Raw genomic sequence first — 57,671 nt, 5'->3', positions numbered from 1 at the left:
TGGCTTTAGAAGATGTTCATAGTTACTCATATTGCCGTCCTTGTCGCTCTATTGGCCGAGAAGAAAGTCTAGGCACATCTTGTTGAACAAATCGGTATGCTCAACCTGAACCCAGTGTCCGCATTGATTTAGTAACAGAAACTTAGCCTCAGGCACATTATCGAGGAACTTAAAAACGCCTGATGGAGGATTAAAGCGATCATTGCTGCCCCAAAAACCGAGGACCGGGCAGGCCAGTTGATTCAGCTCTTGTGTCATGTTTGGCACCATCATTGTTGAGAACAACTCTTTTGGCTGCGTAACCGCTACTGCCACTCTTTCACGCAAAATATCATCAGAGAGCTGCGATGAATCATGCAGTTGTAGGCTCATGACCTCGCGCATTTCGTGGATTCCCATTGGACCTTGATTGTACGTAGCTACCATCTTTTGAATGCCTTCCATTTCAAAGTAGGTTTCACGTTCTTCAACGCCTCCTGGAGCCATGAGTATCAGCTTATTGACCGATAATGGGTATTTCAGAGCTTGTCCTAACGCAATTGCTCCGCCTAAGGAATTTCCTAGCAAGGTGCAGGGGCTAAGATGCAATGTTTCGATGATTTCGTTTAGGACACTCACAAAGAAGTCCAAGTTGTAATGCACATCATTTGGTTTGTCTGAACGACCAAACCCAGGGAGATCAAGAACGATATTACGAAAGCCTTGGCTGGCAAATTTTGGGTAATTGTTTTTGAAATTGCTGTAACCCGATGCGCCAGGGCCACTGCCATGCAGCCAAATCACGATGTCTCCTTCACCCTCATCGAGGTAATGTACCGTCAGTCCATTTTGCAATGTTAGGTAATACTGTTCAGGCAGATTTAGCGCCAAATTAGACATTGCTTTCTCCTTGCTGTTGTTATGCGTTCCAGTCGCAATGATAGTCATGATGCCATCGTCCACTTTTGCGGTGATTTTCGCATCGTCCATTCAGACCAGAGAGTGATTAAGGCTTTGATAGAGCGATTAGTCCCGTTGGACGATGTTGGCCGGAGTGATTTTGAAGACCATAAGTGTGGGAAAGAGGTGGGTTGCTAGTGTGGCAAACAAATAAGACAACGTCAGTGGCGCTAGGTTTGATAGATAAGAAGCTTACACAGCCCAATCTCTATAAATGAATGATTTATTTACAACAGGAAGTAATATGACAGACACAATGAGTCCGAAGGCATGTGACGCTTCTGGCCAAGTCGCAGACGTCATTTTACCTGTTCCTCGCAGTGAGACACAGGCAAAAATGGATCGTCGTGCGAAAGCGGCGATGTTGATAAAACCGTCTGATCAATACACGCTTGCTGATCGCTTTGAGCAGCAAGTACAGACATTCGCCGATCGTCCATTTTTGATCTATGGTGAGCATTCTTGGAGTTATCATGAGGTTGACCTACAGGCAAACAAAATAGCTCACGCCGTGTATGAAAAAGGCCTTCGACCTGGAGATGTGTGTGCTATCGCTTTGGAAAATCGCCCAGAATTCTTTTTTGTTTGGCTCGGCTTAGCTAAGGCTGGTATTACCGCTGCATTCATTAATACACAAATTCATGGTACACCACTCGTACATGCGCTTAGTTCGTGCAAACCAAAAATGGTGATCGTCGGTGAAGAGTGCGCGTCGTTATTTACACGAACAATGGATGAGTTCGAAGAATTTGCTCAATTGCCTTTCTATCTATTGCCAGACCCGGAAAATCCAGCCCATGAGCATACCAATGCGCGTTTTGATTTTGGGTTAGTGCAAGCACTTCAAACCGCAAGTACTAATTCATTTGATAAGTCCATCCGCTCTGAGTTGACGGCGGAGACACCATCGTTGTTGATTTTTACCTCAGGGACGACGGGTTTGCCTAAGGCGGCTATATACAGCCATATGCGTTGGCTCACTTCTGGTGACGTGATGAAAGTTACGCTCGATGCTGTGCCTGATGATAGCTTCTATTGTTTCTTACCTCTTTATCACGGCGCAGCCGCAACGTCGGTGACTTCTACTGCATTGGCCGCGGGCTCCGCGATAGTGGTACGTCGTAAATTTAGTGCTAGTGCATTTTGGCGAGATATTAAGCAGCACAAAGTGACGGTTGTTCAATATATCGGAGAGATTTGCCGGTATTTATTGAATCATGATGACAGCAAAAACGCAGGAAAAGGTAATCACAAACATCAGGTCAGAGCGATGCTTGGTGCTGGGCTTTCTGCGGAATCTTGGCGTCGTTGGCTTGATAAATTTGGTGCAATGGACATCTATGAGGGATGGGGCTCGACAGAAGCAAATACCAATTTGATCAATTTGGATAACTACATTGGTTCTTGTGGTCGTGTACCTGATAAAACAAAAACCAATTTTCTTTTGGTTAAGTACGATGTAGAGGCCGACCAGCACGTTAAAGACAGCAAGGGTTATTGTGTTCCTTGTGGGCCGTATGAAGTTGGTGAGGCTTTAGGCTTGATCATCAATCGACCAGACATGGGGGCAGGGCGCTTTGAGGGGTATGTATCAGCAGAGGCGACGGAACAAAAAATTATCCATAATGTGTTAATGGATAACGATGCCTATTGGCGTTCAGGTGATTTACTTCGCTATGACGATGACGGCTACTACTACTTTGTTGACCGAATTGGCGATACGTTCCGTTGGAAGAGTGAGAACGTGTCAACCCAAGAGGTAGCAACGGAGCTCGCTGACTTTCAGGGGGCTGAAACCATTAATGTGTATGGTGTGCAAGTTCCTAATCATGAGGGACGAGCAGGAATGGCGGCCATTGTAATGCAAAGAGGCGAGGCCTTCGATCCTAAAGCATTTTTTCAACTCACCGAAGCACGCTTGCCTCGTTATGCTGCACCACAATTTGTGCGAGTCTGTGAAGCCGCCGACATCACAACGACCTTTAAATTGCGTAAAGTGGATCTTCAACGTCAAGGTTACTGCCCTGAAATGTGCCAAGATCCGCTATATATTCGAAATGAAGCAAACGCCACTTATGAGCCTTATTCAATCGAAGTGCTAGCTGCAGTGGGATACCCACCATTTCAACCAACGAAACAGGGATAGGATAAGGAAGTCAATCATGGGATTAAAAGGAACCGCTGCCATTGTAGGTGCAGCGCAATACAAACCTGAAAAATATCAAACCGCGCCGCAAATGTTCCACTTAGAGCAAGTCGCTGATCTTGGTCGTCAAGCCGTGTTAGACGCAGGATTGAGCATGAAAGACATTGATGGCTTGGTATTACACGGCCCCCAGTTTCATGAAGCGTCTATTTTTGTTCCTGCTATGGCGGCAGAATATCTCGGCGTCGAGGTAAACTTTGCCGAGGTGGTTGATTTGGGTGGCTGTTCATCGGTTGGTATGGTGTGGCGCGCGGCGGCGGCGATCGAGATGGGGTTATGTCAGGCAGTATTATGCGTTATCCCAGCAAGAATGGCACCATTCGCTCCTGGTGAGGATTTAAGTTGGATGGCAGAAGCGATGCGTTATGGTGGTCATTCGACAGCATTCGGTGCTCCGGAGGCTGAGTTCGATTTGCCTTATGGGCATGTAGGACAAAATACAGGTTACGCCATGATTGCTCAGCGTTACGCTGCCCAATACGGTTATGACAAACAAGCAATGGCGAAAATTGCGGTTGATCAGAGATTTAATGCACAATATCACCCTGATGCGATTTTTAATGGGCAAACCATAACGGCTCAAGACGTTTTAGAGAGCAAAGTGGTGGCCGATCCTCTCCATGTACTGGAAATTGTGATGCCAGTGGCTGGCGGTGCTGCCGTCTTAGTGACGTCGAAAGAGCTTGCTAGCCGTGCACGTCATCGTCCGGCATTTGTAAAAGGCTTCGGTGAACGTTTGTCCTATAAGTCACCATCTTACAGTGATGAAATGACCGTGACACCATTGGAACGAGCAGCAAAACAAGCCTTTTCTATGGCAGGTTTAAAGCCATCCGATATGGATGCCGCACAGATTTATGATTGTTACACCATCACGACTTTGCTTTCTATTGAAGATGCCGGTTTCTGTGCCAAAGGCGAGGGGATGCATTTTGTAAATAGCCATAATCTTACCTTTAAAGGTGACTTTCCACTAAACACCCACGGTGGTCAATTAAGTTTTGGTCAAGCGGGATCAGCAGGTGGCATGTCTCAAGTTATCGAAGCATTCCATCAAATTTCTGGCCGTGCAGAACAAAGACAATTGCCGTCGTGCCATCAAGTGTTTGTGAGTGGTACGGGTGGCGTCATGAGTGAACAAGGTGCACTGATCTTGCAAGGAGCATAATCTATGAATCAATCAAAACTGATGCCGCTACCAACGGCAATTTCTGCGCCTTTTTGGCAATCACTTAAAGATGGCGTGATCCGCATTCAGCAATGCGGTGAATGTGATGGTTGGGTATTTTACCCACGTAATCACTGCTCACACTGTTTGAGTGATCAACTGACATGGCAAGAAGTATCGGGAGAAGCCACGCTGTACAGCTTTACCATTGCCCGAGTACCAACTATGGCTGAGTTTGCGAGCAAAAAGCCGCAAATTCTCGCGGTTGTACGCTTAAAAGAAGGCGTGCATATCAACACAACGATCGTTGGGGTTGAAGAGCAGGATCTCACGGTTGGAATGCCTTTAAAACCAGTGTTTGATGAAGTGGATAGTGATGGCACCACATTGCTTCAGTTTACGGCAGTAACAAACCGTACCGATAAGCTATCGTATGAAAACCCGCTTGATGGTTTGGGCAAAAACGAGCGTGGGCAGCTGCAAGTTTCTGTCGACAATCAGGCCGCGATTAACGCGTTACCATCATTAGGTTTTACGTCTTGGAGCAATGAGATAACCGTTGATCAGGCGCTTATCGACGATTTCGCAAAACTTTCTGGTGATGATTATTGGCTGCATACCGATCCTGAGCGAGCGAAAGAGAGAGTCCATTTGGAACTACCATCGCTCATGGCGCGTTGGTACAAGTGCTGCAATCTCGCTTTGATTTATCATTGCCCTATGAGATAACGGGGTTCGAAACGATGATGAACTATGGCTCGGATCGTTTACGTTTTCCTGCGCCCGTCCCTGTAGACTCTACACTGCATGCTCGTGCTCGAGTGAAGTCCGTCAATCAAACGGCAAAAGGGACACAGCTTACTTTAGAGGTGATGATACACGTGGTTGGTAATGAACGCCCTTCAGTAATTAACGAATTGGTGATTATTTACCGATAGTGCATATATTGTTGAAAAGAAAGAACGGTAGTAAGTGGCAGAGCTTTATTGCTAAATAAAATCGACATAAGCTACCGCTTTTATGTTGAATCATCCCTCACGACTTATGCGCACGTAGAGTTCAAGCCGCACCCAAGTATCCATCGTTTAATGTAAAAGATCCAAATTACTAGAATGAGCTATTTGTTCAAACTTGATGTATTCAGAAAGCACTAATGGCAATGAACCTCTGTTCTAATCATCAAAGGTTAACAACGAGGGAGAATTTGAGATCGTAAATAGTTTGTGGACGATACAGACTCTCCTATACCAATGAACTCATAATGTTTATGACGAACAGTTGTCTTGCCTCGACAACACTTCTTGAATTTGAATCCAGAGCCACAAAAACACTTCTGATTAGGCTTCAACTCAACATAGTCATCATTTGCCTTATCCAATTCAACTTTTAGTACATCTTTGAACCCAAGCGGTTTTAGCTTACCTTGAAGAACGTACTGTCCAAGGTCTCTCAATACGAGCATATTTGGATGGTTGTCGTCAGCGCCAATAACACATCTTTTGTCTTCTGGATGTTCAACAAGTGCAAGATGGTCGAATTTCTTGATGTTCTGTACGATACCAATTGCAATTTCACCATCGTATAATTCACCCTGTATGTGACAGCATTCAAATGAGTCAATGTCTTCACCACAGATGCTGCAATTACAACCCTCGAAGATGATTCCAGTACTGGAAAACAATTGATACGGATAAACGGACTCAATCGCTTTTAATTGCACTTCCAAGAAGTCCAGCAACGCAGAATCATGGTCACTGAACCTCTTCATATTACGAAGGTTGTCCAACGCATCTTGCAGTGAACACCACGACTTGTAGTACTGTCCATGGAGTATAAATTCCCAAAATCTCGATAGATGATTCAAGACGTGAAATTTACAGGTTTCGATAAAGATGCTGTTTCTTTCATGACGTCGGGCGTCAGCTTTGACTTTATCCAGTTGTGAGATAACAGTGCTAGACATTTCAACGGCTTTACTAAATTCAGCCTGATTGATTGTATCCAGTATCACACGTTGATGATGTTCACTGTACTCGTGGTAATTCTCACAATCATATCCTTTCATGCTGCTAAAAACTAAGTTCAATCTAGTTACCATTGAAGAATGTATTAGGGTCGAATTTCTTTACTGTCTTCGAGTAGTCATCAGCTGTACCTTTGAAGTGGAATCGCTTGGACTCACCATTTGGCCCATTAGTAACCTCAGCACATACTTCGATAGTGTTCATATCTGACTTCATCGAACCACGGAATTTAAAGCTCATGTATTCATGGACAAGGTTTAGATAGTTAACAAGGTCAGGTGACGTAAAGAGTTGAACGAACGGTAACAGCAAAGAGTGATCATTGAGTTGGTATCTTGCTTTGTTTTCGGGAGTTGAAATTGTTACATCAGGATATGATTGTCGAATCCATTTGCAAAACGTGGAAGCCTCTGATGCCAACGAGTCATTTTCTTCCATGATTTTAATGTGCATAAGTCGCCTTTAATCAACGTGTTAATTTTGTTTTTAATATAGTCAACGACCTTACATCCAGTAAGCCTACTTGGTCAAATGGCTACTTGATGAACTATGACTTTGAAACAACCAACGCTTAGTATTTTTGGTTTAAAGTGCAATGAATTTGGCTTGATGGCAGAGTTTCTCATCTCATTATACGATCACGATACTTCCACTAATCAGTCTTCACGCAAATAGGATTGAAGTACAACTCAGAAATGTAGGATTGTTACTCCTAACATTTTTGAGCGTTCCATTTGAACAAATATTGTTTATCCCAGTTTAGTGTAACTAGCCTTAACTTTTAGGAATAATCGTTATTACTCGAAAGGGCATCGGGCTATAGATAGTATTGGATTCAGTTGTTAAGAATAATCCTGAAATCTTTAATTCTGGGGGAAAGTAAATGAAGAAAGCTCTAATTTGCGTAGCGCTCACTTTACCTGCATTTCACGTGCTCTCTGCGCCAACAGACATCAATTCGCTTGAACGTATCAACTACGGAAACTATCAGTTTTACCAGCCATACATTGAAACGGTACACACAATAGATTTGATTGCACCGCCACCAGAAGAAGGAAGCAAACAAGATATCGAAGACAAGCGTGTTGGGGCTATCGACTTTTCCGTTGATGATCCAGCGAGAATGGCTCAAGCGACACAAGATGCACGTATCACTCCGGAATACTTTGCCAAGATATATGGTGATGTCTTAGGCGTGAAGATTACTGCAGAATACGCACCTGCGATGTATACCGTTTTGGGACGTAGCATTGCTTCTTTTGGTCTTGCGACATCAGACTCTAAAAAGCACTACGACAAAGCTCGCCCATTTGCAGTAAACGGCTTACCATCTTGTACGCCCTATGCCGAAGACTACCTATCTAAAGATGGGTCGTACCCATCTGGTCATACTGCATCAGGCTATGGGGTTTCACTCGTTGCGGCAGCAATTGCACCAAACGATGCAAAAGCACTGACAGAGCGAGGTGCGGATTATGGTTACAGTCGAGTTGTTTGCAACGCACACTGGATGAGCGATGTGGAAGCAGGGAAGAAAGTGGCGCACATAGTGTTTGATAAGTTAAAGGCAGATAAACAATTTGCAGAGGACTTACAGGCTGCGCAACAAGAGTACATCGCGCTAACCCAACAGAGATAAATCTAAATAGCGACAGGCGGCAGCGTTGCCGCCATGTAGTGCACCTCCTGTATATGACGGAAAGTAACCAAATATGCCTTTAGGGCAGAGATAAGTTCGACTGCGTATTACGTTTGATTGTTCAGATAGCGTTGCTGTTCTTATAGCTGGTTGACTGATGTTCGCGATTTCGTATTTTTGATCTGGCTCACTCTTGTAGTTTCGAATTTTCTAGGTCACTGATTTTACGTGTGTAAAATCGACATGAAGATGTACGAGCGAGGTGAATAGCCATATTCCGTCGTTGTTCTCGGCATCATTTTCCCCAGGAGATTCGCCAACACCAGCCCACACCACTTTGGCGGTAACAATGAGCTTTCGGAAGCCCATTTTGTGCTTTTCTCTAGGCTGGTTTTCTTGTGGCTTTCTCCGAAAAGTCGTAATAGGAAAAATAATGAAACAAAGAATTGGAATTATTGGTGGCTTAGGTAATGAAGCGATGGTCGATCTCGTTAATAAAATCGCTCACGATCCAAAACACACAGAACACGAGTACGTGGTGTTTGGTAATTCTCGCCTTGCCTATAAGCCAGAAGAGGTGGCGCTAAAATGGTTGCCAACCGATCCGCCAGAGCAACGAAAATACGATACCGCACTTTATACATTGCGTTTGATGCAGCACTTGGGGTCTACAGTAATGGGCTTGGCATGCAATAGCGCGCATGAATTATTCCGTGAGATCATCGCCGATATTCCGGTTCCTTTTGTCGATATGTTGAAAGAAACGGCTGCGACACAGGTGGGGCAAACGGAAGACATTTTGGTGATGGGCGTGACGAGCTTGATGGAATCGGGTTTGTACCAACAGGCATTAGCGGAATGCGGTGTGTCGTCTTTCTCGCCATGTGACGAAAATCAGCTAAAAGTGATGGAAGCCATCTACAATACTGAGTTCGGCATCAAAACATCACAAATCACTCCCCAAGCGGAACAACTACTGTGCGACGTGATCTGTGATGAAGCGTCGCGTTCGTCGTTTAAGAAAGTAGTTTTAGGATGTACCGAGCTGCCATTGGTTCTGACACCTGAAAATGTCGCACGTTTTAAAGCAAATGACATGCTCCCTGATTATGTTGAAGTGATCGATGCCTCGATGGTTTTGGCAGCGAAGTTGGTGAACTCGAAAGGCCACACGCATGAGTTGGAAGCTCCCATGACATCATACCGTCGCGATAATTTGGACTGGTTTTTGCCGTTTGCCATTGAAGTCACGTCACTGGCATCCCTTGCCGACGTTCAAAACCGTATTTTCGCGCTGACAGCGCAGTATGCGAAGTCCGAAAATAAGGCCATAACGGGTAGTTACGCGCATTTGCCTACGCTATTTTTCTCCAGAGAAGCCAAAGAGGTGAAAAAGAAGCTTATCCAGTTAGATATTGAACCCATAGCAGAAGATGAACTGACCGACCAGCGTGTGTTGGCCGCATTAAAGCTGCACTTTTCGTAAACGTCGAAAACTTCGACAATGATTATGGCGCTTCCAGATGGAACAGAGTTTGTCTCTATGAGGACACCTCTGTTGAGATACTGCATCAATGGAGTGCTGCTTTAGACGTTTAAAAATAGAATAGATATGTTTTCTGGTTGATGGGGAGATATTAATATCGTTACGTTCGGCACTTCCATGTTAGAAAGTGCCGCTGATATTCTTCATTCTCCAAGCAAGTTTTAAGTGTATGAAGCTTGAAATTACTCTTATGGATGCTCTCCAGCCATTAGGCGACGTTCAATATCCGCAACCACTTCTGGGAAGTCGGCAATAGTATCGATTAGGTAGTGTGGCGAGCTCTTGAGTAATTTTGCACGTGCTTTTTCACGAGCGGCATTAAGCGTTTCTTCATCTGCTGCTTGGTATTCTTCAAAAGTCAGACCCGCTTCGTTACCAGAAAGCAGCAGACCAACAGTCCACATCCCAGCGTTATGACCCTCCTCGATGCCCGGTGCAGCGTCATCCACTTTGATACACGCATTAACGTCGGTAACATTCAGCTCAATTACGTTCTTTAGTGCCATAAATGGTGCAGGGCGACCACCTTGAGGCAGGTCATCCGTTGCTACTACGTAATCTGGTTTGTAGCCGTAATCCGCTGCAACTGCAATCAATACGTCCATTACTTCGCGAGGGTAACCAGAACAAGAGCCGATCTTGATGCCTTTGTCTTTCAGGCCATTCACAACCTCAATCGCATTGAGAATTGGCTCTGCGTGGTCAGCCACTTTTGCTTTTTGCAGAGGCATAAATGCTGCGTAGATAGCGTCGATGTCTTCGCTGGTCATTGAGCGACCAAACTTCTCATTCCAACGCTTATCAACCGTAGGGAGTCGACCCACCGCTTGGATGTGATCCCACTTACCAAGGCCCATTGGCTCGCGCGCTTCTTCAAGATCGATATCAAAATCAAATCCTTGCTTGAACGCTTCCACAAAGATGCTAGTTGGCGCGAAAGAGCCGAAATCGACGATAGTGCCAGCCCAGTCAAAGATCACTGCTTGAATTGGTGAGTTGCTCATGTTCAATCCTTTTTCTTGCTTGCCAGAGTGCTTGGCCAAATGTTGGAACAGCGCTCTGAATAAATGGGTTTTTCGTTGAGGTCTATCGACCCTAAAAGTAGTCAAAGTCTTTACACACTTTGGCGATCGCTTCTTCAACGATCGCCAATGCTTCTGTCAGTTGTTCGCGAGTGATGATCAGCGGTGGGCTGAGTTGAATCACATTGCCTTGCGATACCTTAAAGCTCATGCCATTGTTGAGGCATTGATACAGCACAGCTTCCGCTTCGTCATACGCGCGAGCTTTGCTTTCGTGGTCAGTAACCAGTTCAATGCCCCACAACATGCCGATGCCGCGTACATCACCAATCACAGGGTACTTGGCTTTCATTTCTAGCAGCTTTTCACGCATGAACCGGCTGTTGGCTTTGGCTTTATCTAACAAGCCGTCTTGTTCAATGGCTTCCATGGTTGCTAGTGCCGCAGCACAACCGATAGGGCTTTTCTCATGAGTGTAGTGACCCATGGATATTTTCTCGGCGGTGTTGTATTTGTTCTTGGTTATCATGGCTGCGATAGGCACTAAGCCACCGCCCAAGCCTTTACCGATACAGAGCATATCTGGCTCGATGTCGTAGGCTTGGTAGGTAAACCATTCGCCGCTACGACCCATGCCATTAGGTATGTCGTCGATGATCAGCATGACATTGTGTTTGTCACAGATTTCACGGATGCGTTTCCAGTAGGCTTTACTTGGCACTTGAACATCCGTGTTGCGAACCGCTTCCGCGATAAACGCGCCCACGCCACCTTCTTTCTCAATTACGTATTCAAGGTAATCGGCGTAATGCACATCGCTACCGTCAGCGACTGGGAAAGCGCCACGATAAGACACCGCAGGTGGAATGCGCTCAACACCCGCCATCAATGGTCCCATGCCTTGACGGAAACACGCTTCGCCACCGACTGAAATGGCATCTAGCGATGCGCCGTGGAAGGAGTCCCATAACGACACCACCTTGTAGTTGCCCGTGATGTGGCGTGCCAATTTAAGTGCCATGCCCACGGCAGATGTGCCACCCGGAGCAAACAACACGCGGTTCAATTCGCCGCCACAGATTTGGGTGAGTTTTTCGGCGCATTCAATCGCGGTCTCGTTGGTAAAACGACGTGGTGAAAACGGCAGTTTAGCAATTTGCTCTTGCACACGTTTAATTACATGCGGGTGACCGTAGCCCAATTGGTGAATATTATTGCCATGAAAATCCATGTACTTTTTGCCCGTGGCATCTTGGATGTAGATACCCTCTGCTGCTTCTAATGTATCTAAGCAAGGCGTCGACATGGCTTGATGAAGAAAGACCTCTGAATCACGCTTCAATAATGCTTGCGTGCGTTCGTCGTCCATCGATGCATTCCAAGCTTGGCGCGCCAGTGTCGTGTTGACATCGCCTTCGCTGTGGAAATGGGTCGGTTTGATATTCTGAGTCATAACGCTCTCTCAATCAGCAAACTGCTTTACGCAACTTTCCAGTACATTGCTTTTTCAATTGCACCGATTAAGCGCTCGATATCTGCTGGGTAAACTTCGCCAATGTTGCCGATACGGAAGCAATCTGCGTTCGATACCTTACCCGGATAAATCACAAAACCTTGCTCTTTCAAACGCGTGTAGAACGCTTTGAATTGGTAATCGCTGTGCGTCGGAGAGTAGAAAGAAGTGATGATTGGCGAGTGAAGGTCATCATTCAGTAGAGGTTCGAAACCCAAAGATCGCATACCTGCAACCAGGGTTTTCTGGTTAGTTTGGTAACGGTTGTGACGAGCTTCAATGCCGCCTTCTTGTTCTAGCTCTAACAATGCTTGATAGAAAGCACGAACCGTGTGCGTTGGAGACGTGAAACGCCATTTGCCGTGGTTCACTTCCATGCAGTGCCACTGTTCGTAAAGATCAAGGCTCAAAGAACGTGCCTGACCTTCGCACTTTTCTAGCTCAGTTTGTTTCGCAATCACAAAGCCAAAGCCCGGCACGCCTTGAATACATTTATTGGCAGAGCTGATCATAAAATCGATGCCTAGTTCTGCGATATCAATAGGAATACCACCAAAGCTCGACATGGCATCGAGAATCACTACTTTACCGTGTGCTTTTGCAGTAGAAGCAAATGCCTCAATTGGGTTCAGCATGCCAGTCGTTGTCTCGCAGTGAACAATCGCCACGTGTGTGATAGCAGGATCCGATGCCAATGCAGTTTCCACCTCATTCAAGTGTGGCTGTGATGTTTCGCCTGGGGAAACGACATGGCATGGAATATTTAGGTAATCAGCGATCTGAGCGATACGTGCACCGTAAGCACCGTTGTCGACAACCAACAACTTTCCATTTTTGCCAATGGCGCTGCCGATTGTCGCTTCTACTGATGCGGTGCCGCTACCTTGCATTAGTACGCTGGTGTAGCCGTCTTGTTGAGTCGCCAGTTTTACAAGCTTAGTGCGGATCACTTCTACAATGTCTTTGTTGTATTCATCATCCCAAGTACACCAGTCTTTTAGCATGGCCTCACGTACCGTTTCAGAAGTAGATAGAGGACCTGGAGTCAGTAGTAGGTATTCATTTTTCATCTCGATTTCCATTAGAATAAGTCAATTGGTCTACACCAAAATTCAAGTTCACTCTAACGAGGAAGAAAAGGGCAGTAAATAGGCGAATCTCCAAATTCATAAAACTTTAATATCCAGAAAATGGCGGATCAATTTAACGATTATTCATCGTTAATTTTCGTAAAACTGCCATTTAATGGTCATGATTTCGTCACAAAAGCTCAGTAGGGTGGCTATTGTCAGCTGGTACAGACCAAATAAGAACTTAGCCAAATTAACTGGAGAAAATGATGAAAAACCGTTTGATGAAAGGATCGCTGGCTGCACTTGTCTCTCTGCTAGCTACGAATGCCATGGCAGCACAGGAAGTCACGGTTTACACCGCTTTCGAAACTGACATTCTTGCGAAATACAAGTCTGCGTTTGAGAAAGATAACCCAGATATCAAGATTAAGTGGGTTCGCGATTCAACCGGTATCATGACGGCGAAATTGCTGGCAGAAAAGAACAACCCTCTAGCGGAAGTGGTTTGGGGTCTTGCTGGCTCGTCAATGGCACTGCTTAAAGACGAAGGTCTTCTTAAGCATTACACACCAAAAGGTTTGGAAGAGCTGCACACGAACCTAAACGACCCTCAGTCAAACCAAGCTTGGTTCGGTAACGATGCGTCCTTTAACGCAGTCTGTTTCAACGAAGCGGTAGCGAAGCAACTTAACTTGCCTAAACCAACGTCTTGGGACGACCTAACGAAGCCGGTTTACAAAGGCCACATTGCAATGCCGAACCCTGCTTCTTCCGGCACTGGCTACATGCAGGTTTCTGCTTGGCTACAAAACATGGGTGAAGATCAGGCATGGAACTACATGCGTGACTTAGACAAGAACATTGCACACTACACGCACTCGGGTTCTAAGCCATGTGTTCAAGCGGGTATGGGTGAAGTAGCTATCGGTATTTCGATGGCAAGTCGCGGCGCCAAGCTGAAAACACAAGGCGCACCACTAGCGGTTATCACACCAAAAGGCATCGGCTGGGAATCAGAAGCGGTTGGTCTAGTAAAAGAGTCAGATAAAGCGAAGCGTGTTGTCGACTGGTCAATCTCTAAAGCGGCAAACGAGCTTTACGTAGAAATGTACCCAGTGGTGGCACATAAAGAAGTGAAAGCGACCGTATCTAACTTCCCAAACGTTCAAGAGAACATGGCGAAGATGGACTTTGCGCAAATGGGCAGAAAGCGTGCAGAAATTCTAGCGGCATGGTCTGAGAAGTTTGATGCGAAATCTGAGCCAAAGTCTTAATTGAATTTGCTTTGAGTTGAATGTTGAAATCCACCTCGGTTGAGGTGGATTTTTTGTTTTCTCTGTTATTTCAGAGTTTGTTGAAAGTAGATTCCTAGTCTCACCTAGGTTTGCTGGAATGACGGACTTAAGAAAGTTGGGAGCTTCTATCCACACTCACAACGTCATTCTTGAGAGCGACGGAGGAGCGAGTCGGGGATCTCTAATTACCACTTGACCAAACCTTATCTTTCTTCATCTATTTGTCATCTTCTGGCTATCAATTTGTCATTGGAACGTAACACTTCAAAATTAAATTTGGTATATACCATTTGGAGCGTGTGTTATGTCAACTAACCAACATTACCTATATATTGAAAATGTAGTGAAGCAATTCGGACAGTTCACTGCATTAAAGAAAATCTCGCTAGCGATTGAAAAAGGCGAGTTTGTTTGTTTCCTTGGACCTTCTGGCTGCGGTAAAACCACTCTGCTACGTGCCATTGCAGGTTTAGACCTACCAACATCTGGTGCAATCTTTCAAAACGGTCAAGAGACCACATTCCTACCCCCAGAGAAGCGCGATTTCGGCATCGTGTTCCAATCTTACGCGCTGTTTCCGAACCTAACTGTACAAGAGAACATTGCGGTGGGTTTGAAGAACCAAGGTATGTCGACCAAAGAAGCGTTAGAGAAGGTGGACTACTGGCTAGAAACCATTGGTCTTCCAACCTCTGGCGAGAAATTTCCTAACCAACTTTCTGGTGGTCAGCAGCAGCGTGTTGCTTTGGCTCGTGCATTAGCGTTGTCACCGGGTCTACTGTTACTTGATGAGCCGCTGTCAGCGCTAGATGCAAAAGTACGTGTTCACTTACGTGACGAGATTTGTAAGCTGCAACGTAAGCTTGGCATCACCACCATCATGGTCACTCACGATCAGGACGAAGCGCTGTCGATGGCAGACCGTATTGTCGTGATGAATCATGGTGTGATTGAGCAAGTCGGTACGCCACAAGAGATCTACCAACAACCAGCCACGCGCTTTGTCGCTGAGTTTGTCGGCAGCATGAACTTTATTGAAACCTCAGTCGCAACGGACTCCCAAGTGCGCATTGCAGAAACCTTGATGCCAGCGCCAAGTTTGACCAATCGTAAGATTCAACGTGGTGACCGCTTTGATCTTGCTGTGCGTCCTGAAAGCATCAAGTTCGTTGAAAATTACTCAAACTCTTTACCCGTGCGTGTTACGGGAACGGAGTTTCTTGGTGCGTTTTTCCGTATTGACTGTGTATTGCAAAACGACCTGTCAGCAAAAACGATTGTGATTGATGTCTCTGTTGAAACAGTACAGAAACTCAATATTCAAGCTGGTGATGTACGTTACATCCAGTTTGCGGAAAGAGGGTTATATGGTTACGCCATCCCCTCTGTTGATAAAGCACTAGTGGTATAGGTGTAAACATGGATGCGAAGACAATGACGATGAATAGCCTCACCACTCAAGATAAAGCAAAATCCTTACTCGGACGTGTCAGCCGCGACAACCTTGTGTTGTTTGGTTTGCTTGCTGGCTTGTCGAGCATGATGGTGCTGTTCATCTTAATGCCGCTTTGGGCAATGTTGACTAAGAGTGTGCAAAATGCCAATGGTGAATTTGTCGGTTTGGCTAACTTTGCGACTTACTTTTCCTCTTCAAGTTTGTGGGTGTCGTTGGGCAACACCTTTACTTTGGGCGTAATAGTGACCTCGGTAGTGGGTGTGCTTGCTTTTGGTTATGCCTACGCGCTGACTCGTTCCTGTATGCCGTTTAAAGGCTTGTTTCAAATTCTAGGTACCGCGCCGATCCTTGCGCCTTCTCTACTGCCGGCGATCAGCCTTATCTTTTTATTTGGTAATCAAGGTATTGCCAAAGAGATGCTACTTGGTAACTCGATTTATGGTGTTATTGGTATTTCGATGGGATTGATCTTCTGGACATTTCCACATGCACTGATGATTTTGACCACTTCGCTGCGCACTTCAGATGCTCGTTTGTATGAGGCCGCCCGAGCACTTAAAACCTCACCAATGAAAACCTTTTTTATGGTGACGTTACCTGCGGCAAAATACGGTTTGATCAGTACGCTTATCGTGGTCTTTACGCTAGTTATCACGGATTTTGGTGTGCCTAAAGTAATTGGTGGCAGTTATAACGTTCTGGCGACTGACATCTTCAAGCAAGTGGTAGGGCAACAAAACTTTGCTATGGGGGCGGTGACTAGCATTATGTTGTTATTCCCTGCGGTAATGGCGTTCGGCGCAGACCGTTGGGTACAGAAAAAACAAAAGAGCTTATTCGACATACGCTCGGTGCCTTATCAGCCAGATCCTAACAAAGCGCGCGACAGCATTTGTTTGGTTTACTGCAGCATCATTTCTATCGCAGTGCTGGCAGTGCTTGGCATGGCAGTGTATGGCTCGCTAGTTACGTTCTGGCCTTGGAACAAAGCGCTGACGCTAAACAACTACAACTTTGCCGAAATGAGCACTTACGGTTGGAGTCCATTCTTCAACTCACTAACGCTGGCAGGTTGGACGGCGGTTATTGGTACAGCTATCATCTTTGTCGGTGCTTACTGCATTGAGAAAGGGCGTGCGTTTGGTCCAATTCGCCACGTGATGCAAATGCTTAGCGTGGTTCCAATGGCAGTTCCGGGTATGGTGCTTGGCTTGGGTTACATCTTTTACTTTAATGACGCGAACAATCCTCTGAATGTGCTTTATGGCACCATGGCATTCTTGGTGATTAACACGGTAGTGCATTACTACACCGTGGGTCATATGACAGCACTGACAGCGCTAAAGCAGTTGCCATCGGAGATTGAAGCCACAGCAGCATCGGTGAAGCTTCCTCAATACAAGTTGTTCTTTAAAGTGACATTACCTGTGTGTTTTCCTGCAATTTTGGACATTGCGACTTACTTGTTTGTTAATGCATTGACCACCACTTCTGCGGTAGTATTCCTTTACTCAACCGATACGATTCCGGCTTCGGTCTCGATTCTGAATATGGACGATGCAGGTCAAACTGGCGCTGCTGCGGCAATGGCGGTGATGATCATGATTGCTGCCGCAATTGCGAAGATTGTTCAGATGACTTTGGGTAAATTGTTAGAGAATCGCACACAAGCTTGGCGAAAAAGATAAGGACACTTCGTGCAATACGTAAAAATTAAAGATTCGATTGTTGAACAGATTGAAGCGGGCATGCTATCGCCGCGTCAAAAACTGCCAGCAGAGCGCAAACTGGCGGAGTCGTTCGATACCACGCGTGTTACTTTGCGCGAAGCGCTGTCGCTCCTGGAAGCCGAAGGTCGAATCTATCGCGAAGATCGCCGAGGTTGGTTTATCTCTCCGGAGCCATTACGTTACGACCCAACACAAACGCTAAACTTCCCTAATATGGCAAAAGCGCAAAACCGTGTGCCAAAAACGGAGTTGGTGGCAGCGAAAGGAACGTTAGCAAACAAACTGGCAGCCCGCTTGCTGAACTTACAGCCTTTCTCTGATGTGTATCGCGTCGACCGTGTTCGTTACCTTGAAGATCGACCTGTGGTGTACGTAACAAATTATATTCGCCCAGAGTTGTTTCCAAATCTGTTAGCCCACGATTTGTCGAACTCACTGACGGATATCTATCGCGATCACTATGGTGTGACCTATCAAAAGATTCGCTATCGCATTTCAACCAGTACCTTGTTGGGTGAAATGGCTCAGGCACTGCGCGCGACATCGGGTACGCCAGCAATGGTGGTAGAGCGTATCAACTACAACCAATATGGGGAGCTGATTGACTGCGATATTGAGTACTGGCGGCATGATGCTATCAGCATTGAATCCCTTGCTGAACTCAATCGCTAATTGGATTTTCGCATCATCTAAGGCTCCATCTTGGAGCCTTTATTTTATTCAGACAGGAATATTGAAATGGATTTGTTGGCGATTGGTCTCGTCGTATTTTCTGCTGTTCTGCCTGTGCCATTCTTACCCCTTATTTGATTTGGTATTTGGCGACGATCGGTTGGGCATCATTATCGAATGAGTTTTGGGGATTGCTATTCATTAGCGGTATTTCACAAATGGTTTATCTGGTTTAATTCATGCCTTGATATGATTAGCTACTCAGCCAGCATTTACCACCGATCATATTAGGTCATGGACTTCTTCCTTTGTTTTTAATTTATCGAGTGACTTTTTCGTTAAGTGTGGAATGAGTAAACGCAGTGGCATTCTTTTTAAGTGGCCTCTTAAATACAGCACGGTTTCACAAAACCAGTGACGCTTATTCCTTAAAGGGGGGTACATGGAAGTGAAGATACTTAAAAAACAGAAATCTAATAGTCGAAGATAAGCTGCATTAGGTTTGAATTCATTGAAATAATGTTGAACATGTCTTGGTATCTCTGTGTTGAAGATTTGATGGCAGTATCGAAGCGCTAGGTAAACAGACTGCTCATTCCCGATCTCATGATGGAGCTTGATAATATCATCCCAAAACGAGGGGCTTTTTGAATAATGTTTCACGAGAATATTGATGTCGTAGAGATCTCTTAGGCCCTTGTGATATTCACTTTCATAAAACAAGTGAATGGCACTATGAATCAACATCGCATGAGGTTTAAGAACTTTTTGGTATTGATGCTGTTCAAGCGGGGTGGATTGCTTGAACAAGAATCGCCCATCTACAGGATCTTTTAGTGTTTTGGGTAAAATATTAAAATGAACATCGAGTTCAACTTGGCGATAAATATGGTGCAAAGGTGGTATTTCTTGTGATAAATGACGGTAGAACTTTTCATCGTAGCTGTTGATGTCCGATGAAATCCAGCCGTTAGCATGCAGCGCCGCTTCGACGCTTGGTAAAGCATCTTCCTCAACCAAAATGTCTAGGTCATTCATCATTCTGCCAGCAAAATGGTTCATCTTATTGAGGTGGTAGGCACCTCCTTTTAGGTAGATCCACGTTACTTTTAGTGGGGAGAGCACGCGTGAAATTTCTTCAACTTCCTCTTTTAATTTTTTTTGTTGGTTTAGATAAAACAAGCTTGCAGACTCGAGATGCTGCTGACATTTTTTCGGTAATGATTCCCAAATTCCGTGTCGTTGGCATTCTTGTTGAAGCTGCGCAAGCATGTTGAAATACCGAGCCTCTGCAATCACAATAGAGAGCTCCCTTTGCGAAAGGCTTATCAGTAGTTCTGGGTTATTGAGTACATCAACTAGCTTGTTCACAGTGATTGTTTTCTTCCATATATTCAGTTAATGCGAGTTCACATGCTTCAAAATCGCTGTATTCAATATAAACAGCGTCACATGTCTTTACGAGCTTCTTTGCACACTGGAATCCTATTGTGTTTAACATCCCAAAATTAAAACTGTTTTGTATTACCTCTGTTAATGCGGTGGGTTTATCTATTGGCTCAATAAACATCTTTTCTTTGGGGGTATAGTTTACGAAAACCAATAGACGAGGGAAGGCGGTTTGCTGGGCGTTTTTAGTGCTCTCAAAAGGTGGCCTTAATAGACACACGGTACCTTTGTGAGTATCGACCGCAACTTTGCTGAAACTGGTTTGATCATAATATGGCCGCATGACTTCAATGGATTGATTTTTTAAATTCATCGGCCTTGCCATACCGTGCATTTCTAGTGTCTGAATGTCGATTAATGCCAGCTCATCAGATAGTAATCGCCAGCCTTGCGACGCTAAGTAAGCACATAGCGTGCTTTTCCCTGAGCCTGATGGGGCCGAAATGATGATTCCTTTGCCGTTTTTTTCTAATGAGGCGGCATGAATAATGAGATATTGATGGGCTTGGGTGGATATGACCCAATTCATACCCCATTCCAATAGTGCATGAGCCTGATCCAAAGGTAGGGGCTTAAATGGTTTGAGGTGGTTAAAGAAAAACTCAACCTGTGGTTTTAGGAATCGACGTAACCAAGTCCCGTGTTTTATCGAAATAGAAAAATCGATAAACGGGTCGTCGTGGTGGCATAAGTTGTGTTGATAGTGTTTAAATAGGTAATCGTGTATTGAGGAAACATTTGATTCAATTTCAAATGTAAAATCACCCACTTTCAGTAGGTGTTTTTCTGTTTTAAGGAACATTAACCACTCACTCCTTGAGTAAAATTATCCTCATTGAAACCAATTTTTCTGTTATTTCATTTAGGCTTTCGTGCCTCTTGTCCATAAGATCATTAAGGGTCGTGCGTTGTCCTTTTGCGTTAATGAGTGATGATAAAAAATCGAGTACGATACGATCACAAAGTAGAGTTTCAGATGTAAACGGGCTGAAAATGACGGCTTTTTTATCGTCTGCAAACACGCAATCATCAATACAAAACGCTTTATTAACCTGTACTTTCATGTTCTTGATAAGGAAACCGCCTCGCTAATAATTCCAATAGTCATCCCATGTATTGAGATCTTTACCTAATTTAGACATGTGCTGAGCATATTTTTTCGTGTCACTACTTCTAAACCATCCTCTATCTAAATCTCTAAGGATATGATCAATCGACGAATTTAGGGCAAGGATGAACGCATTTCTAACCGTGTTCGAATCGCAAATATAGTTCACAGGAGTGGGGTGGAATACGCCATTGAAGTAACCACATAAGAGGTTCTTATGAAAACCGGGTGCGTTATGGCCAAGCAGGTTCACGGTAATTTTACTTTTCTTACGATCGACGTGCTTAAATTGAACATACAAATTACAAGTATCTCCTCCTATTGCTTGAAGAAGTGATGGGTCATCCGACATCCGCACATTCACTTTAAATTTCCAATCTTTGCAGATTTGCTGGTTACGCTGCCATCTGTCCATATTGTGAGAGAAGATTGAATGGAAAGCGGTAGAGTGATAACACCCATGCTTGTTCAGTTCATTTCTTACCGATTCATACTCTTTTTTTCCGCGTAAACATTTCTCCCAATAATCGGGTTTTTTGGGAGGGGCCTGACAACCTTGAGGATGTGATGCGTTACCTGACATGCAACTCGTAATGCTGCATGAGCTGTTGTAACCGCCAGCCCAAGCTGATGGGCTTTTTATCGAGAGTAGTATTGGCGAACTTATGGCTGCGGATCGTATAAAGCGTCTTCTTGAGAAGCGCGAGCTGGGTTCTGCGCTTTCATCGGTTTCACTGATTACCGTCACAATATCTTTATTTTTCGCGGGCTCTTGAATTTCTTTGTTATCCATAACTTTCACCAAGAGGTTTTTAATGGTTGTTTTTTGGTCACATTACACCAGTGTAGCTCAATGATGACGGTTATTCATAAAAAACGGTTTGATAGTCGATTTTCTTCGGTTGTTCGGGCAAGGCGTGGGAATCGAGATGCTGAGTCGGTTTCGTTGTGTTTTGTTGTTCTAACTCTATAAATCATATGGTTATCTAAATTTTGTCATAAAAATTGAGTGCATGACTGAGAAAGATACACGAATAAGAAGAACTTTAGTCTTAATGGACGATGAGTGATTTCCCTAATCTTTTGATAATTGCCAAGGTGTAATAATCAGAGGACGAGAAAATGGATATCAAGGCGCTTGGGTATTTTGTTGCCCAAACTGATGACTTGAATAAGTGGCAGCACTATGCAGAGCAAGTGCTAGGTATGTCCACTCACCCGGCCCCTTGTGGTGGATTGTATATCAAAATGGATGAACGCCCATTTCGCATGCTGATCATTGACGGCAGTGAAAATCGTTATATCGCCTCCGGTTGGGAGCTCGCATCGAAAGATGCCTTTGATGCTGCGATTGAAAGGCTAACTGAGCATCAGGTCGCATGGGAGGTCGCTAATGATGAGCAATGCACTCAGCGTGGTGTCCAAGAGCTTGTTACGTTTCAAGACCCAGCAGGCAACACCCATGAAGTCTATTGGGGATTTTTATCTGGCTGCGAACCGTTTATTTCCCCGCAAGGTGTTCCTCGATTTCTCACCGATGAAATGGGCCTAGGGCACACGGTTTTACCTGCGCCAAACTTTGACGAAACCTATCAGTTTTTAACTGAAGTGATGGGCTTTCAGCTTTCCGATATTTTCAATTTCCGCCCAGCAGAAGACGCGCCAAACTCTCGCATCTATTTTATGCATTGTGATAATCCTCGTCACCATAGCTTAGCGATCTGCGAGTTCCCTGTTCCTAGTGGCTGCGTCCATACCATGGTTGAAGTGGACGCAATGTCTGAAGTTGGACGTGCCAATGATCGTCGAATTGCACATGATGTGCCGCTGTCTGCCACGCTAGGCCAGCACCTTAATGACAAGATGACCTCTTTTTATATGAAAACACCATCAGGCTTTGATATGGAGTTTGGCCATGGAGGGCTCCAAGTTGATTGGGACCACCACCGCGCCTTTGAATTTACCCGCGTGAGCTTGTGGGGACACGATTTTTCGGTCGGACAGGAGCAGTAACATGAATAAAGAAATGACAATTCAACAGATGGTCGATGCTCTTGAAGATGGGATGACAATCGGAATTGGTGGTTGGGGACCTCGTCGCAAACCGATGGCACTGATCCGTGCAATCCTCAACTCCGATGTGAAGGATTTAACTGTCGTGGCATACGGTGGAGCGGATGTCGGGATGTTGTGTGCGGCTGGTAAAGTAAAAAAACTCATTTTTGCCTTTGTATCGCTCGATTTTATCCCCCTTGAGCCTTATTTCCGTCAAGCACGTCAATCGGGCGAGTTGGAAGTGATGGAAATTGACGAGGGCATGATGCTTCTAGGCTTACGAGCAGCCGCATGGGGGTGCCCTTATATCCCAACAGCATTGGGCCTTGGTACCGATGTGCTAACGGTTAATCCTGAATTGAAATGTATTGATAGCCCATATGATGACAAAGAATGGGTTGCCATGCCTGCGCTTAAGCTAGATGTCGCGCTTGTGCATGTTGATCGAGCTGACCGACGTGGCGTTTGTCAGATCAAAGGTCCGGATCATTATATGGATGATTGGTTTACCCGTGCCGCAGATAAAACCTTTGTAAGCTGCGAAGAAATCGTCGACTCAAGCGAGTTTTATAGTGAAGAAGAATCCCGGTATGTGCTTTGGGAGCGCTCTCAAACTACGGGTGTAATTGAAATACCAGGTGGTGCCCATCCGACCTCTTGTGCGCCTTTATATGGTTTTGATACGGCACATTTTAAAGAGTATTCGGCTTTTGCGCGAGATGGTGGTTTTGATGGCTATTACAGTAAATACATTCAAGATCTTGATGAGCAAGGCTACCAAACTCAAGTCGGTGGCTTAGAAAGCATTCGCCAACTTGCCCTTCCAGTTTATTAGAGGACGATACAATGACAGTTGCAAAAGAATATACCCTCGCTGAACTGATGATTTGTGCAGGTGCCGAGGCGTTTCGTCATGATGGAGAAGTACTCGCGACTGGGATTGGTGTTATTCCCCGTCTTGCAGCGAGCTTAGCGATGAGAACCATCAATCAAGATTTGATGATGACGGATTCAGAAGCTTTTTTGCTTTCAGAGCCTAACCCTTTAGGAAAGCGCGGTGACGAGTTCGTGCAGAAGAATGAAACGTGGATGGGTTTCTCACGGATTTTTGACAATGTATGGAGCACAAAACGTCACGCAATGGTTGGTCCGACACAAATTGACCAGTATGGCCAAGCTAATATCTCCGCGTTAGGGAGTGACTACCAACGCCCCAAAGTTCAGATGTTAGGGGTTCGAGGTTTTCCTGGGAACTCGATCTGTCATGCGAACTCATTCTTCGTTCCGGATCACAATCCGCGCGTATTCGTTAAAGGCGAGTGTGACATGGTGGCATCTATCGGTAAAAACCCTGCTCGACTGCCGAAAGGCTATACCTTAGACGACATTGACCTGCGTTTGGTGATTACCAACTTAGCGGTGATGGATTGGCAAGGACCTAAGTACCAACTTCGTTTGTTGAGCGTGCATCCGGGCGTGTCTGTTGAAGAGGTTATTGCGAATACCGGCTTTGATATTTTTGTTCCTGACCACGTTGATATTACGCCGGCACCGACGGTTGAGCAGTTGGAAGTGATTCGCCAACTTGACCCGCATAATAGCCGTGCCCATCAGATTAAGGGCAACCCTCCTGGCGTTCGTGTTGCTGTAAAGCAAGAGCAGGAGAGTGCCGTATGAGTCTAGAGTCCACCATCATTGATGATGTTGTTGAATACCGAGTACAGCAGGGAATTGCGATCGTTACAATGATGAGGCCGCAATACAACAATGCTCAAAATGGTCAAATGACCTACGCATTGGATAGTGCGTTTAAGCGTGCATGTGATGACGATGAGATAAAAGCGATCGTGCTGTGTGGTGCAGGGAAACATTTCTCTGCAGGGCATGATATTGGATCACCTGGTCGTGATGTAGACCAAAGTTTTGACCGAGCAAGTCTGTGGTATGACCATACCAACAAACCAGGCGGCGAATTTCAGTACGCTCGTGAACAAGAAGCGTATTTGGGGATGTGTCGCCGCTGGAGAGAGATGCCGAAACCTACCATCGCAATGGTCAATGGTGCTTGTATTGCGGGAGGGTTGATGCTGGCTTGGGTGTGCGATCTGATCGTGTGTTCAGAAGAGAGCTTCTTTCAAGATCCTGTCGTTCGAATGGGTATTCCCGGCGTGGAGTACTTTGCGCATGTTTTTGAGATGAACCCTCGCGTAGCGAAAGAGTTTTTATTTCTCGGTGAGCGAATGAGCGCTCAGCGTGCTTATGAGCTTGGTATGGTTAACCGCGTGGTTGCGAAAGATGAACTAGAGGCTGAAACGCTCAAAATGGCGGGTAAGATCGCTGAAATGCCTCGACTTGGTTTGCAGTTAACTAAACAAGTGGTCAACACCATTGAAGACATCATGGGCAAACGAACCTCTATGGATATGGCGTTTGGTTTTCATCACTTTGCCCATACGCACAATCAGTTAATTTCTGGCGATAAGCTTTCTGGGTTTGATGCAAAAGCAATGGCAAAAGCCAACAAGCAGCAAGCTAATTCGGAAAGAGCGAGGTAGATGAGATGCTTCAAACAGAATTAACACAACAGTTAGGTTGCCGATTTCCGATTGTACAAACAGCGATGGGCTGGGTATCCGATTCAAATTTGGTGATCGCAACAACGCAGGCCGGTGGCTTTGGTTTTCTTGCTGGTGCGACCATCAAGCCAGAAGAACTGGAAGACGAAATTAAGCGTGTTATTTCCCACACCGGGAGCCGTAACTTTGGCTTGAACTTTCATATGTTTCAGGAAAATGCGGCTCAATGTGTGGATTTGGCGATCAAGTACCAACTTAAAGCGATCAGTTACGGTAGAGGACCAGACAAAGCCACCATAGCTCGGCTTAAACAAGCGGGTGTGCTTTGTATTCCAACGGTGGGCGCGGTTAAGCATGCCATTAGTGCGGTGAAGTTAGGCGCAGATATGATCACTATCCAAGGTGCCGAGGGTGGGGGGCACACAGGCGGTGTTCCATCTTCGATCTTGCTTCCTCAAGTGCTAGATGCGGTGGATGTTCCTGTTATTGCTGCCGGTGGTTTCTCTACAGGTCGAGGCTTAGCTTCAGCTTTGGCGGCGGGAGCGTGTGGCATTGCCATGGGAACGCGTTTTTTAATGACTACTGACTCCCCAACGCCAAGCGTGACTTTGGATCGTTACCTAGCAGTCAAAGATCCACAAAAGATACAAGTGACCACCGCCGTCGATGGGTTGCGTCATCGCATGATAGCCACGTCATTAATTAAAAAGCTTGAAAAATCCAGTGCAATGGGGCGTCTCATGATTGCCCTTTCTAGTGCATGGGAGTGGAAGAAGCAGACCAATATGACGTTGCCACACATGCTACGAGTCTTCCTCAAAGCACTAAAAGAAGATCCTGCAGAACTTTCACAAACGGTGATGGCAGCCAATCAGCCAGTGCTTCTTCAACATTCGATGGTTGATGGGCAGCCAGATCAAGGCATTTTACCGAGTGGTCAGGTGGCTGCCGCAATTGATGAATTAATTTCTGCGGAACAACTTATTCATGGCATTGCTGAAGATGCTGAACAGTGTTTACAACGTTTGTTTCAAGGCAATGCTAACCATTTTATCTACCCCCACAAGGAAGTGAGCTAGATGACACAACAAAATCAAAATGACGCATTTCATACCGTCATTGACAACGGTATTGCGGAACTCGTGATAGAGAAGCCGCCAGTGAATGCTCTCGATAGTCACGAGTGGTTAGCGCTTGCGCAAGCCATTGATATGCTAGGTACCCAAGAAGATGTGAAAGTAATTGTGATTCGTTCACAGGGACGAGGTTTTTGTGCGGGTGTGGATATCAAGGAGTTGGATACGTATCCAGAACGCATTGTTCAAGTGAATGCGGGCAATTATGCCACTTTCAAAGCGGTCCACCGTAGCCCAGTGCCTGTCATTGTTGCCGTACATGGCTATGTATTAGGCGGCGGCATTGGTATTACCGGAGCGGCTGACATCGTCGTTGCATCTGAGTGCGCGACGTTTGCATTACCAGAGGTGGACCGTGGTGCAATGGGTGGTGGTGCTCACTTGCAACGCTTATTCCCAGTACAGAAAGTGCGTTATATGTTTTTTACCGGAGAGACCGTAACGGCTCAAGAAGCGGATCGTTATGGGTTTATTGAGCGTATCGTGCCTCACGCACAATTGCGAGAAACGGCATTGGAGATTGCCAATAAAATAGCTGCGAAAAGCTCTTCGATGATCCGTATCGCAAAAGAAGCATTAAACGGTATTGAAGATGGCGATTTAGAGGCGAAATATCGCTGGGAACAAGGGTTTACATTAGAAGCTTACACTCGCCCTGATTCGGCGGAAACACGACGCGCGTTTGTGGAAAAACGTGAAGCGCGTTTCGATTTGTAATGGAGGACATACACCACCATGGAACTGATTTTTAACGATAAACAACGTGCATTTCGTGACGAAGTGCGTCAGTGGCTAGCGGAGAATGTGCCTCAAGAGCCATTGGCAAGTTATGACACAAAAGAGGGCTTTGAGCAGCACCGAGCATGGGAGAAAAAGCTGTCTGACGCCCGTCTTTCAATGGTGATGTGGCCAGAGGAACTCGGTGGGCGTGGTTGTGATCTAACCGACTGGCTGATCTTTGAAGAAGAATATTATGGTGCAGGTGCGCCGATGCGAGTCAATCAAAATGGCCAGCTGCTGTTGGGATCCACATTGATTGAATTTGGCACGGAAGCACAAAAGCAACAGTTTTTACCGCGTATGGCATCGAGTGATGATATGTGGGCGCAAGCATGGTCAGAACCGAACGCTGGTTCAGATATGGCAGCTATCACAAGTAAAGCGGTGCGCGATGGTGATGAGTTCGTGATTAATGGACAGAAGACCTGGTCGACGCGTGCCATTTTTGCTGACTGGTGCTTCGGTTTATTTCGTAGTGACCCTAACTCCTCACGCCACCACGGATTGTCCTACCTTATGGTTAAACTCGATACTCCAGGGGTGACCATTCGACCAATTAAAGCCCTAAATGGAAAAGAGGCATTTGCAGAAATCTTTTTCGATAATGTTCGTGTTCCGGTTGAAAACTGTATTGGTGAAGAAGGTCAAGGCTGGAAAGTTGCGATGGCAACAGCCGGGTTTGAACGTGGATTACTCCTGCGCTCGCCTGCGCGTTTTCAACAGACTGCTCGTGAATTGGTCAAACTGTTTCATGAAAATAAAGAGTATGCCGAGCAAAATCCAGCTTTGGCAGTGGAAGTCGCGAATGCTTGGTCTGACGCGCAAGCTTATGCGTTATCCGCTTATTACACCGTTGGTCGGTTAAGTAAAGGTGAAAAAATTGGTGCTGAATCCAGTATCAATAAAATCTTTTGGTCAGAGCTGGATTTGAAAATGCATGAACTCGCGATGGAGATTTTAGGGGCTCGAGGAGAGTTAACCGATGATAAACATACACGTTGGCTTGAAGGATTTTTGTTCTCACATGCAGGCCCAATCTACGCAGGAACGAATGAAATCCAGCGTAATATCATTGCCGAGCGCATGCTTGCACTACCTAAAAGTTGAGGTGAAAAATGGATTTTACGTTCACAGACGATCAATTAGCTTTCAAAGAAGCGATCAGTCGTTTTCTCATGACAGAAGCTGCGCCTGAAGTATTACGAGAAATTTGGGAAACTGATTCAGGACGCTCTCCTCAGCTGATGACCAATATTGCTGAGCAAGGCATGCTCGCGGTTTCTGTTCCTGAACAGGTTGGTGGCATCGGTATGGGGGATGTTGCCTGGTCTTTATTGACCCAGGAACTTGGTTACTACTGCATTGCTGATGTAGTCGCCGATACGGGCTACACGGCCGTTGGACTTTTGAGTTCGCTACCGCAGTCCAGTCAGCGTGATGAATGGTTAGAACAAATTGCAGCCGGTGCTTTACGTGTGGCAGTGTCCCATCCCGTCAATTCGCTTGTATCAGACGCGCATCTTGCTGACCTCATATTGATGTTTGATGGTGACGATCTTCATGCCGTTGTGCGTGACCAAGTCGACCTTGAAGAAAGTAAAAGTATTGATACCTCACGTCGCTTAGCCAAAGTGTCATGGAGTTCTGTGCCTGACACAAAATTGATCGGCGGAGAGGTTGGACGAGCGCTTAAGCAACAGCTGTTAAATAGAGGCTCGCTTGCGACGGCAGGGCAATTACTTGGGCTTGCCCAGCGTATGCTCGATCTATCTGTTGATTATGTCGCTCAGAGAAAGCAGTTTGGTCGTGCCATTGGTAGCTTCCAAGCACTAAAGCATCACTTAGCTGACATCGCGAAAGAGATAGAGTTTGCGCGACCTGTTTTGTACCGCGCGGCATACTCACTGGAGTCAGGCCATCCTGACGTGGATTTTCATGTTTCCCAAGCCAAGCTTTTTGCAACCAAAGCCGCCCATTTAGCAGCAAAACACGGCATTCAGGTTCATGGCGCAATGGGTTACACCTGGGAGGTGGATTTGCAAATGTTCATGAAACGGACATGGGCCCTAGAATCTTACTGGGGGTCAAAGGCATTTCATCAACAACGTCTGAATCAATTTGTTCACGGTACATTAGTTCAAGCACTTGACGGTGCAGGTCCATCATCCACATTTGGGAGGGGCTAATGGCACAGGCATATATTGTTGATGCACTAAGAACACCGACTGGGCGACGTAAAGGCAGTCTATCGCACATTCATGCAATAGACTTAGGCGCACATGTTCTTAGAGCTTTAGTGGACCGTAACGCAATACCGGCACAAGACTATGACGATGTCATTTTTGGGTGTGTTGATACCATTGGGTCACAGGCTGGTAATATCGCTCGCACCAGTTGGCTAGCCGCTGGTTTGCCATTGAATGTGCCGGGCACCACGGTTGATCGTCAATGTGGTTCATCTCAACAGGCGATTCATTTTGCCGCGCAGGCAGTGATGAGTGGAACGCAGGACGTCATTGCGGTCGGTGGAGTCCAAACCATGACGCAAATTCCAATATCGTCAGCCATGCTTGCCGGGCAGCCTCTTGGTTTCTCAACGCCTTTTGCTGAAAGTGAGAAGTGGCAAGCCCGTTTTGGTGATGCACCCGTCGATCAGTTTTATGCGGCGCAACGTATTGCTGATCATTGGAATATCTCTCGAGCAGAAATGGAGGCGTTCTCTTTAGAAAGCCACCGAAGAGCCATCGTCGCGCGAGAAGAAGGCGTTTTTGAGCGTGAAATAGTCCCTATTGCAGGTTTGACTGCTGACGAAACGCCAAGGCAAACGTCTGTCGAAAAAATGGCAGAGCTCGATCCTGTTGGTCATGCTTATCCATCTATCACCGCGGCCGTTTCTAGCCAAACGTGTGATGCTTCTTCCGCGTTGTTGATTGTATCTGAAGCCGCATTGAAACGTTACAACTTAACGCCTCGCGCACGTATTCATCACATGAGTGTATTGGGAGACGATCCAATTTGGCACCTGACGGCGCCTATTCCTGCCACAAAAGCAACGTTGAAAAAAGCGGGCTTATCAATGGATGACATTGACATCTCAGAGGTGAACGAGGCTTTTGCATCGGTTGCGATGGCATGGATGAAAGAAACAGGATGCGACCACGAACGAATGAACGTTAATGGTGGTGCGATTGCATTGGGGCACCCATTAGGCGCAACTGGCGCAAGGTTAATGACAGGGTTGCTGCATGAATTAGAACGCCGCGGTGGTCGTTATGGATTGCAAGCCATGTGTGAGGGCGGTGGTGTTGCGAATGTCACTATCATCGAGAGACTTTAATAGACCTCAAGTTGGGGCAATCAGATTTGACTTGAATATCCGGTTAAGGAGAGACAATGGAATTGTGTAAAGGACGCACAGTGATCATCACAGGTGCCGGTGGTGGGTTAGGCAGAGCGTATGCACTCGCGTTTGCTAAACAAGGTGCGAATGTTGTGGTTAATGATATTCGTCCAGATGCGGCTAGTGCCGTTGTGGATGACATTATTACTCAGGGTGGAAAGGCTATAGCGAACAGTCACGATATTACGACGATGGACACCGCGCAATTGATTGTTGATGCGACACTTGAGGCATTTGGCGATGTTCATGTATTAGTGAATAATGCTGGGATTTTAGCTGACAGAATGTTTGTTAGCCTGACAGAAGATGATTGGGATAAGGTCATGCAGGTGCATTTAAAAGGGCACTTTTGCCTTGCTAATATTTTGTCGCGTCGTTGGCGAGATCTTGCGAAAGCCGGGCATCAAATTGACGCTCGCATTATCAATACGACATCGGGCGCGGGCTTACAAGGATCGATTGGCCAGTCGAATTACTCTGCAGCAAAAGGGGGAGTTGCGAGTTTAACGCTTGTCCAAGCCGCGGAGCTCAAGCGATACGGTATTACCAGTAATGCACTTGCGCCAGCTGCTCGCACGCACATGACGGAAAGCGTGATGCCCGATGTCGTTAAAAAGCCTGAGGACGATAGCTTTGACCTTTGGGCTCCGGAAAATGTGGCTCCGCTTGTTGTGTGGCTTGGCAGCGAACATTCGTCTCATGTAACGGGGCAAATATTTGAAAGTCAGGGCGGTCGTATTTCTTTAGGCGACGGTTGGCGTACCGGGGTAACTGAAGATAAAGGCGCAATGTGGGAAGCCGATCAAATCGGCTCAGCGATCGATTCGCTGATGAAGCGAGCGCAGCCTGCCCAAAAAGTGTGGGGGACCTAGTATGGCGAATATTGATCTTAAAGTGGACGATGTTGACCGTCGACGTAGGCAACTGCTTAAAGGCAGTTTGGGAACCGGTGCGTTAATCGCTTCTGGTTTAAGCTTTACGGCCAATGCTTCTGCTGGGAAAAATGCATCCTTGCCATTACCTGAATATGAAAGCTGGGATGTGACCGACATGGCCGCTTTGCTTAAAAGCGGTGAAGTAACTCCGTTAGAATTGTTTGATGCTGCGAGTGCTAGGTTTGAACAGCGTAAACAGTTTAATTTACTGTCGGTTAATCATTTCGAGCAAGCCCGAGAAAGCGCACAAGCACTGAGTAATAAAACGAGTGAAGAGCGCGCTGTACTTTATGAGAAGGCTCCTCTGCTCGGAGTACCATTTGCCCTCAAAGATCTGCATATTCAACTAAAAGATACCATTACAACCAATGGTAGCGAATTCTATAAAGACGCGAGAGCGACACAAAACTCGACACTGACTGACCGCTATCAAGCAGCTGGTCTGAATATATTGGCAAAATTGACCAGTCCAGAATTTGGGCAGACAGCAACGACAGAATCGAAATTGCATGGTGATACGCTCAACCCTTGGGATGTACGCTACTCCAGCGGTGGTTCCAGTGGCGGTTCTGCGGTCGCCGTTGCCGCTCGAATTCTACCTGCTGCTCATGCTAGTGATGGTGGAGGTTCAATCCGAATTCCTGCGGCGCATTGTGGGGTCTTTGGTCTAAAACCAAGTCGAGGTTTGGTGCCTACGGGACCAAAACATATGGAAGGCTGGATGGGATTGTCGGTACATAATGTGATCACGCGTTCAGTAAGAGATACGGCGTCTCTCCTATCGGTGACGACCGGGCAGGAGGCTGGCTCACGCATTCCTCATCAACAGCATGATTATCTGCAGGCGATAACGCAATCGCCTAAGCGTTTAAAGATCGCGATCATGGATTCTCACCCATTTGGGCTACCTATCGACCAAGATTGCTTAGATGGCATTGAAAAAACCGCGGCACTGCTGACGTCTTTAGGTCATCACGTGGAAAAATCCAGCCCTGTACTGCCGATAGAATCCATGTTTAAAGGCATGGGCGTCGCGACATCAAGCGGTGTGCTGCATGCAGTAAGAGATAGAGAGGCGAGCCTTGGCCGAGCGGCGAAAGAGAGCGAGTTTTCTCCTATTGTATGGCAGCATATACAGCGAGCGAAGACGTTCACTGCACAACAAGTTTATGATGCTCGTAGTGCATTTGATCAAGGTGGAAAAGCCTTTGATCAGTTCTTCACTCAGTATGATGTGATCCTGTCACCTGTCACCACCGAGCCGCCACCTAAGATCGGTGAGCTCACGTTATATCAGCCTTATGAAACGTTTGTTCAAGAGGTGATTAAAGCGTCGCCAATTACTGCATTGTTCAATATGACAGGATTGCCGGCAATGTCAGTGCCATTGCATTGGAACGCGGAAAATCTACCTATTGGGATGCACTTTGCTGCTGGGTTTGGCCAAGAAGCATTATTACTTTCCCTTGCAGCGCAGCTTGAATCGGCCTTGCCTTGGCAAAATCGCGTGCCAAGTACCATTTCCTGAATTCATTTCAGCCGACCCCACCCTATAGCACTTTGTGGTAGGGTGGTCTTTTCTGCTTTCGTTCTCTATTATGTTCCATTTACTGTACAACTAAGGCGGTGGCCATTATACTTGTCTTATTAAATGTACATGTGGAGGTTCTATGAGAATCGTATCTTTTACTGAAGCACGAAATAGTTTAAAAGCGGTGTTAGACGGTGTAGTTAATGATGCTGACACGACGATCATTACGCGGAGAGACTCAGAAGATGCTGTGGTGATGTCATTAGATTATTACAACAGTTTGATGGAAACGGTGCACTTACTGCGTTCTCCAGAGAACGCGGATCATCTCAAGCGTTCAATCGCTCAATATCGTGCTGGCCAAGTGACCTCTCGAGACTTAATTGATGAGTAGTCACCAGCGTTTGCTCGCTTGGACTGACGAAGCTTGGAATGACTACCTGTATTGGCAAAATCAGGACAAGAAAACACTCAAGCGTATCAATAAATTAATTAATGATGTAAAGCGCTCGCCCTTTGAGGGGATTGGTAAACCTGAGCCTTTAAAAGAGAACCTGGCGGGTTTCTGGTCACGTCGCATTGATGATACCAATCGTCTCGTTTACGCGGTCGATAACCAGGCGATAACCATTATTTCTTGCCGTTACCATTATTAAAGTAACGATTCTCTTGTAGGGCAATAAACTTAAGCCGCTGATTGAAAGCGGCTTATTTGTCATTACGCACAGCACTTTTTGTATTTCTTGCCGCTACCACATGTGCATGGGTCATTTCTGTTTGGCGTTTTATCAAATACGGTTGTTGATGGCTTGTTTAGTAGTGTGTCTAACTCTACCGTATTCTCTTCTTGATTCGCATCTACGATGATTGTTGCGATGATGCTTTTCTCTTCTAAGATGGCTTCAATAGCAGCCTTACGCTCGTCAGATTGCACTGTTACAGTGATTGGTGCTTCAGCAGTACCAGCTTTTACTGTGCGATTTACGTTGTAGCCCGATAATACGTGATTTTGCCTAGTTTCAATTCGGCCTTTGAAAAACAGTTTAGACATGCTGGAACTCTTTGTTTGTGAGTATCGAATAAAATGAGCGAGGATTATACGCATCATTATGAAATGATAAAGCGATACTTTTTGCTCTATGTGGTGGTTTGAATCGTTAAAAGCGCTGAAGATGAGTCCGCACCTGTGGAATAAGTAATGTTCTTTAATTTGTCCTGTTTTTTTCTTTCACTTTTTAGCTGAATGTGTGTTTTATGTTGCTATAGAGGTCTCATCATTAATTGAATGTTCTTGAGGTATTTAGCAAGCATTATCTCCCATTAAAATTGATTTATGATACTTTTGAGGACTTAGACCACTCACTCGTTTGAATGCGCGAGAGAATTGAGATAAATCAGCAAAGGAAAGCTGTATCGCGATTTGCGTTAAAGGGAAACCCTCAGACATCATTTCTACGGCACAAGTAAACATAAGGCTATCTTTCAGAGCTCTAAAAGTCGCACCTTCATCAGCTAATTTGCGTTGTAAAGTTCGAGTGGACATATTTAAAATCTCCGCTGAACGTTTAACCGTTAAATCCAAATCTTTAGCGTAAGGATACAGCGCTGTATATACCTTATCAGTAAAGTTGGAATGCCAATTACAGTCTAATAAAGGCTTATTTAGTACATGAATAGGCAATGACAAAGCCGAATCAAGCACTTTATCTTCTATGTAAATCTCAAGTTTTGAATGGCCAACAAAGTACTGACAATCATCTGAAACCATGGCTTTATGGTGTTCAACATCTGAGGATTGCACCTTAATCTTAGAAGGCTGCCAATCTGTTCGCGACAGCATTCGTATTAACTCCACGATATAACTGATGGTATACACTTCAGACCAGATGAACTCGGAAGAGTACTGTGGTTTTCTTTGAATCCAATACCATGCTTCGCGGTAGTTTACGTCCAATCCTACGTTAACGTTGGTTGAGTCATGAAGATAGATATGGCTGGTTAAGAGTAGTGCTTCTCTTACGGTCTTACAGTTCCTGAACTCTCCAATCAATCTTTGAACAGAATTGCGCTGAAGTGCCGTTTTCACTAAATGCCGAAACTGCTCGATGTCTAGTCTGTTACCCAGCAAAGACAATAGTTTTTTCACTGAATCGTGAGGTATAAACTCTTCACTCAGCTCCATCAGATGGGAGGGTAACCCCGCCTCTTTGATGATTAAATGTGGGTCAAAGCCTAAACTTTTATACCCTTTAATCAAGTACTGAGCATAACCACACTTAATCAAAGGGACCATAGTTTTGGTATTTGGTTCTCGCATTCTCATTCATCCAACTCAAAATCATTATTAGACAAATCGGAACAAAGAGCTTTGATTGGCGCAAAATGACAAACGGATTGGCATAGAAAATTTATCATGTCCAGAATTGTTGGTTTGATTGTTAATTAAGATTTTGAATTTATTGTAAATGTGGGGGTGTTTTCTGTCGGAATCACTCAGTATTACTCTACACTCATACAAGCATTAGCATGTTAGAAAGTAGGTGGACTGACGCGGTGATTGCAAGGGAACGTCACATTTGCTTAGGAGTTTAGTATGAAAAATAATGAAGATCTAGAAGTGGTGCTTTCTAAAGCTTTTACCAAGTCTTTGATTCGATTATCTACAATAGCATTCATCGTCATTGTTTGCTGTTGGGCGTTTCTACCTTTTTTACCTATATTGCTTTGGGCACTTGTGCTTGCTATTGCGCTTTATCCTGTGCGCCTATTTATCGAGAAAAAGACGAAGTGGACCCCAGCGAGAAGTTCGACAGTCATTGCCCTTATAGGAGTGTTATTGCTAGGTGTGCCTACCGCTTTAGTAGGTAATGCATTTGCCTCCAATGTTCTTCTCGCCTTTGATGCTTATGAGGCTGGAACGCTCGTGGTGCCTGTTCCTGAAAACAGTGTTAAGGATTGGCCGGTCATTGGAACAAATCTTTATGAAACATGGAAAGAAGCTGCAACGGACTTTCCCGGCTTTGTCGAACAACGCCAACCTCAAATTAAGGGGGTACTGAATTGGTTTGTTGAAACAGCAAGTGGTGCGGCGAAGAGTGTATTCTTTCTTATCGGAGCCATCATTATTGCAGGAATCATGCTTGCTTGGGCTCAGCCAGCGACAACATCTATTAAGAAAATTTTCATCAGTTTCTCGGATGAGCAGCGTGGTGGTGAGCTTCATGCGCTAACGACAGCGACGATTCGCCAAGTTGCTATCGGGATCATCGGCATTGCGTTTTTGACGGCAATCGTTTTTGGTCTAACGGTTAACTTTGCTTCCGTTCCTGCTGCGCCGCTGCTTACCATCGTGGCACTCGTTTTTGCTATTTGTCAGATACCTGTCACGTTGGTTGCGATTGTTGCTTCAGTACTTCTTTGGTCTGGTAACGACACCTCAGCATTACACAATACCATCTTCACCATACTCATGATTGCGGCGAGTTTGACTGATAACTTCTTGAAACCTCTGGTACTTGGTTGAGGTTTGGCCGTCCCGATGACGGTGGTATTGATTGGTGCGATTGGCGGTATGATGTCGGGCGGGATACTCGGTATGTTCATTGGCGCAGCATTCTTAGCGGCAGGCTACCAAGTTTTCATGGCATGGGTTGCGACAGAAAATGGCCGTGCAACTCACCCAGCCCTAGAGCAAAAAAGTCTAAGCTCTGAAAGATAACAGTTGATGAGAGTGGTAATACATTTTGCTGCTCTTCCTTTTCCTAATCGAACAGAGTGATTTTAATAAATGGACAGATTTGTAAAGATCGTAGCATGCCTTGCCGTCGTTGTTTTCCTTTGGTATGTCGTTGCCGATAGAACGACGCCATTCACCTCAAACGCTAGAGTTAAAGCTGTTGTAACACCAATCATTCCAAAGGTCAGCGGTACAATCATCGATGTACAAGCCGTGAACACCGAGGCCGTTCAAGCCGGCGCATTACTCGCTAGTATTGATCCACGTCCCTTTGAACTCATCGTCGAAAGAAGAAGAGCAGAGCTCGAACTTGCTACACAAGACGTCGGTGCTTCTTCTTCTGAGGTTCAACGAGCTCAAGCCCAGCTCGCCCGCGCACAAGCGAGCCTTGAAAGTGTAAAGGTTCAAACAGCTCGATGGCTCGAATTGGAACGAAAAAAATTGATTCCAAAAGCAAAAGCGGATGAAGCAAGAGCTAACCTTTCTGATGCACAAAGCGCTGTTGATGTTGCTCAAGCTGAATACAACAGTGCAGCATCTCGTTTAGGAAGTGATGGGGAAGATAACCCAAAGGTGCGCTCAGCATTAGTGAACCTCGCCGAGGCGGAACTTGAGCTAACCTACACCGAGCTAAGAGCACCCTCATATGGCGGCGTGGTGAATCTCTCTGTCGCAACAGGTGCACAGGCACAAGCTGGTCAGCCAGTCATGACTTTTATTGACGGTAGGGATATTTGGATAGAAGCGTACATGACAGAGAATAACGTTGGGAAAATTAAACCAAGTGACACAGTGAGTGTCGTGCTTGATACTCATCCAGGCAAAGTCTTTGATGGGCAAGTTGAAAGCGTCGTCTCCGCGGCTTTTCATGACAACCTCGGTCCTGATGGGCTACCAAATCCTAGTGCGAACTCCAACTGGCTAAGAGATCCGCAGCGTTTCCCTGTACGAATTGTATTGACCGACTATCGTTCGGGGAATTCTGAAGATGATGTGAAATTGTTCCTCAATGGACAAGCTGATGTCGTTATTTATACCGGTGACAATTTCATTATGAATACACTTGGGGCGGCATACATCAGAATCATGTCTCTCTTCAGTTTCCTATATTGATGGGGCGAGTGATGTTGCTATCAGATCCAAAATTGAGGTATGGGTTACGTGTTACGCTTACCCCTTGGTTTGTATTTGTCTCCGGACTAGTGATTGGTTGGAAGCTCTCTTTTGTTGGTGCAGTACTGACAAGTTTGTTCATTCTGAGTCCGAAGCCTGTACCAGTAAAGTACGCCATGAAGCTAATCGCGGTTGCTTACATTTACATGATAGGGTCTTGGTATTTATTTGCGACGATGCGGTTGTATCCCATTGCAACGCTGCTCACCATTTTTGTTGTGGTGTCTCTCTCATATAAAATACTGGTGGTTAAGAAAGACATACTCACCGTTGTGATGGCGCTTCTTGGTGCGTTGTTGATCCCACTGTTGATGAAATCTAATCCGGATATAGCCTGGGATTTAGCTGTCTGGTTGCCTAATAACCTTCTTATTGCGTGGATCGTCAGTAGCGTCGTCTTCTATTTACTTCCTCCAGATGATGCGACATCCACGGCAAAGTCTCCACCTAGTTTTGATGAATCAAGACGATGGCTAAGGCTAAGTGTTGCTTTTTTACCATTTGTAGCTTTCTCATTTATTACAGACAATGTCAGTGCATTCACTCTCACATATATTGCTGTACAAATTACTCAGTTTGCCGCAAATTCGAGTAACAGCTCAAAGATGATAAAAGATGCAATCGTAGGAAATATCATGGGTGGGTTGATGGCTGTGATTGTCTATGAAATTGCAGTCATTGCACCTTTTTTACCACTTGTCGCACTTACACTATTAGTTTGTTATGCCCTGTTATCTCAACAATTGTTGAAAGGAAGCCCGCTTGCACCGACTGCTATGACGGCTTTTACTGTAGTTTGTGGTGTCTCTTTCGGGCCCATTATGAACGATGCAGAAGGGAAGATAATCGTCCGGCTTACCCAGATAGCTTTTGCAATGGCTTATATCTTTATCGCAATGCTGTTTGTCGACCGATTTATTTCTGAGAAGAAATCTAACGAAAATAATGCTTAGTATACAGTAAAGTTGCTCACAATAATCGATGCTATAGTGACCAGTGTTACTAATATTGGGCATTGGTTCAGCGACTTTCCTCTACCGTCATTATTCATGATTTACTAATATTCAGTTGATCAACGTTTATTTTGTTCGGGTCCATCATGGAGAGCACTTTTGATTACCAAGGGCCTTTTAACTCGAAAGTGCCCCATTTCGCGTTAAAGTATTTACTCAGAACAAGAGCAAGCTCGCAGTTTTTCTTTAGAATATTTAATCTGACCAGCCACAGATGTAGGCAATATCAATTTATAGGATCTCATCGTCATCCCAATCCCAGTCAATTTGAGCAATATCACGGGCGACTTTGTGTAAATACCACCCGAGCAAAGCGATAATAGAAAGGATTAAAACTATAAAGGTTAAAAGCATATCATACCCTTAGAGCTTGCATATGACGTAACTACAGGACTTACCATGGCAATTGAGTGCCATCGTAGACAAAAAATGAACCTGAATGCTTAAGTTTTAAATTGTCGATAACATTCAGCATGCCTTTAACACTCTCTTCTACTGTTACCTTGCCATCCTTTCCACCCATATCGGTTTGTACCCACCCTGGATGAATGGCCATAGTCTTCACTCCCACTTCGGATAGCTCACAAGCCAGAGATTTAATTATTTGGTTGAGGGCGGCTTTTGATGCGCGATAGCTGTATCGACCACCAGAGCGGTTGTCATCGATGCTAGCGAGTATTGAAGTCATCCCAATGATGGTTTTATCTTCACCATCAAGAATGTTATTAAGCAAAGCCTGCGTGATTAACATGGGCGCAATGGTGTTGACGTTTAATACATTTATCCACTCCTTTTGCCCCATGTTGCCTAGGCTTTCACATTCATCTCCGCTCACTCCTGCGTTATGAATGAGTACATCAATGGCGATGCCCGCAAGTTTCTCTGTCAAAGTGAGAATATGGGATTCATTACTCACGTCCAGCGTATGAATATCAATCGTTGGATAAGTTTGTGCCAAGAGAGACAATGCCTGAGCTGTGTTGATGTCACGGCAGCATGCAATCACACGCCATCCACGCTGAGCGTATTGTTTAACAAGCTCTAGGCCTAAGCCTCGATTGGCGCCAGTGATAAAAACCGTTTTCATTGTGAGCTACCTAAGTTGATTATAAGTAAGAATTAGCTGGTCAATGCCGAGCCTTGACCAGCTTGAAACCATTGTCGTGATACTTACTTCACAAGTACGTTTGCTTCCGACAAATGAACTTCTGTACGTTTATCAAGACGTCCACTCATTCGAGTAAGAGCGAGCGCAATGAGCACTATCACAGCACCTATCCAAGGGGTATGCATTAAGCCCATTTCTGACACAATCATACCGCCTCCCCAAGAGCCAAGCGCAATACCCACGTTAAACGCCGCAATGTTTAGACCAGAAGCAACGTCTACCGCATCAGGAGTGTATTTTTCAGCCAGTTTAACCACATAAACTTGTAAACCAGGCACATTACCGAATGCAAAGGCCCCCCAAACTAAGATGGTCGCTACCGCTGCGATAGGGTTAATGGCAGTAAAGTTAAATACAACTAATACGGTGGCGAGTCCCGCAAAAATAATCGTCAGCGCCTTAATTGGCCCCATCTTATCGGCCATTTTGCCGCCCCAAATATTACCAATCGCCACGGATACGCCGTATACCAGCATGATTAGGCTGATTGCATTGGCGCTGAATCCTGTTTCCTGTTGCAAAATTGGAGCAAGGAAAGTGAAAGCGGTAAAGGTACCACCGTAACCGAGTGCTGTGATTGCATATACCAGTAGTAACCTTGGTTGAGTGAGCACTTTTAGCTGCGATGACAGTTTCGCGGCAGCAGGCTGTTTTAGGTTGCTTGGTACTAAGAACGCACTACCAATCAACGCAATCAGCCCCAACAACGCAACAATCAGAAACGTCGATTGCCAACCAAAGGTTTGACCGATGTAAGTACCGATCGGCACGCCCGTTACTAATGCCACGGTTAAGCCTGTGAACATAATCGCAATCGCACTTGCCGCTTTTTCTTTAGATACTAGGCTTGTCGCAATCGTAGAGCCGATAGAGAAAAAGACACCATGGGCTAAACCAGTCAAAATGCGAGCAACGATAAGGGTGTTGTAACCAGGTGCTTGCCATGCCAATAAGTTGCCAATCACAAACAATGACATAACGGTAATGAGTACATGCTTACGGTTCCACTTTCCCGTTAGTGCAGTTAAGACAGGTGCGCCAATCGCAACACCGAGTGCATAAAGGCTCACCAGCAGTCCTGCGGAGGGTAGTGAGACGTTTAGGTCAGAAGCCATGGTCGGGATCAATCCCACGATCACAAACTCCGTCGTTCCGATAGCAAAGGCGCTGAGCGTCAATGCGAGAAGTGCTAATGGCATATCATTTACTCTCTTTTGTTAGGTTCTAGTACACAGCAGCGAATGTGCTTATTAACGTGTCGCACTGCCGTGATTTGATGGAGAGATTTTGCGTGGTAATTACTTTGCAAAAAATAGGTTATTTAACAAATGATATTTGCTATAAATGCAATAATTAAACGAAACTGTTGAGTAAATGGTAGGCAAGCATGCGCACGAAATCGGACGATTTAGAAATTCTACTTACTGTCGTTGATACTGGTGGATTTACTGCGGCGGCAGAAAGTCTCGATATACAGGTGGCACGCGTATCACGAGCGGTGAGTAAGGTAGAAAGCCAACTTGGCGTGACGATATTAAACCGAACCACAAGACGGATTGAATTAACGGATGAGGGGCGGCAATTCGTTGAGTCGGTGCGAATAGGGCTGATGCAATTACAGCAAGCGGAAGACGAGATCATATCCCGTGGGGAATTACCCAAAGGGCGGCTGCGTGTTGATGCCGCCAGTCCATTTGTGTTTCACCAGTTAGTTCCACTCGTTCAGCCATTTAATCAAGCCTATCCTGATATTGAGTTGGAGTTAACTTCTAATGAAGGTTTTGTTGATTTGCTAGAAAAGAAAACCGATATCGCTATTCGCATCGGTGCTTTAAGTGACTCAACGTTACATGCAAGGCCTCTTGGCAGAAGTTTACTTTATATTGTGGCTTCACCTGATTATTTATCAAAGCGTGGCTTTCCGAGTAAGAGTAGTGATTTGGAACATCACGATACCATCGGATTTTCAACACCAAAAACACTCAACGAATGGCCTCTGAAAGGATTTTCAGGACTGACTCCCACGCTGACCTCAAGTAACGGTGAAACGGTAAGACAACTCGCTTTGATGGGAAATGGAATCGCCTGTCTATCGGGCTTTATGGTGAAAAAAGATATTGCGGAAGGAAGGTTAATTGCGTTGTTAGAAGGTGAAAAAATCAGCAACTCAGGTAGGGAGCAAATTAATGCTGTCTACTATAAGTCTTCTTCTGTTGCCAAGAGGATTTCTGCTTTTATCGATTTTATTCAGCCGAAACTGGATCTGTAAATCGCACCAAGCGAGGCCATTGCCGACCTCGCTTTTATGTCGTTTTTATTGTATCGGTTGACCAGTATGCAGCTCTAAGCCACCAGAAATAGGTAAGTTGATGCCATTGCATGAGCTTGATGCATCAGAGGCCAAGAAGTACATTGCTTCAGCGACTTCCTCTGGCGTGCAGATCCTGCCTAGAGGGTTGGCCTGATTAAATGTGTCAATCACTTCTTTGGCGTTGGCAAGAAACATTGGAGTAGCGCAAGCGCCAGGGCATACATTGTTTACTCTAATGTTATATTTACCATAATCGAGTGCCATCGCTCGGACTAAGTTAACAACTGCTCCTTTTGCTGCATTGTAGGCTGCCATCTGATGATCCCCATTCAGTCCTGATACTGAAGCAGTATTTACAATAGTCCCTCCACCTTGTGCAATCATGTTTGGTACAAAGTATTTACTCATCAAAAATATCGATTTCACATCAACATTAAACAATAAGTCCCAATCTGTCTCTGTTGTTTGATGTAGTTCGCCACCACGCCAAACCCCTGCATTGTTGATCACACTGTCAACTCGTTCAAAGTTGTTAATTGCAAACTCGGCTACCTGCGAGACCTGTGATGCTTGAGTGATATCACACTGTTGAAAATAAACCTCAGTAAAACCTTGGCTTTGAAGTTTCAAACATTGCTGTTGCCCGTGCTCCTTGTTGGTGTCGATCATCAGAACGCGCCAATACTTTTCTAGAAACAACTTACTAGCCGCTAGCCCCATGCCAGAAGCTGCGCCAGTAATCACTACCGTTTTCATCTGGGTCTCCTTATTGACGAGCTGCAAGTTGTGCAATGGCTTCATCGGCTTCAACGGTCGCTCCTGCAACCCCGATAGCCCCAATGACATTACCTTGCTCGTTACGAAGGATCACACCACCACCAAAGGAAATAAGTCCTCCATTCGTGGCTTCAAGTGTATGAATCGCACCTCCAGGTTGTGCGATCGCACCAAGCTCAGCACTATTGGTTTGGAAAAGCGCTGCTGTTCTGGCCTTTTTTATTGCCACATCAATCGCGCCGAGCAACGCATTATCCATGCGTTCAAAATGGACTAATAATCCAGCCTGATCAACGACACTGACACAGATGTTAAATTCTTGCTTTTTCGCTTGTTGTGTAGCTATCGCAGCGATCTGTTTTGCTAAGTTGAGAGAAATCACAGGCGTCTCCTAATTATGATCGTGAATGACGGGATTAGTTTAATTAGATAAATCCTAGGAGGGATGCGATTCGAGGGAAAAGTAAATAAGATTCGATAATGTCGAATTACTTCAGAAATACTTGAGCGAAATGACGCAATTTTGCCTCCGTGAGTTCATCAGCAGCACCACTTAAACCCGCAGCCGCGACAAGGTCACCATTCATATAAAGAGGAATAGCCAAACAGTGCAGCCTAGGCTCTGCTTGCTCTAGATCCAATAAAAATCCTTGTTGGGAAATCTGCTCAATTTCCATCTCCAACCATGGTGTTAACGCACCTTGCATTCTTAGTATTCTTTTTAGTTGAGGGTTAAAAGAAACAAATATTTTACCAATGGCAGAGTCAATTAAACTTTCTCGGCGTCCTCTTGGGCTTCGTATCGTCAAGGGATTATCTTTTTCTATTGCGTCGATATAAAGGTACTCATCAGCCCCACTTTGGATTGCGAGATAAGCTGTGTTATTGGAAAGCAGTGCCATTTTCTTTAGAAGTGGGTAAAAATGGCGACGAACAAGTTCGTCTCGTTGCTCGAGTGGCTTAGATAGCTCTCTCAGCCTTAAACCGAGTTGGTATGCTTGTTTGGTACGTTCTACATACCCTAGTTTGACTAACGTTGCGAGCAGTCCATATACGGTTGTTTTCGCTAATTTGACTGATTGTGTAATGTCTTGCAGAGACAGTGGTGATTCTGCGAAAGAGAGTGTTTCTAAAATCATGAAACCGCGCTCCAACGACTGAATGGTTTTGCCCTTAGTATCCATATTTCTCCTTAACAACAGTGAAAAGTGAAGGTACCTATAACTCGTTTTAGACAAACATATTCGTCAATGTCCCCTAACACAAGATAATGAAAGCATGCTTTATAGGGAGGTTATATTAAGTTATTTCTTCTTCATTGAATCAAATTGTTGCAATTTTAACAAATATCATTTGTCTTTGTTGCTATCAATGTGGTGCGTTGAGTTTGTTAATATCCCTCTCAAGAAATTAGAGGGCTTATTATGTCTAGATCACTTTTTCAACCTATCCAATTGGGGGCGTTGACTCTCAAAAACCGCATCGTCATGCCACCGATGACGCGATCCAGAGCAACTCAACCTGGGGATGTTGCTAATGAAATGATGGCGACGTATTACGCTCAGAGAGCCAGTGCAGGTTTAATTGTCTCCGAAGGCACACAAATTTCACCGAGTGCAAAAGGCTATGCGTGGACGCCAGGTATTTATTCTCCTGAGCAGATAGCAGGCTGGCGTAAAGTAACTCAAGCAGTACATGCAGAAAATGGCGCTATTTTCGCGCAGCTCTGGCATGTGGGCAGAGTCACTCACCCAGATAACATTGGTGGTGAGCAACCGATTTCTTCATCAGCGTTAAAAGCGGAAAACGTAAAAGTATTCGTTGATAATGGCAGTGATGAACCTGGCTTTGTTGACGTCGTGCAGCCTAGAGCAATGACAAAAGCGGATATTCAACAAGTCATCGCAGATTATCGTCAAGCGGCATTGAATGCCATTGAGGCAGGCTTTGATGGCATTGAACTTCATGCGGCGAATGGTTATTTGATCAACCAATTCATAGACTCCGAAGCTAACAGCCGCAGTGATGAATACGGTGGTAGCCTAGAAAATCGTCTTCGTTTTCTTGATGAAGTCGTTGCAGCATTAGTTGAAGCGATTGGCGCTGACCGTGTAGGCGTGCGTCTTGCTCCTTTGACTACCTTAAATGGCACCGTAGATGCGAACCCCATTGAGACCTATACCGCTGCTGCTTCGTTACTGAATAAGCACGGTATTGTTTATCTGCATATCGCCGAAGTTGATTGGGATGACGCCCCTGATACGCCAGTCTCTTTTAAACGAGCCTTGCGAGAGGCTTACCAAGGCGTTTTGATTTATGCAGGTCGTTATAAGGCGGAAAAAGCGGAACAAGCTATTGGTGACGGACTGGCTGATATGATCGGCTTTGGTCGGCCTTTTGTGGCGAATCCAGATCTTCCTGAACGATTACTTCATGGCTATCCGTTCGCAGAGCACGATCCGAACACCTTGTTTGGTGGCGGTGAAAAAGGGTTGATTGATTATCCAACGTATAAAGCTTAAGGGGGAAGTATGTTCAAGGCATTTAAAGGTCACGGACTTGAGACTAGAAACCGTATCGCTATGGCGCCGATGACTCGTTCACGCACGTCTCAACCTGGTGATGTACCAAACGAGATGATGGCAACCTACTACCGTCAGCGTGCCAGCGCTGGTTTGATTGTCACAGAAGGCGCTCCTGTTTCAGCGGTTGGTCGGGGTTACTCTATGACGCCAGGCATTTACACAGAAGAACACATTGAAGGCTGGAAGAAAGTGACTCAGGCTGTTCATGAGGAAGGGGGTAAGATATTTATCCAACTCTGGCATGTTGGCCGTCGTAGTCATTCCGATATTTCAGGCTCACAACCCCTGGCACCATCAGCGATAAAAATTCCAGATCAGGTCTTCGGTCCATTACCTGAAGGCGGGTTTGGCATGGTGGAAACCCAGCAGCCAAAAGCAATGAGTGCAGATGAAATCCAAGCAACCATTGCCGACTTTGTTCAAGCTGCAAGAAATGCTGTTGAAGCAGGGTTTGATGGTGTTGAAGTTCATGCTGCGCATGGTTACTTGTTTGATACCTTTTTACGCTTAGAAAGCAACCAAAGAAGTGATCAATATGGCGGCAGCCAAGAGAATCGTATGCGCTTTCTGGTTGATACGTTGCAAGCTCTTACCAACGAAATTGGTGGGGAAAGAGTTGCGGTTCGTCTGTCTCCTCATATCGGAGAGGGTTTTGCTGGGGATGATGTTGAAATTGTTCCACTAACGTTAGCATTGCTGGAAAAACTACAACCGATGAACCTTGCGTATGTGCATTTTTCAGAAAACATATCACGCTATGTAGAGGTACCTGAAGAGTTTCGCCAGCAAGTACGCCGAATATACTCTAATCCAATCATGGTTGCAGGAAAGTTGACCACGCAATCTGCACAACAGTTGCTAGATAAGCAATATGCTGATTTCGTTGCCTTTGGTACGCCTTTTGTAACGAACCCTGATTTAGTCTCCCGATTTGCCCATGATTTACCTTTGGCCGAGTTTGATGCCGATGCTAGGTTAACCTTGTATGGGGGCGGAGCCGAAGGCTACATCGATTATCCTACTTATCAGTAATAATATATCAGGCACCAAGGACAGACAGCTCCTCGGTGCCATATTTCTTTCATTAAGCGAGCGGAATTGAGATGGAACCCTATCGAATTTGGCAATATCAAACTGAGACACACAGTCTTGTTTTAGATAAGGCAAAGACGCCACAATTAGCAGACGATCAAATACTAGTTCAAAACAAAGCGATTGGTATTAACCCTGTCGATTGGAAATTTATTAAAGCCAATCCTTTAAATTGGCCGAATGGCCATGTTCCAGGTGTTGATGGTGCAGGCTTTGTCGTGCAAGTAGGGTCTAAAGTTGATACCAGTCTAATTGGCCGTCGAGTGGCGTATCATGGCTCACTAAATCGCCATGGTAGCTTCGCTGAATATACGGTTTTGAACGTTGAGCGAGTGATGACACTGCCTGAGGACCTATCTTTTGAACTTGCTGCGTCACTGCCTTGTCCGATGCTGACTGCGTGGCAAGCATTTGAAAAAATTCCATTAACCCGACAAAGAGAAGTGCTTGTCGTTGGTTTTGGCGCGGTGAATAATTTGCTATCCCAGATCCTTGTCAGAGCGGGTTATATCGTTGATGTTATCTCAGCGAGTCTGAGCGAAGAGCGAGCCAAAAGCTTAGGTATTCGTCAAGTTTATCGGGAGCAATCTCAAATCGACATGAAATACTTCGCCATTTTTGATGCGGTGAGTGGGGAAAATGCCGCCCATTTAGTGCCGCTGTTAAGAGCGAATGGACATATTGTCTGCATTCAAGATCGTATTGCCAAACCCATTGATCCTCCATTTACGCGCACTATTTCTTACCACGAAATCGCCCTGGGCGCGTTACATGATTTTGGTGATAAAGAAGATTGGTATACGTTGATGCAAAACGGAGAAGCACTACTTGAGCGTATTGCAAATGGTGGTGTTGAAGTTAGTATTCCAGTCACTTTTAAATTCGAAAAGATGCTTAATGCATTGGAACACAGTGAGTTCTCGAAACTAAAAACAGTGATTACATTGAGTTAGACTGCGCTATTTATATTTTTACTGGGAGCCACCATAGCTGACACCCTACACTTGGCTTGGCTAGTTGTTCTTATCGTTGATGATGAGCAAAACTTATCACTAGGACATGGACAAAAATCATGCTCTAAATGATTTTTGTCCATAAATGTTTTAAGCATGACTTCATCTTCTGTACTCCATCTTCAGATCTACCTTTAACGCACTTTCCACAACTGTATTTAGGTAGTGTTGCTTCTACTGCCATGACTCTATTTACTCTTAGTCCGTATTGACGATGAGAGCACACAACAAGTGTGGAAATCTTTCAGTGTCTAATCAAAAGAGAGTAACGCCAATACCGTCTAGATTTGACGGGGTGTTTAGGAGAATAAACATGGCTATTTATGAAGAAATCACCGCACACGCCGTCAATGAAGATTACCTCACTCCAGAGGCACTCGATCTGATCGAAAAGGCAGAAGCACTCATTCCAAAATTGAGAGAACGCGCTCATCAAGCAGAACTTGACGGCAAAGTCCCAAGTGAATCGGTCGCGGATATTGAAGCTGCGGGTCTTTTTCGTGTGTTGCAGCCAAAGCGCTGGGGCGGTTATGAGTTGGACCCACGCGTATTCTATCGAATTCAGATGACGCTAGCGAAAGGTTGTATGTCTACCGCTTGGATTTATGGTGTCATCGGTGTTCATAATTGGCAATTACCGTTGTTCCCTGAGCAGGCGCAGCAAGATGTTTGGCAAAATGACAGCAGTACGCTGATTGCTTCCACTTATATGCCTGTCGGTAACGCGGAACAAGTTGAGGGAGGATATCAATTCTCTGGGCGTTGGGGTTTTTCGAGTGGTTGTGAGCATTGCGAATGGATTTTCCTTGGTGCTCTACTGCCAAAAGAGGATGGCAGCGGTGATTTAGAGCACGCGACATTCCTCTTGCCTAAATCGGACTTTCAAATTGAAAAAAATTGGGATGTTCATGGACTAAGAGCAACAGGCAGTCATGATATTGTGGTTGATAACGTCTTTGTCCCTGCGCACCGTATTCAACGTACCAATAATCATAGTGATGAGGGTTGTCCGGGCCGTGCCACAAATTCAAGTTGGCTATATAAAATTCCGTTTACACAAGTTTTCCAACGTGCGGTTTCCTCTGCTTGTATTGGTGCATTGGATGGTGCAATTGAAGAGTTCAAAACTCGAGCAAGTGCACACATGGGCAAGCACGGCAGCAAAACTGCAGAAGATCCGAACGCCCAGTTTGCAGTTTGTGACGCGATGATGGTCAGCGACCAGTTGAAGTTGGTTCTGTTTAGAAACTACGGTCGAATTGTAGAGAGTATTCGTGATGATCGAACCTTAGATGTGAATGAACGCTTACTGCAACGTGCGCAGTCTTCTGCGGTTCCTAAGTTATGTGCAGAGCAAGTTGATGGCTTGTTGCGTGCGTGCGCCGCGTCCGGTTTGTATCGTTCCAACCCCATTGAACGTATTTTCCGTGATATTCACCAAGCTCGTGGTCATATTGCAAATAATACAGATACCTATATGAGAGCTCATGGCGCTGTGATGCTCGGAATGCCAAATATGGACCCATTTGTCTAATTGTCCTCAGATTTAGGAGACGTCTTTATGCAGGCAACTCAGTATCATTCGCTCGTGGTTAAGCATGTTGTTCAAGAAACGGAAGACGCGATTTCTCTGCAGTTTGAAGTACCACAAGCTGCGCGATCGCTCTTCCATTACCAACCAGGTCAGTTCATTACTTTGCGTGTCACCATTAATGGGGAAAGCCAAGTTCGTTGTTATTCTATGTCGAGCTCACCAGAAGTTGATGACTTCTTACAGGTATCCGTGAAGCGAGTGAAAGATGGCCGAGTGTCCAACTACCTGTGTGACAATATAAAGTCAGGTGATGTCGTTGAAATAATGCCCCCATCGGGCGTGTTTGTTCCTAAGCATTTTAAGGATGAGTTGTTGCTGTTTGCCGGGGGAAGCGGTATTACTCCGGTCTACTCGATTTTACGTACAGCCTTAACGCAAGGAAACGCTCGAATTCGTCTTATCTATGCTAATAGAGATCAGCAATCGGTTATATTTAAAGACGCACTCAAGACACTGCAGGCTGACTACCCTCAGCGTCTTGAAGTTATTCACCTATTAGAAAGTCTTAGTGGTATCCCTAGCCAATCATTGTTGACTTCTTTAGCGAGTGGAATGCCGTGTTCCTCTCAAGTGTTCATCTGCGGCCCTGGTCCGTTTATGGATGCAGTCGAGAGTGCACTTGTGAATGTCGATATTCCATCTTCTGCCATTCATCTGGAGCGATTTGTTGCGTCTAGTTCTAACGATAAGCCTGTACAATCAGGGCCTGATGATGAGATCACAACTTGTGAGACGACATTAGAAATTGGACGAGAGACGCACCAGTTCTCTTGGCAATCAGATGAGACACTATTAGATGCTGCTGAGAAAGCAGGCCTTGAGTTACCGTATTCATGTTGTAGTGGTCTATGTGCTTCGTGCATGTGCGAAGTTGTTGATGGGGAAGTGAGTATGCTGGTTAATGAGGTTCTCGATGAACGCGACATTAAGCAAAATCTGATTTTAAGTTGCCAAGCGATACCTCTTTCAAAAGCCGCAAAGATCCGCTTTACGTAACGTTTCTCAAATCATGCTTCAACTAAACAGGATGGGGCGGTGCCGATGGTATCGGAAATTACTTGTTTGTAAGTCCGAGGAATAACTCGGCCGTGACGCTCGAGTTTGATAATCCTGTGGTTACTTTGGTCTTTGGTGGAGCGCAAGTGATCGTGGGAATTTGCTACACGTGAATACACTCTCGGATGTGTACAATTTCACGACTCAAACCATTTTTGAGTTAATCGACGATTTAACCCCTTACCATTTACGATGGCAACCTAACGAACAATTTTTTAGGGCAGAATGGTTCAGAACCTTATGGTTTCATCAACATTTTTGCTGAGTCAAATGCTTTTAAAATTGAGTCGATTCGATTTTACGGTTCGAACTTCGAAACGAACAATCATACGACGATTAGTGACATTCAAGATCCCACTGGAATCGTCATCACAGCGGTTTCAGAGCCTTCAAGTTGGGTAATATTTGGATTTTCTTTATTGCCTATTCTATGTCTCTTACGTCGTCGCCATTCGTGGACAAAAGTTGCGATTAATAAAAGCGCAATATAGCGCTGATGTCAGTCTTATTATCCCATCTAGGTGAAACTTTTAACGCTAGTCTCAATGGACGATGTTTGGTGCGTTACTTTTTCTTACGCTTGTTGAAACTTAGGGAAAATCCGAAGCATCGATGACCACCATGAGTGGGTTGAGTTATCGATGCCAAGCACTAGTGAGGGAGTAACACATGAAGATTCTGGTTCCCATCAAACGCGTGGTCGATCATAACGTAAAAGTAAGAGTGAAATCAGACGGCTCTGGCGTTGATCTTGATAACGTTAAAATGTCGATTAACCCATTTGACGAAATTGCGATTGAAGAAGCGGTTCGACTTAAAGAAGCAGGCATTGCTTCTGAGGTTGTAGTAGTGAGTATTGGTAGCCAAGGTTGTCAGGACATCATTCGCACGGCACTTGCAGTGGGTGCTGATCGAGGTATTCACGTCCTTGCTGAAGATGGCATTGAGCCACTAGCGATAGCGAAAACCCTAAAAGCGGTAGTAGAGCAGGAGCTGCCAAAACTGTTGTTGCTTGGTAAGCAGCGATTGATGATGACAGTAATCAAACCGGACAAATGTTAGCGGCTCTACTTAAATGGCCGCAGGGTACTTTCGCGTCAGAAGTTCGTGTAGAAGAGGAGCAACTGACAGTAACAAGAGAAGTTGATGCTGGTTTAGAAGTATTGACTATGCAGTTGCCTGCCGTGGTGACTTGTGATTTGAGATTGAATGAACCTCGCTATGCGTCTTTGCCAAATATTATGAAAGCCAAGCGTAAACCTATCGATTGTATCGAAATCGAAAGTTTAGGTATTGATACGACTCCTAGGTTCAAAGCGGTGGCATATACCGTTCCTGAACAGAGAAAAGGGGGAGTAATGGTGTCAAGCGTGGATGAGCTAATTGAAAAGCTGAAGAATGAAGCAAAGGTGCTTTAGGGGGAAATTATGAAAATACTAGTTGTCGCAGAACACCTTAATAATCAGCTCGTGAGTGCAACATGCAATGCAGTCGGTGCAGCTCAGAAACTAGCGAGCTTCAAATCGGATTCGACCATAGACTTACTTGTCGCTGGATATCAGTGCGAAGACGTTGCCCAACAATGCCGTCAAATATCCGGTATAAATCGCGTACTACAAGCAGATGCAAAACATTATGTTGGCTTAGTGGCAGAAAATATTGCAGAACTGGTGGTCGAGCTAGTTGAATCAGAACGCTATGACGCGGTTATCTGTGCAAGTTCAACGTTTGGTAAAAATGTCTCGCCTCGCATCTCCGCACTTCTTGATATAGCTCAAGTTTCAGACGTTATTAGCATTGAAAGTGTTGGCATATATCAGAGATATATATACACTAGTAACATATTGTTAACATTAGAATCAAAAGAAAATATTCAGATCTTAACCGTTAGAACGACTGCGTTCGAGAAAGCAGCCATGGAAGGTGAGGCTGAGTTAGTAAGTATCGCAGCTGGAGCAGACTTAGGTCTTGTGCAGTTTGTGAAGACAGAATTAGTTGAATCCGATCGTCCAGAACTCAACACTGCGTCAGTCGTGGTATCCGGGGGAAGAGGGCTTGGTAGTGATCAAAATTACCGCACTCTTTTAGAGCCGCTAGCTGACAAACTGGGTGCAGCGCTTGGCGCTTCACGCGCTGCAGTGGACGCTGGTTATGTACCCAATGATTATCAAGTGGGACAAACTGGCAAAATTGTAGCACCTGAGCTGTATATAGCTGTGGGGATTTCTGGCGCCATTCAACATCTTGCAGGGATGAGCGATTCCAAAGTCATAGTAGCCATCAATAAAGATCCTGATGCGCCCATTTTTCAGTTTGCTGATTACGGTCTTGAAGGGGACTTATTTACCGTGGTGCCTGAACTCACGGAGTGTCTTGCTCAGTCATAGTGCGATCCGCAGTAAATCATTACTGCGGGTTCCTACCCTTGAATAATTAGTATAACGGAGGGTATTTTGGCGGACGTGTCTTTTAACCTAAATCAATACAGCGGATTGATTGAAACCATCTATGATCTCTCACAGAGCAAGTCTGTATGGTATAAGCCGCTGCAAGCTTTGCGTGATTGCTTTGCCGCAAATTACGTTACTTTGATCCTAAAACCGACGTTTGAAGAGGAAGAAGAAGAGCTTGGTCTAATGATTGCGATAGGTAGTGGTATTAGTGCAGAGAAGAAAGTCCAGTATCTTCCTTATCGTTACCACATTACACCATTTAACAATCAACAACCCGATACCGTTTTTACCGTCGATGATTTGATGGATGAAGAGGCTTGGGAGCAAAGTACTTATCGAAAGTACTGGTGCGCGAACGTTGGTGTCTATCATGTCATGTCCGTTGATATCGCTACTCGAGATGGTGGCATCGTTAAACTTCGAATTACCAGACCAGAATCTGAACCTAACTTCAGCAATGAAGAAAAAGTATTGTGTCAGATGTTGGTTTCCCACCTTAAGCGTGCTTTAGATATTCATCAGCAACTGGATAGAAGTAATTCCCTTGGCACTATGTATAACGAAGCGATCAGTCGATTATCGATTGCAACGGTTCAAATCGATGAATCTGGACGGATTTTGGAGCAGAATGTATTTGCCAATGAGTTGCTTACACAAGAAGATGGGTTGAAGGTTCAGGGCGGAAAGTTGACCGCGCACTACCCAAATGATAATCGCGAGCTGAAACAGTTAATTCAAAACTCTTTTAAAATGGTTCGTGAATCAGACAGGCCGATTCTTCCTGAAGCCATGTCCATTGCGAGACCATCAGGCGAAGTGAACTTAGGTGTTGTGGTTGAAGTCATTCCGTCACCAGCTTGGGAAAACAGCATTGGTCAGGGCAAGGCCGTGGTTTATATTCGAGACTCTGTGGCCAAATCACAAGCGAGCAGTCACGTAGCGAAAAAAATCTTCGGCCTTACAACCGCAGAAACGGCGCTGACGCTCGAATTGGCAAATGGTTTGTCTTTGGAAGAAGCGGCTGAAAGACTCAATATCCGTCGTAATACTGCTCGTGCCCACTTGCGCTCTATTTTTTCAAAGACCGGTGTAAGAAGGCAAACTGAATTGGTACGTATTCTTCTAAATAGTGTTGCTCCTCTTGCCTGCAATGATGCAGATGTAGGCATTTAACATCACTGTAGTGAGTTGGAAATTCGCTATCCAAACTTGCCTGTAACCTCAAAATGCTTTAGTAAGCATCTTGAGGTTGTTTTTTGAGCCGAGCTATTGCTTTAGATGTACATGATGATCTAGATAAGTAACTCTTTTAGGGGGCTATTTCCCTTTAAATTCAGGATAGCGTTTTTCTATAAAGGCTTGCATGCCCTCTTTTTGATCACTTGAAGCAAATAGCAAAGCATTGGCTTTACGTTCAATGGCTAATGCGGCATCCAGAGAAGTATCCATACCTGCGTTAATGACTTCCTTGATTTGTTCTGCCGCAAGTGGGGGCATACGAGCAATTCGCTTTGCCATCGATAGTGCGTGTTCGAGCACATTTTGATCGGCGCATATTTCACTGACTAAACCGGCGATCCATGCTTCGTGGGCGGTGATGGGTTTACCCGTTAAAGCCATTTGCATCGCTTTGGCTTTACCGACGGCACGAACCAAACGTTGCGTACCGCCAATACCCGGCATGATTCCAATGTTAATTTCGGGCTGACAGAATGATGCACTCTCGCCAGCAAGAATGATGTCAGCATGCATCATGAGCTCACAGCCGCCACCATAAGCGTAGCCACACACAGCGGCGATAATAGGCTTCGGACAGTATGCAATGGGAGACCATAATCGCTCGGTGTGTCGTTTGTATATGTCAATTGGGCTGCAATCGACCATGCTATGGATGTCACCTCCTGCAGCAAAGACTTTCTCTCCTCCGGTTAAAACAATGCACCTCACATCTGGATTTTCAGATAACTGCGCAAAGTGATCGGCTAGCTGTTGTTGAAGCTCAAGACTCAGTGCATTGGTCGCATTTGGTCGATGCAAGGTAAGTTGTGCAACACCCTTGATCGGGTAAGTCAGTAAAACCGGTTTGTCGTCCATCAGAAACTCCTTCTCTTTAGCGCAAATTCTCTATAACTCACCCTTTTTTTCATCGTCCATTTAGACGACGCACGTAGGAACCAATCCAGAGAAAATACAATCAGGACAGTTCCCTTAGGTGGAACTTTGGCAAGAGGGAGTGGATATGCAATTTGATTATCAAGGCAAAACGGTGCTTATCACTGGTGGTACGAAAGGCATTGGTGCTGGTATCGCGCGGTCTTTTCTAAAAAGCGGTGCCACTGTCATTGTTTGTGGCCGTAGAGAGCCAGAGGTGCTTCCAAGTGATGGGGAGCGATGCGCAAGATTCCTACCCGTTGATGTACGAGATTTGGATTCTATCGACACGTTATTTGCCATTATTCAGGCTGAATATGGCCAATTGGATGTACTCGTCAATAATGCAGGAGGCAGTCCCTTTGCACTGGCAGATAAGGCATCTCCGAGATTTCATGAAAGCATCATCCGTTTAAATTTGATCGCGCCTCTAAATGTTGCTCAACGAGCCAACACATTAATGCAATCGCAACAGAGCCAGGGGGTGATCATTTTCATTAGCAGTGTGAGTGCGCTAAGACCATCTCCAGGGACAGCCGCTTATGGTGCTGCCAAAGCAGGCGTTCTGTCGTTGGTGCAATCTCTGGCGGTTGAGTGGGCTCCTAAAGTTCGTATTGCAGCGGTGACGCCTGGATTGGTCGAAACTGAGCAATCTGAACTTCATTATGGCGACGAGGCCGGAATTAAAGCAGTAAGCGAAACAATACCTCTTGGACGAATGGCTCAGCCAAGTGATATCGGTGGGGCTTGTCTGTTTCTCGCTTCAGACCATTGTTTGTATGGCAGCGGTTGCAACCTCGTGCTCCATGGTGGCGGAGAGAAACCAGCTTTCTTATCTGCAGCACAAGCTTAAACACAATATTGAGTTGTTTTGAATAGTAGGAGAAAAACATTGGCTGAAAATAACTGGTTAACCCCATTACGTGAAATGGTCGGCAAAGAGTTCGGTCGTATCTATGCTTGGGACGAAGTAAACCCTGCGATGGTTAGACAGTGGTGTGAAGTCATGGGAATAAATAATCCTTTGTATACTGATCCTGAGTATGCGCTTCGCACTGAGTTTGAGGGCTTGGTTGCACCGCCGGCGATGCTTCAAAGTTGGTGTCAGTCGGGGTTATATCAAAATAATTATCCTCCGGGTTCGACCGATGACAACCCTTATGGTGTGTTGAGTTTACTCGAAGAGCAAGGTTATCCATCCGTGGTGGCTGTCAATTCGGAACTCAGCTTTGAACGTTATCTAAAAATGGGTGAGAAATTGTATTACACCACTCGTTTTGAACATCTTAGTGAAGAAAAACAGACGGCGTTAGGCACCGGATTTTTTGTTACGTTGAAGATGACCTATTTCTCTGAACGTTCAAGCGGTGACGAGAAAGTGGGCGAGTTGCTATTTCGGGTATTTAAATTCAAACCAGCTCAACCCGTTGAAGCGAAGCAAGAGAAAGAATCAACGATTCCTGTTATTAAACGATCAAAGCCTGGAATTAGTGATGATACACGCTTTTTCTGGGATGGGTGTGATGCACACGAGCTGCGCATTCAGCATTGTCAATCTTGTCATCACCTTCAACACCCACCTGCACCTGTTTGTACGCGTTGTCAGTCTTTTGACCTTGACTACAAAGTGGCCAGTGGTAAAGGCGAACTCTATTCTTACGTTGTCATGCACTATCCAGAAGTTCCCCCTTTTGATTATCCCAACCCAATCGGCCTGATTGAACTAGAAGAGGGGGTGCGACTAACCGCAGGCTTAGTTGGTATGGACCCCAAAAATATAGCCATTGGTACACCGGTTGAAGTATGTTTTGAAACGTTCGATGGTGATCTCACGTTACCAATGTTTAAAGTGAAGGGGGCGTAATGGATTTTTCTCTTTCTGATGACCAACGTGCGATTCAAGAACTGGCCCTGTCGGTATTTAGTGATTATTGCACCGACCAGCAACTGTGTTTGTTTGCAGATTCGGACGAATCGCGTATGACGCCTTTATGGCAAACCTGTATTGAGACCGGATTGCATTCTCTGCTCATTCCTGACTCTGTTGGCGGAAGTGGTCTTAAGATGACGGAGTTGATGGTGGTGCTTGAAGCGCAAGGTAAGTCGCTTGCTATGGTGCCTTTGTATCGACATCAATTAGCGGCAGCTGCCCTTTGTAATTTCGGCGATTCGTCGTTAATGCCGTTGGCGATTACTGCCGCAGAGGGGGCGAATGTTCTCACTATCGCCAATTTGAAAGACTCGCAACTCGTAGCGAAAGTACAAGGTGGACAACTGATTTTGTCCGGTCGTGTCG

General features: G+C 45.3%; 52 protein-coding genes and 4 pseudogenes (2 of these 56 cut by a window edge). 38 read left to right on the top strand and 18 right to left on the bottom strand.

Annotated elements, in window-relative coordinates:
- Both KHN78_RS21285 and KHN78_RS21280 read right to left on the bottom strand, forming a co-directional pair.
- Positions 1-30 carry the 5' end (the start) of an FAD-dependent oxidoreductase gene (locus tag KHN78_RS21285; protein ID WP_210205293.1) on the bottom strand. It extends 2,088 nt beyond the left edge of the window, so only the first 30 of its 2,118 coding nucleotides appear in the window; its start codon is at positions 28-30; the stop codon falls past the left edge of the window.
- An 18-nt stretch (positions 31-48) separates the two neighbouring features.
- A complete protein-coding gene (locus KHN78_RS21280) occupies positions 49-879 on the bottom strand; it encodes an alpha/beta fold hydrolase (RefSeq protein WP_210205398.1) in 831 nt (276 codons plus the stop codon).
- A gap of 316 nt (positions 880-1,195) precedes the next feature.
- Between KHN78_RS21280 and KHN78_RS21275 the strand changes: the two genes are divergently transcribed.
- The 3 genes and pseudogenes from KHN78_RS21275 to KHN78_RS21265 all read left to right on the top strand — a co-directional run bounded on the left by KHN78_RS21275 (position 1,196) and on the right by KHN78_RS21265 (position 5,251).
- Positions 1,196-3,085 carry a long-chain-acyl-CoA synthetase gene (locus KHN78_RS21275; protein ID WP_411912362.1) on the top strand — a complete coding sequence of 630 codons (1,890 nt, stop codon included), beginning with the start codon at positions 1,196-1,198 and terminating at the stop codon, positions 3,083-3,085.
- A 16-nt stretch (positions 3,086-3,101) separates the two neighbouring features.
- The gene (locus tag KHN78_RS21270) at positions 3,102-4,313 is read left to right on the top strand and encodes a thiolase family protein (RefSeq protein WP_210205291.1); all 1,212 of its coding nucleotides are present in this window, start codon (positions 3,102-3,104) and stop codon (positions 4,311-4,313) included.
- A gap of 3 nt (positions 4,314-4,316) precedes the next feature.
- A pseudogene (locus KHN78_RS21265) lies at positions 4,317-5,251 on the top strand (OB-fold domain-containing protein).
- A 248-nt stretch (positions 5,252-5,499) separates the two neighbouring features.
- Here KHN78_RS21265 and KHN78_RS21260 read toward each other — a convergent pair.
- The gene (locus KHN78_RS21260) at positions 5,500-6,399 is read right to left on the bottom strand and encodes a hypothetical protein (protein ID WP_211919991.1); all 900 of its coding nucleotides are present in this window, start codon (positions 6,397-6,399) and stop codon (positions 5,500-5,502) included.
- Position 6,400: 1 nt separating this feature from the next.
- Positions 6,401-6,790, bottom strand: coding sequence for a hypothetical protein (locus KHN78_RS21255; protein ID WP_210205289.1), 390 nt, complete (start codon positions 6,788-6,790; stop codon positions 6,401-6,403).
- 430 nt (positions 6,791-7,220) lie between these two features.
- On the opposite strand from KHN78_RS21255, the gene KHN78_RS21250 reads away from it, so the two are divergent.
- Both KHN78_RS21250 and KHN78_RS21245 read left to right on the top strand, forming a co-directional pair.
- Positions 7,221-7,976, top strand: coding sequence for an acid phosphatase (locus KHN78_RS21250; protein ID WP_210205288.1), 756 nt, complete (start codon positions 7,221-7,223; stop codon positions 7,974-7,976).
- A 433-nt stretch (positions 7,977-8,409) separates the two neighbouring features.
- Entirely contained in the window at positions 8,410-9,462 is a 1,053-nt protein-coding gene (locus KHN78_RS21245) for an aspartate/glutamate racemase family protein (protein ID WP_210205287.1), read from the top strand.
- Positions 9,463-9,710: 248 nt separating this feature from the next.
- On the opposite strand, the gene phnX is transcribed toward KHN78_RS21245, so the two are convergent.
- The 3 genes from phnX to phnW all read right to left on the bottom strand — a co-directional run bounded on the left by phnX (position 9,711) and on the right by phnW (position 13,127).
- Positions 9,711-10,526, bottom strand: a complete 816-nt coding sequence (gene phnX, locus KHN78_RS21240; protein ID WP_210205286.1) for a phosphonoacetaldehyde hydrolase — start codon at positions 10,524-10,526, stop codon at positions 9,711-9,713.
- Positions 10,527-10,617: 91 nt separating this feature from the next.
- On the bottom strand, positions 10,618-11,997 hold the full coding sequence (locus KHN78_RS21235) for an aspartate aminotransferase family protein (RefSeq protein WP_210205285.1): 1,380 nt from the start codon (positions 11,995-11,997) through the stop codon (positions 10,618-10,620).
- A gap of 26 nt (positions 11,998-12,023) precedes the next feature.
- On the bottom strand, positions 12,024-13,127 hold the full coding sequence (gene phnW, locus KHN78_RS21230; RefSeq protein WP_210205397.1) for a 2-aminoethylphosphonate--pyruvate transaminase: 1,104 nt from the start codon (positions 13,125-13,127) through the stop codon (positions 12,024-12,026).
- Between the two features lie 266 nt (positions 13,128-13,393).
- Here phnW and KHN78_RS21225 point away from each other — a divergent pair, with 266 nt between their 5' ends.
- The 5 genes and pseudogenes from KHN78_RS21225 to KHN78_RS21205 form a co-directional block, all read left to right on the top strand.
- Positions 13,394-14,404, top strand: coding sequence for a putative 2-aminoethylphosphonate ABC transporter substrate-binding protein (locus tag KHN78_RS21225; protein WP_210205284.1), 1,011 nt, complete (start codon positions 13,394-13,396; stop codon positions 14,402-14,404).
- Positions 14,405-14,729: 325 nt separating this feature from the next.
- Entirely contained in the window at positions 14,730-15,836 is a 1,107-nt protein-coding gene (locus KHN78_RS21220) for a putative 2-aminoethylphosphonate ABC transporter ATP-binding protein (protein WP_210205283.1), read from the top strand.
- Between the two features lie 8 nt (positions 15,837-15,844).
- A complete protein-coding gene (locus KHN78_RS21215; protein WP_210205282.1) occupies positions 15,845-17,569 on the top strand; it encodes a putative 2-aminoethylphosphonate ABC transporter permease subunit in 1,725 nt (574 codons plus the stop codon).
- 9 nt (positions 17,570-17,578) lie between these two features.
- The gene (phnR, locus tag KHN78_RS21210) at positions 17,579-18,283 is read left to right on the top strand and encodes a phosphonate utilization transcriptional regulator PhnR (RefSeq protein ID WP_210205281.1); all 705 of its coding nucleotides are present in this window, start codon (positions 17,579-17,581) and stop codon (positions 18,281-18,283) included.
- Positions 18,284-18,390: 107 nt separating this feature from the next.
- Positions 18,391-18,516 (top strand): annotated as a pseudogene (locus KHN78_RS21205) (multidrug transporter); the annotation flags it as partial.
- A 49-nt stretch (positions 18,517-18,565) separates the two neighbouring features.
- Here KHN78_RS21205 and KHN78_RS21200 read toward each other — a convergent pair.
- The 3 genes from KHN78_RS21200 to KHN78_RS21190 form a co-directional block, all read right to left on the bottom strand.
- Positions 18,566-19,654, bottom strand: a complete 1,089-nt coding sequence (locus KHN78_RS21200) for a nucleotidyltransferase family protein (RefSeq protein ID WP_210205280.1) — start codon at positions 19,652-19,654, stop codon at positions 18,566-18,568.
- A complete protein-coding gene (locus KHN78_RS21195) occupies positions 19,638-20,534 on the bottom strand; it encodes an HprK-related kinase A (RefSeq protein WP_210205279.1) in 897 nt (298 codons plus the stop codon). Before KHN78_RS21195 ends, KHN78_RS21200 begins: the two co-directional genes overlap by 17 nt.
- A gap of 286 nt (positions 20,535-20,820) precedes the next feature.
- Complete coding sequence (locus tag KHN78_RS21190) at positions 20,821-21,633, bottom strand: hypothetical protein (protein WP_210205278.1); 813 nt, start codon at positions 21,631-21,633, stop codon at positions 20,821-20,823.
- Between the two features lie 329 nt (positions 21,634-21,962).
- Here KHN78_RS21190 and KHN78_RS21185 point away from each other — a divergent pair, with 329 nt between their 5' ends.
- The 13 genes from KHN78_RS21185 (at position 21,963) to KHN78_RS21125 (ending at position 33,909) form a co-directional block, all read left to right on the top strand.
- Positions 21,963-22,853, top strand: a complete 891-nt coding sequence (locus KHN78_RS21185) for a VOC family protein (RefSeq protein ID WP_210205277.1) — start codon at positions 21,963-21,965, stop codon at positions 22,851-22,853.
- 1 nt (position 22,854) lies between these two features.
- Entirely contained in the window at positions 22,855-23,730 is an 876-nt protein-coding gene (locus tag KHN78_RS21180; protein ID WP_128813566.1) for a CoA transferase subunit A, read from the top strand.
- A gap of 11 nt (positions 23,731-23,741) precedes the next feature.
- The gene (locus KHN78_RS21175; protein WP_210205276.1) at positions 23,742-24,572 is read left to right on the top strand and encodes a CoA-transferase subunit beta; all 831 of its coding nucleotides are present in this window, start codon (positions 23,742-23,744) and stop codon (positions 24,570-24,572) included.
- Entirely contained in the window at positions 24,569-25,450 is an 882-nt protein-coding gene (locus KHN78_RS21170; RefSeq protein WP_210205275.1) for an enoyl-CoA hydratase, read from the top strand. The genes KHN78_RS21175 and KHN78_RS21170 overlap by 4 nt, the downstream gene beginning before the upstream one ends.
- Before the next feature lie 5 nt (positions 25,451-25,455).
- The gene (locus KHN78_RS21165) at positions 25,456-26,550 is read left to right on the top strand and encodes an NAD(P)H-dependent flavin oxidoreductase (protein WP_210205274.1); all 1,095 of its coding nucleotides are present in this window, start codon (positions 25,456-25,458) and stop codon (positions 26,548-26,550) included.
- Positions 26,551-27,324 (top strand): enoyl-CoA hydratase family protein, encoded by a 774-nt coding sequence (locus KHN78_RS21160; RefSeq protein ID WP_210205273.1) that lies wholly within the window; start codon positions 26,551-26,553, stop codon positions 27,322-27,324.
- An 18-nt stretch (positions 27,325-27,342) separates the two neighbouring features.
- Positions 27,343-28,494: an acyl-CoA dehydrogenase family protein gene (locus KHN78_RS21155; RefSeq protein WP_210205272.1), complete on the top strand. Its 1,152-nt coding sequence runs from the start codon at positions 27,343-27,345 to the stop codon at positions 28,492-28,494.
- A gap of 8 nt (positions 28,495-28,502) precedes the next feature.
- A complete protein-coding gene (locus tag KHN78_RS21150) occupies positions 28,503-29,573 on the top strand; it encodes an acyl-CoA dehydrogenase family protein (protein ID WP_210205389.1) in 1,071 nt (356 codons plus the stop codon).
- Positions 29,573-30,724 carry an acetyl-CoA C-acetyltransferase gene (locus KHN78_RS21145; RefSeq protein ID WP_210205388.1) on the top strand — a complete coding sequence of 384 codons (1,152 nt, stop codon included), beginning with the start codon at positions 29,573-29,575 and terminating at the stop codon, positions 30,722-30,724. The genes KHN78_RS21150 and KHN78_RS21145 overlap by 1 nt, the downstream gene beginning before the upstream one ends.
- A gap of 56 nt (positions 30,725-30,780) precedes the next feature.
- Entirely contained in the window at positions 30,781-31,659 is an 879-nt protein-coding gene (locus tag KHN78_RS21140; RefSeq protein WP_210205387.1) for an SDR family oxidoreductase, read from the top strand.
- A 1-nt stretch (position 31,660) separates the two neighbouring features.
- Complete coding sequence (locus KHN78_RS21135; RefSeq protein WP_210205386.1) at positions 31,661-33,250, top strand: amidase; 1,590 nt, start codon at positions 31,661-31,663, stop codon at positions 33,248-33,250.
- 142 nt (positions 33,251-33,392) lie between these two features.
- The gene (locus KHN78_RS21130; RefSeq protein WP_128813576.1) at positions 33,393-33,647 is read left to right on the top strand and encodes a type II toxin-antitoxin system Phd/YefM family antitoxin; all 255 of its coding nucleotides are present in this window, start codon (positions 33,393-33,395) and stop codon (positions 33,645-33,647) included.
- Entirely contained in the window at positions 33,640-33,909 is a 270-nt protein-coding gene (locus KHN78_RS21125) for a Txe/YoeB family addiction module toxin (RefSeq protein WP_128813577.1), read from the top strand. The genes KHN78_RS21130 and KHN78_RS21125 overlap by 8 nt, the downstream gene beginning before the upstream one ends.
- Before the next feature lie 62 nt (positions 33,910-33,971).
- Here the strand turns inward: KHN78_RS21125 and KHN78_RS21120 are convergent, their stop codons facing one another.
- Both KHN78_RS21120 and KHN78_RS21115 read right to left on the bottom strand, forming a co-directional pair.
- Entirely contained in the window at positions 33,972-34,304 is a 333-nt protein-coding gene (locus KHN78_RS21120; protein ID WP_128813578.1) for a PBPRA1643 family SWIM/SEC-C metal-binding motif protein, read from the bottom strand.
- A gap of 249 nt (positions 34,305-34,553) precedes the next feature.
- The gene (locus KHN78_RS21115; protein WP_211919990.1) at positions 34,554-35,570 is read right to left on the bottom strand and encodes a helix-turn-helix domain-containing protein; all 1,017 of its coding nucleotides are present in this window, start codon (positions 35,568-35,570) and stop codon (positions 34,554-34,556) included.
- Between the two features lie 276 nt (positions 35,571-35,846).
- Here KHN78_RS21115 and KHN78_RS21110 point away from each other — a divergent pair.
- The 3 genes and pseudogenes from KHN78_RS21110 to KHN78_RS21100 all read left to right on the top strand — a co-directional run bounded on the left by KHN78_RS21110 (position 35,847) and on the right by KHN78_RS21100 (position 39,115).
- Positions 35,847-36,971 (top strand): annotated as a pseudogene (locus KHN78_RS21110) (AI-2E family transporter).
- Between the two features lie 69 nt (positions 36,972-37,040).
- Positions 37,041-38,102 (top strand): HlyD family secretion protein, encoded by a 1,062-nt coding sequence (locus KHN78_RS21105; RefSeq protein WP_210205384.1) that lies wholly within the window; start codon positions 37,041-37,043, stop codon positions 38,100-38,102.
- A gap of 11 nt (positions 38,103-38,113) precedes the next feature.
- Entirely contained in the window at positions 38,114-39,115 is a 1,002-nt protein-coding gene (locus KHN78_RS21100) for a DUF2955 domain-containing protein (RefSeq protein WP_211919989.1), read from the top strand.
- A 454-nt stretch (positions 39,116-39,569) separates the two neighbouring features.
- On the opposite strand, the gene KHN78_RS21095 is transcribed toward KHN78_RS21100, so the two are convergent.
- Complete coding sequence (locus KHN78_RS21095; RefSeq protein WP_210205382.1) at positions 39,570-40,262, bottom strand: SDR family oxidoreductase; 693 nt, start codon at positions 40,260-40,262, stop codon at positions 39,570-39,572.
- Between the two features lie 83 nt (positions 40,263-40,345).
- Positions 40,346-41,542: an MFS transporter gene (locus tag KHN78_RS21090; RefSeq protein ID WP_210205381.1), complete on the bottom strand. Its 1,197-nt coding sequence runs from the start codon at positions 41,540-41,542 to the stop codon at positions 40,346-40,348.
- Between the two features lie 188 nt (positions 41,543-41,730).
- Between KHN78_RS21090 and KHN78_RS21085 the strand changes: the two genes are divergently transcribed.
- Entirely contained in the window at positions 41,731-42,612 is an 882-nt protein-coding gene (locus KHN78_RS21085) for a LysR family transcriptional regulator (RefSeq protein WP_210205380.1), read from the top strand.
- 45 nt (positions 42,613-42,657) lie between these two features.
- On the opposite strand, the gene KHN78_RS21080 is transcribed toward KHN78_RS21085, so the two are convergent.
- The 3 genes from KHN78_RS21080 to KHN78_RS21070 form a co-directional block, all read right to left on the bottom strand.
- Positions 42,658-43,410: an SDR family NAD(P)-dependent oxidoreductase gene (locus tag KHN78_RS21080; RefSeq protein WP_210205379.1), complete on the bottom strand. Its 753-nt coding sequence runs from the start codon at positions 43,408-43,410 to the stop codon at positions 42,658-42,660.
- 10 nt (positions 43,411-43,420) lie between these two features.
- Positions 43,421-43,813 (bottom strand): GlcG/HbpS family heme-binding protein, encoded by a 393-nt coding sequence (locus tag KHN78_RS21075; protein WP_210205378.1) that lies wholly within the window; start codon positions 43,811-43,813, stop codon positions 43,421-43,423.
- Between the two features lie 106 nt (positions 43,814-43,919).
- The gene (locus tag KHN78_RS21070; protein WP_210205377.1) at positions 43,920-44,615 is read right to left on the bottom strand and encodes an IclR family transcriptional regulator; all 696 of its coding nucleotides are present in this window, start codon (positions 44,613-44,615) and stop codon (positions 43,920-43,922) included.
- 240 nt (positions 44,616-44,855) lie between these two features.
- Here KHN78_RS21070 and KHN78_RS21065 point away from each other — a divergent pair, with 240 nt between their 5' ends.
- The 8 genes and pseudogenes from KHN78_RS21065 to KHN78_RS21030 all read left to right on the top strand — a co-directional run bounded on the left by KHN78_RS21065 (position 44,856) and on the right by KHN78_RS21030 (position 54,397).
- Positions 44,856-45,953: an alkene reductase gene (locus KHN78_RS21065; RefSeq protein ID WP_210205376.1), complete on the top strand. Its 1,098-nt coding sequence runs from the start codon at positions 44,856-44,858 to the stop codon at positions 45,951-45,953.
- Between the two features lie 9 nt (positions 45,954-45,962).
- Positions 45,963-47,048 (top strand): alkene reductase, encoded by a 1,086-nt coding sequence (locus KHN78_RS21060; RefSeq protein WP_210205375.1) that lies wholly within the window; start codon positions 45,963-45,965, stop codon positions 47,046-47,048.
- A 71-nt stretch (positions 47,049-47,119) separates the two neighbouring features.
- Positions 47,120-48,061, top strand: a complete 942-nt coding sequence (locus KHN78_RS21055) for a zinc-binding dehydrogenase (protein WP_210205374.1) — start codon at positions 47,120-47,122, stop codon at positions 48,059-48,061.
- 373 nt (positions 48,062-48,434) lie between these two features.
- Positions 48,435-49,655, top strand: a complete 1,221-nt coding sequence (locus KHN78_RS21050; RefSeq protein WP_210205373.1) for an acyl-CoA dehydrogenase family protein — start codon at positions 48,435-48,437, stop codon at positions 49,653-49,655.
- Positions 49,656-49,682: 27 nt separating this feature from the next.
- A complete protein-coding gene (locus tag KHN78_RS21045) occupies positions 49,683-50,711 on the top strand; it encodes a ferredoxin--NADP reductase (protein ID WP_210205372.1) in 1,029 nt (342 codons plus the stop codon).
- Between the two features lie 729 nt (positions 50,712-51,440).
- Positions 51,441-52,189 (top strand): annotated as a pseudogene (locus KHN78_RS21040) (electron transfer flavoprotein subunit beta/FixA family protein).
- Positions 52,190-52,198: 9 nt separating this feature from the next.
- Positions 52,199-53,158, top strand: coding sequence for an electron transfer flavoprotein subunit alpha/FixB family protein (locus tag KHN78_RS21035; RefSeq protein ID WP_210205371.1), 960 nt, complete (start codon positions 52,199-52,201; stop codon positions 53,156-53,158).
- A gap of 75 nt (positions 53,159-53,233) precedes the next feature.
- Entirely contained in the window at positions 53,234-54,397 is a 1,164-nt protein-coding gene (locus KHN78_RS21030; protein WP_317984259.1) for a helix-turn-helix transcriptional regulator, read from the top strand.
- A 144-nt stretch (positions 54,398-54,541) separates the two neighbouring features.
- On the opposite strand, the gene KHN78_RS21025 is transcribed toward KHN78_RS21030, so the two are convergent.
- Positions 54,542-55,318 (bottom strand): enoyl-CoA hydratase, encoded by a 777-nt coding sequence (locus KHN78_RS21025; protein WP_210205369.1) that lies wholly within the window; start codon positions 55,316-55,318, stop codon positions 54,542-54,544.
- A 145-nt stretch (positions 55,319-55,463) separates the two neighbouring features.
- On the opposite strand from KHN78_RS21025, the gene KHN78_RS21020 reads away from it, so the two are divergent.
- The 3 genes in view from KHN78_RS21020 to KHN78_RS21010 are tightly spaced (at most 39 nt apart) and all read left to right on the top strand, a layout consistent with a single transcriptional unit that may run on beyond the window.
- Positions 55,464-56,228 carry an SDR family oxidoreductase gene (locus tag KHN78_RS21020; RefSeq protein WP_210205396.1) on the top strand — a complete coding sequence of 255 codons (765 nt, stop codon included), beginning with the start codon at positions 55,464-55,466 and terminating at the stop codon, positions 56,226-56,228.
- A 39-nt stretch (positions 56,229-56,267) separates the two neighbouring features.
- Complete coding sequence (locus tag KHN78_RS21015; RefSeq protein WP_210205395.1) at positions 56,268-57,239, top strand: OB-fold domain-containing protein; 972 nt, start codon at positions 56,268-56,270, stop codon at positions 57,237-57,239.
- Positions 57,239-57,671: the beginning of an acyl-CoA dehydrogenase family protein gene (locus KHN78_RS21010; RefSeq protein ID WP_210205368.1), read on the top strand. It continues 677 nt past the right edge of the window; 433 of the gene's 1,110 nt are visible here — the first part of the coding sequence; its start codon is at positions 57,239-57,241; its stop codon lies off the right edge, out of view. Before KHN78_RS21015 ends, KHN78_RS21010 begins: the two co-directional genes overlap by 1 nt.

Origin of the sequence: Vibrio sp. B1REV9 (assembly GCF_905175395.2) — a bacterium.
Taxonomy (GTDB): Bacteria; Pseudomonadota; Gammaproteobacteria; order Enterobacterales; family Vibrionaceae; genus Vibrio; species Vibrio alfacsensis.
Note: the sequence above shows the minus strand (reverse complement) of the source record. Positions and strands in the feature narration are given on the sequence as shown.

What these genes read in the sequence shown, in the direction of transcription:
- KHN78_RS21280 (WP_210205398.1), bottom strand. Translation starts at nt 879, where the DNA reads ATGTCTAATTTGGCGCTAAATCTGCCTGAACAGTATTACCTAACATTG.
- KHN78_RS21275 (WP_411912362.1), top strand. Translation starts at nt 1,196, where the DNA reads ATGAGTCCGAAGGCATGTGACGCTTCTGGCCAAGTCGCAGACGTCATT.
- KHN78_RS21270 (WP_210205291.1), top strand. Translation starts at nt 3,102, where the DNA reads ATGGGATTAAAAGGAACCGCTGCCATTGTAGGTGCAGCGCAATACAAA.
- KHN78_RS21255 (WP_210205289.1), bottom strand. Translation starts at nt 6,790, where the DNA reads ATGCACATTAAAATCATGGAAGAAAATGACTCGTTGGCATCAGAGGCT.
- KHN78_RS21250 (WP_210205288.1), top strand. Translation starts at nt 7,221, where the DNA reads ATGAAGAAAGCTCTAATTTGCGTAGCGCTCACTTTACCTGCATTTCAC.
- KHN78_RS21245 (WP_210205287.1), top strand. Translation starts at nt 8,410, where the DNA reads ATGAAACAAAGAATTGGAATTATTGGTGGCTTAGGTAATGAAGCGATG.
- phnX (WP_210205286.1), bottom strand. Translation starts at nt 10,526, where the DNA reads ATGAGCAACTCACCAATTCAAGCAGTGATCTTTGACTGGGCTGGCACT.
- KHN78_RS21235 (WP_210205285.1), bottom strand. Translation starts at nt 11,997, where the DNA reads ATGACTCAGAATATCAAACCGACCCATTTCCACAGCGAAGGCGATGTC.
- phnW (WP_210205397.1), bottom strand. Translation starts at nt 13,127, where the DNA reads ATGAAAAATGAATACCTACTACTGACTCCAGGTCCTCTATCTACTTCT.
- KHN78_RS21225 (WP_210205284.1), top strand. Translation starts at nt 13,394, where the DNA reads ATGATGAAAAACCGTTTGATGAAAGGATCGCTGGCTGCACTTGTCTCT.
- KHN78_RS21220 (WP_210205283.1), top strand. Translation starts at nt 14,730, where the DNA reads ATGTCAACTAACCAACATTACCTATATATTGAAAATGTAGTGAAGCAA.
- KHN78_RS21215 (WP_210205282.1), top strand. Translation starts at nt 15,845, where the DNA reads ATGGATGCGAAGACAATGACGATGAATAGCCTCACCACTCAAGATAAA.
- KHN78_RS21195 (WP_210205279.1), bottom strand. Translation starts at nt 20,534, where the DNA reads ATGTTCCTTAAAACAGAAAAACACCTACTGAAAGTGGGTGATTTTACA.
- KHN78_RS21190 (WP_210205278.1), bottom strand. Translation starts at nt 21,633, where the DNA reads ATGGATAACAAAGAAATTCAAGAGCCCGCGAAAAATAAAGATATTGTG.
- KHN78_RS21185 (WP_210205277.1), top strand. Translation starts at nt 21,963, where the DNA reads ATGGATATCAAGGCGCTTGGGTATTTTGTTGCCCAAACTGATGACTTG.
- KHN78_RS21180 (WP_128813566.1), top strand. Translation starts at nt 22,855, where the DNA reads ATGAATAAAGAAATGACAATTCAACAGATGGTCGATGCTCTTGAAGAT.
- KHN78_RS21175 (WP_210205276.1), top strand. Translation starts at nt 23,742, where the DNA reads ATGACAGTTGCAAAAGAATATACCCTCGCTGAACTGATGATTTGTGCA.
- KHN78_RS21170 (WP_210205275.1), top strand. Translation starts at nt 24,569, where the DNA reads ATGAGTCTAGAGTCCACCATCATTGATGATGTTGTTGAATACCGAGTA.
- KHN78_RS21165 (WP_210205274.1), top strand. Translation starts at nt 25,456, where the DNA reads ATGCTTCAAACAGAATTAACACAACAGTTAGGTTGCCGATTTCCGATT.
- KHN78_RS21160 (WP_210205273.1), top strand. Translation starts at nt 26,551, where the DNA reads ATGACACAACAAAATCAAAATGACGCATTTCATACCGTCATTGACAAC.
- KHN78_RS21155 (WP_210205272.1), top strand. Translation starts at nt 27,343, where the DNA reads ATGGAACTGATTTTTAACGATAAACAACGTGCATTTCGTGACGAAGTG.
- KHN78_RS21150 (WP_210205389.1), top strand. Translation starts at nt 28,503, where the DNA reads ATGGATTTTACGTTCACAGACGATCAATTAGCTTTCAAAGAAGCGATC.
- KHN78_RS21145 (WP_210205388.1), top strand. Translation starts at nt 29,573, where the DNA reads ATGGCACAGGCATATATTGTTGATGCACTAAGAACACCGACTGGGCGA.
- KHN78_RS21140 (WP_210205387.1), top strand. Translation starts at nt 30,781, where the DNA reads ATGGAATTGTGTAAAGGACGCACAGTGATCATCACAGGTGCCGGTGGT.
- KHN78_RS21135 (WP_210205386.1), top strand. Translation starts at nt 31,661, where the DNA reads ATGGCGAATATTGATCTTAAAGTGGACGATGTTGACCGTCGACGTAGG.
- KHN78_RS21130 (WP_128813576.1), top strand. Translation starts at nt 33,393, where the DNA reads ATGAGAATCGTATCTTTTACTGAAGCACGAAATAGTTTAAAAGCGGTG.
- KHN78_RS21125 (WP_128813577.1), top strand. Translation starts at nt 33,640, where the DNA reads ATGAGTAGTCACCAGCGTTTGCTCGCTTGGACTGACGAAGCTTGGAAT.
- KHN78_RS21120 (WP_128813578.1), bottom strand. Translation starts at nt 34,304, where the DNA reads ATGTCTAAACTGTTTTTCAAAGGCCGAATTGAAACTAGGCAAAATCAC.
- KHN78_RS21115 (WP_211919990.1), bottom strand. Translation starts at nt 35,570, where the DNA reads ATGCGAGAACCAAATACCAAAACTATGGTCCCTTTGATTAAGTGTGGT.
- KHN78_RS21105 (WP_210205384.1), top strand. Translation starts at nt 37,041, where the DNA reads ATGGACAGATTTGTAAAGATCGTAGCATGCCTTGCCGTCGTTGTTTTC.
- KHN78_RS21100 (WP_211919989.1), top strand. Translation starts at nt 38,114, where the DNA reads ATGTTGCTATCAGATCCAAAATTGAGGTATGGGTTACGTGTTACGCTT.
- KHN78_RS21095 (WP_210205382.1), bottom strand. Translation starts at nt 40,262, where the DNA reads ATGAAAACGGTTTTTATCACTGGCGCCAATCGAGGCTTAGGCCTAGAG.
- KHN78_RS21090 (WP_210205381.1), bottom strand. Translation starts at nt 41,542, where the DNA reads ATGCCATTAGCACTTCTCGCATTGACGCTCAGCGCCTTTGCTATCGGA.
- KHN78_RS21085 (WP_210205380.1), top strand. Translation starts at nt 41,731, where the DNA reads ATGCGCACGAAATCGGACGATTTAGAAATTCTACTTACTGTCGTTGAT.
- KHN78_RS21080 (WP_210205379.1), bottom strand. Translation starts at nt 43,410, where the DNA reads ATGAAAACGGTAGTGATTACTGGCGCAGCTTCTGGCATGGGGCTAGCG.
- KHN78_RS21070 (WP_210205377.1), bottom strand. Translation starts at nt 44,615, where the DNA reads ATGGATACTAAGGGCAAAACCATTCAGTCGTTGGAGCGCGGTTTCATG.
- KHN78_RS21065 (WP_210205376.1), top strand. Translation starts at nt 44,856, where the DNA reads ATGTCTAGATCACTTTTTCAACCTATCCAATTGGGGGCGTTGACTCTC.
- KHN78_RS21060 (WP_210205375.1), top strand. Translation starts at nt 45,963, where the DNA reads ATGTTCAAGGCATTTAAAGGTCACGGACTTGAGACTAGAAACCGTATC.
- KHN78_RS21055 (WP_210205374.1), top strand. Translation starts at nt 47,120, where the DNA reads ATGGAACCCTATCGAATTTGGCAATATCAAACTGAGACACACAGTCTT.
- KHN78_RS21050 (WP_210205373.1), top strand. Translation starts at nt 48,435, where the DNA reads ATGGCTATTTATGAAGAAATCACCGCACACGCCGTCAATGAAGATTAC.
- KHN78_RS21045 (WP_210205372.1), top strand. Translation starts at nt 49,683, where the DNA reads ATGCAGGCAACTCAGTATCATTCGCTCGTGGTTAAGCATGTTGTTCAA.
- KHN78_RS21035 (WP_210205371.1), top strand. Translation starts at nt 52,199, where the DNA reads ATGAAAATACTAGTTGTCGCAGAACACCTTAATAATCAGCTCGTGAGT.
- KHN78_RS21025 (WP_210205369.1), bottom strand. Translation starts at nt 55,318, where the DNA reads ATGGACGACAAACCGGTTTTACTGACTTACCCGATCAAGGGTGTTGCA.
- KHN78_RS21020 (WP_210205396.1), top strand. Translation starts at nt 55,464, where the DNA reads ATGCAATTTGATTATCAAGGCAAAACGGTGCTTATCACTGGTGGTACG.